58 protein-coding genes (2 of these 58 only partly in view) are annotated in these 57,671 nt (G+C 30.8%); 46 read left to right on the forward strand and 12 right to left on the reverse strand.

Going from position 1 to position 57,671, the window contains the following annotated elements; genetic code table 11:
- The 38 genes from IW18_RS04080 to IW18_RS04265 all read left to right on the forward strand — a co-directional run.
- Positions 1-564, forward strand: the 3' portion of a protein-coding gene (locus IW18_RS04080; RefSeq protein ID WP_041516290.1) for a Rossmann-fold NAD(P)-binding domain-containing protein. Its footprint begins 210 nt before the window's first position; the window shows 564 of its 774 coding nt (coding positions 211-774); the start codon falls outside the window, past its left edge; its stop codon occupies positions 562-564.
- Between the two features lie 17 nt (positions 565-581).
- Positions 582-1,325 (forward strand): glycosyltransferase family 2 protein, encoded by a 744-nt coding sequence (locus IW18_RS04085; RefSeq protein ID WP_041516291.1) that lies wholly within the window; start codon positions 582-584, stop codon positions 1,323-1,325.
- The gene (locus IW18_RS04090; RefSeq protein ID WP_041516292.1) at positions 1,322-2,215 is read left to right on the forward strand and encodes an NAD-dependent epimerase/dehydratase family protein; all 894 of its coding nucleotides are present in this window, start codon (positions 1,322-1,324) and stop codon (positions 2,213-2,215) included. The genes IW18_RS04085 and IW18_RS04090 overlap by 4 nt, the downstream gene beginning before the upstream one ends.
- A gap of 15 nt (positions 2,216-2,230) precedes the next feature.
- A complete protein-coding gene (gene gmd, locus IW18_RS04095; protein WP_041516293.1) occupies positions 2,231-3,349 on the forward strand; it encodes a GDP-mannose 4,6-dehydratase in 1,119 nt (372 codons plus the stop codon).
- Between the two features lie 46 nt (positions 3,350-3,395).
- Positions 3,396-4,328, forward strand: coding sequence for a GDP-L-fucose synthase family protein (locus IW18_RS04100; RefSeq protein WP_041516294.1), 933 nt, complete (start codon positions 3,396-3,398; stop codon positions 4,326-4,328).
- Positions 4,329-4,336: 8 nt separating this feature from the next.
- The gene (locus IW18_RS04105; protein WP_041516295.1) at positions 4,337-5,287 is read left to right on the forward strand and encodes an MraY family glycosyltransferase; all 951 of its coding nucleotides are present in this window, start codon (positions 4,337-4,339) and stop codon (positions 5,285-5,287) included.
- A gap of 4 nt (positions 5,288-5,291) precedes the next feature.
- Positions 5,292-5,720 carry a WxcM-like domain-containing protein gene (locus tag IW18_RS04110; protein WP_041516296.1) on the forward strand — a complete coding sequence of 143 codons (429 nt, stop codon included), beginning with the start codon at positions 5,292-5,294 and terminating at the stop codon, positions 5,718-5,720.
- Positions 5,710-6,852 (forward strand): DegT/DnrJ/EryC1/StrS family aminotransferase, encoded by a 1,143-nt coding sequence (locus IW18_RS04115; RefSeq protein WP_041516356.1) that lies wholly within the window; start codon positions 5,710-5,712, stop codon positions 6,850-6,852. Before IW18_RS04110 ends, IW18_RS04115 begins: the two co-directional genes overlap by 11 nt.
- 17 nt (positions 6,853-6,869) lie before the next feature.
- Complete coding sequence (rfbC, locus tag IW18_RS04120) at positions 6,870-7,418, forward strand: dTDP-4-dehydrorhamnose 3,5-epimerase (RefSeq protein ID WP_041516297.1); 549 nt, start codon at positions 6,870-6,872, stop codon at positions 7,416-7,418.
- Positions 7,418-8,263, forward strand: coding sequence for a dTDP-4-dehydrorhamnose reductase (gene rfbD, locus IW18_RS04125; protein ID WP_041516298.1), 846 nt, complete (start codon positions 7,418-7,420; stop codon positions 8,261-8,263). Before rfbC ends, rfbD begins: the two co-directional genes overlap by 1 nt.
- 85 nt (positions 8,264-8,348) lie before the next feature.
- A complete protein-coding gene (gene rfbA / locus IW18_RS04130) occupies positions 8,349-9,233 on the forward strand; it encodes a glucose-1-phosphate thymidylyltransferase RfbA (protein WP_041516299.1) in 885 nt (294 codons plus the stop codon).
- A gap of 84 nt (positions 9,234-9,317) precedes the next feature.
- On the forward strand, positions 9,318-11,285 hold the full coding sequence (locus IW18_RS04135; protein ID WP_041516300.1) for a polysaccharide biosynthesis protein: 1,968 nt from the start codon (positions 9,318-9,320) through the stop codon (positions 11,283-11,285).
- A gap of 164 nt (positions 11,286-11,449) precedes the next feature.
- Positions 11,450-12,316 (forward strand): ABC transporter permease, encoded by an 867-nt coding sequence (locus IW18_RS04140; RefSeq protein ID WP_041516301.1) that lies wholly within the window; start codon positions 11,450-11,452, stop codon positions 12,314-12,316.
- Positions 12,317-12,373: 57 nt separating this feature from the next.
- On the forward strand, positions 12,374-13,666 hold the full coding sequence (locus tag IW18_RS04145; protein ID WP_041516302.1) for an ABC transporter ATP-binding protein: 1,293 nt from the start codon (positions 12,374-12,376) through the stop codon (positions 13,664-13,666).
- Positions 13,667-14,377 carry an FkbM family methyltransferase gene (locus IW18_RS04150; RefSeq protein WP_052480077.1) on the forward strand — a complete coding sequence of 237 codons (711 nt, stop codon included), beginning with the start codon at positions 13,667-13,669 and terminating at the stop codon, positions 14,375-14,377.
- 4 nt (positions 14,378-14,381) lie between these two features.
- Positions 14,382-15,263, forward strand: coding sequence for an alpha-1,2-fucosyltransferase (locus IW18_RS04155; protein ID WP_041516303.1), 882 nt, complete (start codon positions 14,382-14,384; stop codon positions 15,261-15,263).
- Positions 15,248-16,276, forward strand: coding sequence for a glycosyltransferase family 2 protein (locus tag IW18_RS04160; RefSeq protein WP_052480078.1), 1,029 nt, complete (start codon positions 15,248-15,250; stop codon positions 16,274-16,276). The genes IW18_RS04155 and IW18_RS04160 overlap by 16 nt, the downstream gene beginning before the upstream one ends.
- Before the next feature lies 1 nt (position 16,277).
- A complete protein-coding gene (locus tag IW18_RS22600; RefSeq protein WP_052480079.1) occupies positions 16,278-17,249 on the forward strand; it encodes a glycosyltransferase family 2 protein in 972 nt (323 codons plus the stop codon).
- Between the two features lie 80 nt (positions 17,250-17,329).
- Positions 17,330-18,463 (forward strand): glycosyltransferase, encoded by a 1,134-nt coding sequence (locus IW18_RS04170; protein ID WP_041516304.1) that lies wholly within the window; start codon positions 17,330-17,332, stop codon positions 18,461-18,463.
- Positions 18,464-19,405: a glycosyltransferase family 2 protein gene (locus IW18_RS22605; RefSeq protein ID WP_052480080.1), complete on the forward strand. Its 942-nt coding sequence runs from the start codon at positions 18,464-18,466 to the stop codon at positions 19,403-19,405.
- Between the two features lie 3 nt (positions 19,406-19,408).
- Positions 19,409-20,422, forward strand: coding sequence for a glycosyltransferase family A protein (locus tag IW18_RS04180; protein ID WP_041516305.1), 1,014 nt, complete (start codon positions 19,409-19,411; stop codon positions 20,420-20,422).
- The gene (locus IW18_RS04185; RefSeq protein WP_041516306.1) at positions 20,423-21,307 is read left to right on the forward strand and encodes a glycosyltransferase family 2 protein; all 885 of its coding nucleotides are present in this window, start codon (positions 20,423-20,425) and stop codon (positions 21,305-21,307) included.
- 1 nt (position 21,308) lies between these two features.
- Positions 21,309-21,977 carry an acylneuraminate cytidylyltransferase family protein gene (locus IW18_RS04190; RefSeq protein WP_041516307.1) on the forward strand — a complete coding sequence of 223 codons (669 nt, stop codon included), beginning with the start codon at positions 21,309-21,311 and terminating at the stop codon, positions 21,975-21,977.
- 15 nt (positions 21,978-21,992) lie between these two features.
- Entirely contained in the window at positions 21,993-23,033 is a 1,041-nt protein-coding gene (gene neuB, locus IW18_RS04195) for an N-acetylneuraminate synthase (RefSeq protein WP_041516308.1), read from the forward strand.
- A gap of 4 nt (positions 23,034-23,037) precedes the next feature.
- Positions 23,038-24,162, forward strand: a complete 1,125-nt coding sequence (gene neuC, locus IW18_RS04200) for a UDP-N-acetylglucosamine 2-epimerase (RefSeq protein ID WP_041516309.1) — start codon at positions 23,038-23,040, stop codon at positions 24,160-24,162.
- Between the two features lie 81 nt (positions 24,163-24,243).
- A complete protein-coding gene (locus IW18_RS04205) occupies positions 24,244-25,635 on the forward strand; it encodes a hypothetical protein (protein WP_041516310.1) in 1,392 nt (463 codons plus the stop codon).
- 2 nt (positions 25,636-25,637) lie between these two features.
- Positions 25,638-26,726 carry a glycosyltransferase family 4 protein gene (locus IW18_RS04210; RefSeq protein WP_041516311.1) on the forward strand — a complete coding sequence of 363 codons (1,089 nt, stop codon included), beginning with the start codon at positions 25,638-25,640 and terminating at the stop codon, positions 26,724-26,726.
- 27 nt (positions 26,727-26,753) lie between these two features.
- The gene (locus tag IW18_RS04215) at positions 26,754-28,187 is read left to right on the forward strand and encodes an MBOAT family O-acyltransferase (protein WP_041516312.1); all 1,434 of its coding nucleotides are present in this window, start codon (positions 26,754-26,756) and stop codon (positions 28,185-28,187) included.
- Positions 28,187-29,068, forward strand: coding sequence for a hypothetical protein (locus IW18_RS04220; protein WP_041516313.1), 882 nt, complete (start codon positions 28,187-28,189; stop codon positions 29,066-29,068). The genes IW18_RS04215 and IW18_RS04220 overlap by 1 nt, the downstream gene beginning before the upstream one ends.
- 5 nt (positions 29,069-29,073) lie before the next feature.
- The gene (locus tag IW18_RS04225; RefSeq protein WP_041516315.1) at positions 29,074-30,219 is read left to right on the forward strand and encodes a glycosyltransferase family 4 protein; all 1,146 of its coding nucleotides are present in this window, start codon (positions 29,074-29,076) and stop codon (positions 30,217-30,219) included.
- Positions 30,220-30,222: 3 nt separating this feature from the next.
- Positions 30,223-31,767, forward strand: a complete 1,545-nt coding sequence (locus IW18_RS04230; protein ID WP_041516316.1) for a glycosyltransferase family 2 protein — start codon at positions 30,223-30,225, stop codon at positions 31,765-31,767.
- Entirely contained in the window at positions 31,764-32,762 is a 999-nt protein-coding gene (locus IW18_RS04235) for a glycosyltransferase family 2 protein (protein WP_041516318.1), read from the forward strand. The genes IW18_RS04230 and IW18_RS04235 overlap by 4 nt, the downstream gene beginning before the upstream one ends.
- Positions 32,763-32,773: 11 nt before the next feature.
- On the forward strand, positions 32,774-33,871 hold the full coding sequence (locus IW18_RS04240) for a glycosyltransferase family 4 protein (RefSeq protein ID WP_041516319.1): 1,098 nt from the start codon (positions 32,774-32,776) through the stop codon (positions 33,869-33,871).
- Positions 33,868-34,986, forward strand: a complete 1,119-nt coding sequence (locus tag IW18_RS04245) for a glycosyltransferase (protein ID WP_041516361.1) — start codon at positions 33,868-33,870, stop codon at positions 34,984-34,986. The genes IW18_RS04240 and IW18_RS04245 overlap by 4 nt, the downstream gene beginning before the upstream one ends.
- A 2-nt stretch (positions 34,987-34,988) precedes the next feature.
- Positions 34,989-35,996 carry a glucosamine inositolphosphorylceramide transferase family protein gene (locus IW18_RS04250; RefSeq protein ID WP_041516321.1) on the forward strand — a complete coding sequence of 336 codons (1,008 nt, stop codon included), beginning with the start codon at positions 34,989-34,991 and terminating at the stop codon, positions 35,994-35,996.
- Complete coding sequence (locus tag IW18_RS04255; RefSeq protein ID WP_041516322.1) at positions 35,993-37,066, forward strand: glycosyltransferase family 4 protein; 1,074 nt, start codon at positions 35,993-35,995, stop codon at positions 37,064-37,066. Before IW18_RS04250 ends, IW18_RS04255 begins: the two co-directional genes overlap by 4 nt.
- A 2-nt stretch (positions 37,067-37,068) precedes the next feature.
- Positions 37,069-38,418, forward strand: a complete 1,350-nt coding sequence (locus IW18_RS04260; RefSeq protein ID WP_041516362.1) for an O-antigen ligase family protein — start codon at positions 37,069-37,071, stop codon at positions 38,416-38,418.
- A 58-nt stretch (positions 38,419-38,476) separates the two neighbouring features.
- Positions 38,477-39,871 carry a sugar transferase gene (locus IW18_RS04265; RefSeq protein WP_041516324.1) on the forward strand — a complete coding sequence of 465 codons (1,395 nt, stop codon included), beginning with the start codon at positions 38,477-38,479 and terminating at the stop codon, positions 39,869-39,871.
- 19 nt (positions 39,872-39,890) lie between these two features.
- Here IW18_RS04265 and IW18_RS04270 read toward each other — a convergent pair whose 3' ends face one another.
- Both IW18_RS04270 and IW18_RS04275 read right to left on the reverse strand, forming a co-directional pair.
- A complete protein-coding gene (locus IW18_RS04270; RefSeq protein WP_041516325.1) occupies positions 39,891-41,027 on the reverse strand; it encodes a lipoprotein N-acyltransferase Lnb domain-containing protein in 1,137 nt (378 codons plus the stop codon).
- 37 nt (positions 41,028-41,064) lie between these two features.
- A complete protein-coding gene (locus tag IW18_RS04275) occupies positions 41,065-42,132 on the reverse strand; it encodes a putative type IX sorting system protein PorV2 (protein ID WP_449404065.1) in 1,068 nt (355 codons plus the stop codon).
- Positions 42,133-42,324: 192 nt separating this feature from the next.
- Here IW18_RS04275 and IW18_RS04280 point away from each other — a divergent pair, with 192 nt between their 5' ends.
- Together IW18_RS04280 and IW18_RS04285 are read left to right on the forward strand one after the other, a co-directional pair.
- Positions 42,325-43,041: a CDP-alcohol phosphatidyltransferase family protein gene (locus tag IW18_RS04280; protein ID WP_041516327.1), complete on the forward strand. Its 717-nt coding sequence runs from the start codon at positions 42,325-42,327 to the stop codon at positions 43,039-43,041.
- Positions 43,042-43,051: 10 nt separating this feature from the next.
- Positions 43,052-43,912 (forward strand): glycoside hydrolase family 25 protein, encoded by an 861-nt coding sequence (locus IW18_RS04285; protein ID WP_041516328.1) that lies wholly within the window; start codon positions 43,052-43,054, stop codon positions 43,910-43,912.
- Between the two features lie 7 nt (positions 43,913-43,919).
- On the opposite strand, the gene IW18_RS04290 is transcribed toward IW18_RS04285, so the two are convergent.
- From IW18_RS04290 to IW18_RS04310, 5 genes are all read right to left on the reverse strand, one after another.
- Positions 43,920-44,150 (reverse strand): DUF5808 domain-containing protein, encoded by a 231-nt coding sequence (locus IW18_RS04290; RefSeq protein WP_041516329.1) that lies wholly within the window; start codon positions 44,148-44,150, stop codon positions 43,920-43,922.
- Between the two features lie 70 nt (positions 44,151-44,220).
- On the reverse strand, positions 44,221-44,961 hold the full coding sequence (gene lptB / locus IW18_RS04295; protein ID WP_008464443.1) for an LPS export ABC transporter ATP-binding protein: 741 nt from the start codon (positions 44,959-44,961) through the stop codon (positions 44,221-44,223).
- Positions 44,962-45,193: 232 nt separating this feature from the next.
- Positions 45,194-45,544 (reverse strand): carboxymuconolactone decarboxylase family protein, encoded by a 351-nt coding sequence (locus tag IW18_RS04300; protein WP_041516330.1) that lies wholly within the window; start codon positions 45,542-45,544, stop codon positions 45,194-45,196.
- Entirely contained in the window at positions 45,537-46,352 is an 816-nt protein-coding gene (tatC, locus tag IW18_RS04305; protein ID WP_041516331.1) for a twin-arginine translocase subunit TatC, read from the reverse strand. Before tatC ends, IW18_RS04300 begins: the two co-directional genes overlap by 8 nt.
- Positions 46,352-47,317 (reverse strand): KpsF/GutQ family sugar-phosphate isomerase, encoded by a 966-nt coding sequence (locus IW18_RS04310; protein ID WP_041516332.1) that lies wholly within the window; start codon positions 47,315-47,317, stop codon positions 46,352-46,354. The genes tatC and IW18_RS04310 overlap by 1 nt, the downstream gene beginning before the upstream one ends.
- 87 nt (positions 47,318-47,404) lie before the next feature.
- Between IW18_RS04310 and recQ the strand changes: the two genes are divergently transcribed.
- The gene (recQ, locus tag IW18_RS04315) at positions 47,405-49,600 is read left to right on the forward strand and encodes a DNA helicase RecQ (RefSeq protein ID WP_041516333.1); all 2,196 of its coding nucleotides are present in this window, start codon (positions 47,405-47,407) and stop codon (positions 49,598-49,600) included.
- Positions 49,601-49,713: 113 nt separating this feature from the next.
- Here recQ and IW18_RS04320 read toward each other — a convergent pair whose 3' ends face one another.
- On the reverse strand, positions 49,714-49,953 hold the full coding sequence (locus IW18_RS04320) for a hypothetical protein (protein ID WP_041516334.1): 240 nt from the start codon (positions 49,951-49,953) through the stop codon (positions 49,714-49,716).
- 245 nt (positions 49,954-50,198) lie between these two features.
- Between IW18_RS04320 and IW18_RS04325 the strand changes: the two genes are divergently transcribed.
- Positions 50,199-51,755, forward strand: coding sequence for an NAD(P)/FAD-dependent oxidoreductase (locus IW18_RS04325; RefSeq protein ID WP_041516335.1), 1,557 nt, complete (start codon positions 50,199-50,201; stop codon positions 51,753-51,755).
- Positions 51,756-51,903: 148 nt separating this feature from the next.
- Here IW18_RS04325 and IW18_RS04330 read toward each other — a convergent pair whose 3' ends face one another.
- From IW18_RS04330 to msrB, 4 genes are all read right to left on the reverse strand, one after another.
- A complete protein-coding gene (locus IW18_RS04330) occupies positions 51,904-52,863 on the reverse strand; it encodes a quinone oxidoreductase family protein (RefSeq protein ID WP_041516336.1) in 960 nt (319 codons plus the stop codon).
- Between the two features lie 121 nt (positions 52,864-52,984).
- Positions 52,985-54,400, reverse strand: coding sequence for an aminopeptidase P N-terminal domain-containing protein (locus IW18_RS04335; protein ID WP_041516363.1), 1,416 nt, complete (start codon positions 54,398-54,400; stop codon positions 52,985-52,987).
- A gap of 239 nt (positions 54,401-54,639) precedes the next feature.
- On the reverse strand, positions 54,640-55,248 hold the full coding sequence (gene msrA / locus IW18_RS04340; RefSeq protein WP_041516337.1) for a peptide-methionine (S)-S-oxide reductase MsrA: 609 nt from the start codon (positions 55,246-55,248) through the stop codon (positions 54,640-54,642).
- 7 nt (positions 55,249-55,255) lie between these two features.
- Positions 55,256-55,810 carry a peptide-methionine (R)-S-oxide reductase MsrB gene (gene msrB / locus IW18_RS04345; protein ID WP_041516338.1) on the reverse strand — a complete coding sequence of 185 codons (555 nt, stop codon included), beginning with the start codon at positions 55,808-55,810 and terminating at the stop codon, positions 55,256-55,258.
- Positions 55,811-56,104: 294 nt separating this feature from the next.
- Between msrB and idi the strand changes: the two genes are divergently transcribed.
- The 4 genes in view from idi to IW18_RS04365 are tightly spaced (at most 55 nt apart) and all read left to right on the forward strand, a layout consistent with a single transcriptional unit that may run on beyond the window.
- Positions 56,105-56,632, forward strand: a complete 528-nt coding sequence (idi, locus tag IW18_RS04350; protein ID WP_041516339.1) for an isopentenyl-diphosphate Delta-isomerase — start codon at positions 56,105-56,107, stop codon at positions 56,630-56,632.
- Positions 56,633-56,654: 22 nt separating this feature from the next.
- A complete protein-coding gene (locus tag IW18_RS04355; protein ID WP_041516340.1) occupies positions 56,655-57,068 on the forward strand; it encodes a 6-carboxytetrahydropterin synthase in 414 nt (137 codons plus the stop codon).
- Positions 57,069-57,527 (forward strand): peroxiredoxin, encoded by a 459-nt coding sequence (locus IW18_RS04360; RefSeq protein WP_041516341.1) that lies wholly within the window; start codon positions 57,069-57,071, stop codon positions 57,525-57,527.
- A 55-nt stretch (positions 57,528-57,582) separates the two neighbouring features.
- Positions 57,583-57,671: the 5' end (the start) of a type I phosphomannose isomerase catalytic subunit gene (locus IW18_RS04365; protein WP_041516342.1), read on the forward strand. 880 nt of this gene lie beyond the right edge of the window; 89 of the gene's 969 nt are visible here — the first part of the coding sequence; its start codon is at positions 57,583-57,585; the stop codon falls past the right edge of the window.

The following is a 57,671-nucleotide window of genomic DNA, read 5'->3' on the forward strand; positions in this document are numbered from 1 at the left end:
AGAAAATTTGTTAGCGCAAAAAATGTTTTATTAGATAATTATCCAGATGTTGAACTGATATACAGAACTAATCTTTCCTCTTATATTGATATTTCTAATTTTAGTAAATATATCAATAAATGCTCTTTTGATAATGATTCCTATCATGGTGTACAAGGCAAAGCAAATTTATGGAGTGAGATTTTTTTTAAAAATAAATATCTTCACTTATTATTAAAATATTTGCATCTAGGACCTAAAGTTAGTTTTTTTAGTGGAGCAGGTTTTTTTATAGGGACAAAATTGTGTAACACTCTTTCTTTAGATGATTCTAAGAATTATTTAATTGATGATGTTGAGATTGGCAGACAGATTACAAAATTTAAAGCACATAACGTTAAATATGAGAGGATTTACGTAACAGACTCTTATGTTAAAATAAAAAAGAAAGACTTAGATGTTTTGGTTAACGATTTTATGCTTTTTCATTATAAGTTTAAAACTTCAGATCGGAATGCTGATATTGATAATGTTGCAAAATTTTCTAGTTTAGATTTTAGAAGTAACTTATTGACGACCTCTTAATTATTAAAAAAAAGATATTGAAAATTTCATTAATTACAGTTTGCTATAATAGTGCAGAGACTATCGAAAAAACAATTGTTTCAGTAGCTAGTCAAACTTATGAAAATATTGAATATATAATTATTGATGGTAATTCTAAAGATAATACTTTAGAAATTATTCAAAAATATAACAATCAAATTTCAAAATGGATTTCTGAACCAGATAAAGGACTTTACGATGCCATGAATAAAGGAGTCAATTTGGCAACGGGAGACTTAATTGGTATACTTAATTCTGATGATACTTTTGATTCAGATTCTGTAATTGAAAAAATTGCTAATTTTCACAAAGAAAATAATATTGATGCGTCTGTCGGGAACATCATTCAGCATAGAGCTGATGGTAAAATCGTAAGGGTATATACTTCTAAATACTGGAATTCAGAAAAACTTAGAATTGGATTTATGCCGCCACATCCTTCCATTTTTTTTAAAAGAGAGCTTTTTAATGAATACGGGGGCTATAATTTAGGCTTCAAAATAGGAGCTGATTATGAGTTAATAACACGTTTCTTTTTGAAAAACAAAATTGTTTGGAAATATTCAGGTATAACCACTACAGCAATGTTAGTAGGAGGACTGAGTAGTTCGGGAGCTTCTTCTTATAAATTGATTACAAAGGAAATTCAAAAAGCTCTTTCAATGAATGGAATTGATTTTTCGCCATTAAAAATAAAAATGCGTTTCCTGTGGAAAATAATAGGATTCTTGAGAAAATGAAAGTAACAATAACTGGAGCATCTGGTTTTGTTGGCCAGAATCTAATTAATTATCTTAAATCACATAAGGTAAATACCTTAAGTGTTAGATATATTTTTAATCAAAAATTGGAGATTAAAAGTGATTGTCTTATTCATCTTGCAGGAAAAGCTCATGATTTAAAGAAAGTTTCTAAGCCTAATGATTATTATGAAGGTAATTATGAATTAACAAGACAATTATTTGATTCTTTTCTAGATTCTGAAGCTTCTGTTTTTATTTTTATGAGTACGGTTAAAGCAGCGGCGGATAAAGTAGAAGGTGTTTTAATCGAAGAAACAACTTCACATCCAAAAACACATTATGGAATTTCAAAACGTCAAGCGGAAGAATATATTTTATCTAAAAACCTGCCGAAAGGTAAAAGAGTTTATGTTCTTAGACCTTGCATGATCCACGGACCAGGAAACAAAGGTAATCTTAATTTATTGTATCAATTAGTTGCTAAGGGAATTCCCTGGCCATTAGGAGCTTTTGAAAATCAAAGATCATTCTTGAGCATTGAGAATTTATGTTTTGTTATAAAAGAATTATTGGAAAATGATTCTATACCTTCAGGAATTTATCAAGTATCAGATAATCAAACAATATCAACTAATCAATTGATAAAATATTTAGGAGAAACTTTAGAAAAAAAGAATAGGATAATTTACCTTTCACAAGGTATTATACATTTTATTTCAAGATTAGGAGATAAGCTAAATTTACCCTTAAATACGGAACGTTTGGAAAAATTAACTGAAAGTTACATTGTGAGTAATGAAAAGATTGTAAAAGCAATTGGGAAATCATTACCAGTATCAGTAGAAGCAGGCTTGAAAAGAACATTTGCATCATTTAAAAAAAAATAAAAAAAATTATAGAAAATGAAAATTGCACTTATAACAGGAATTACAGGACAAGATGGTTCATACCTGGCAGAATTATTATTAGAAAAAGGTTATATGGTTCATGGTGTTAAAAGAAGAGCTTCTTCTTTTAATACGCAGCGTATTGATCATATCTATCAGGATCAACATCAAGCCCATGTAAATTTTACTTTACACTATGGAGATTTAACAGATTCGACAAATATTATTCGAATTATTCAAGAGGTACAGCCTGATGAAATCTATAATTTAGGTGCGATGAGTCATGTAAAGGTTTCTTTTGATTCGCCGGAATATGTAGCTAATGTTGATGGTATTGGTACATTAAGAATTTTAGAAGCAGTACGTATTTTAGGATTAGAAAAGAAAACGCGTATATATCAGGCATCAACATCTGAATTGTATGGTGGTTTGGCCGAGAATAAAAACGAAAAAGGATTTTATGATGAGCATTCACCTTTTTATCCACGTTCACCTTATGGAGCTGCAAAAATTTATGGTTTCTGGATTACAAAAAATTATCGTGAAGCTTATAATATGTTTGCATGTAATGGAATTTTGTTTAATCACGAATCTCCACGTCGTGGAGAAACTTTTGTAACTCGTAAAATAACGATGGCTACCGCTGCAATTGCTTTAGGAGAACAAGATTGCCTTTATTTAGGGAATTTAGAAGCTCAACGTGATTGGGGACATGCAAAAGATTATGTAGAAGCAATGTGGCGTATTCTACAACAGGAAGTTCCAGAAGATTATATTATTGCAATGGGAGAAACTACCTATGTACGTGATTTTGTAAAAATGTCGTTTTCAGAAGTAGGTATAGATATTGAATTTAGAGGTGAAGGAGTAGATGAAAAAGGATATGTAGCTTCTTGTAGTAATCCTGATTATCAACTTGAGTTAGGAAAACAAATTATAGCTGTTGATCCACAATATTTCCGTCCTACTGAAGTCGATTTGCTTATTGGGGATCCTACTAAATCGAAAACTCAATTAGGTTGGGTACCTAAATACGATTTGGCTGGATTGGTAAAAGAAATGATGGCATCTGATATACTGTATGTTAAAAAAGAAAAGATGTTAAAAGAGGTAAGATCATCGATTAATTATTAATTGAGAAAAACAAAATAATTTTATTCTTGAATTAGAAATTAGCACTATGAATTTAGAAGATAAAATATACATAGCTGGACACCGCGGAATGGTGGGTTCGGCTATTTTACGCCAATTAAAAGCTGAAGGTTATACAAAATTTATACTAAAAACTTCTTCAGAGCTGGATTTAAGAAATCAACAAGCTGTTGCTGACTTTTTTCAAAAAGAAAAGCCAGATTATGTTTTTTTAGCAGCGGCAAAAGTAGGAGGTATCATTGCTAATAATACCTACAGAGGTGATTTTATATATGAAAATTTGATGATACAAAATAATGTTATTCATCAATCTTATCTGAATAATGTAAAGAAATTAATGTTTCTGGGATCATCTTGTATTTATCCAAAAATGGCTCCACAGCCATTAAAAGAAGAATATATGCTTACTGGAGAATTAGAACCTACAAATGAACCATACGCCATTGCTAAAATCGCAGGTATTAAAATGTGTGATGCTTATAGAGATCAGTTTGGTTGTAATTTTATTTCGGTTATGCCTACAAATTTGTACGGACCAAATGATAATTATGATTTAAAGAATTCTCATGTATTGCCAGCTATGTTGCGAAAATTTATTACGGCTAAACGTAATGGTGATACTTCTGTGACTATTTGGGGAACAGGAAGCCCAAAAAGAGAGTTTTTACATGCCAATGATCTTGCTGAAGCTTGCGTATTTTTAATGGAAAATTATAATGATTCAGGATTAGTTAATATTGGAGTTGGAGAGGATATTTCAATTTTAGATTTAGCAGTTTTAGTTAAAAAAATTGTTGATTTTAAAGGGGAAATTTTAACAGATACAAGTAAGCCAGACGGTACTCCTCGTAAATTAATGGATGTGTCTAAATTAAACGGTCTTGGTTGGAAGGCTAAAACTAGTTTAGAACAGGGTATTCAGAAAGTCTTCAACGAAATAAAAGATTCTAATTGGGAATAATTTCATAAATGGAATATACAATACTCGGATTTATTTTAATGATTATAATGCTGCTTTATTTTAAAGTAGCAGATCGTTTTAATATTATTGACAAGCCTAATCAGAGAAGTTCACATACTGAAATAACATTAAGAGGTGGTGGAATTATCTTTTGGTTTTCAGCTTTATTATATTTTGCACAACATATTCAAAACAACTATTTTTTCTTTACAGGAATAACTTTAGTTAGCTTAGTTAGTTTTTGGGACGATATCCAAAGTCTCTCCAATAAAATTAGAATAGGTATTCACTTTCTTTCTATTACCTTGATTTTTTATGACTTAGGTTTGTTTACTGTAGTTCCTGTTTGGGGAGTTATAATAGCTTACATCTTAGCTATCGGACTTATAAATGCTTATAATTTCATGGATGGAATTAATGGAATTACGGGGTTGTATACGTTAGTTGTAATGGGGAGTTTATTATATGTGAATGCAACAATTCAGCTTTTCGTAGATACTAGTTTTATAAAATATGCAATGATTGCAAGTTTAGTTTTTTTATTTTTTAATTATAGAAAAAAAGCCAAATGCTTTGCCGGTGATGTTGGTAGTATTGCAATTGCATTTTGGATAATTTACTTTATTCTAAAACTTATTCTAATTACAAATTCTCTAGTTTGGCTTCTGTTTTTAGCCATTTATGGAGTCGATACTGTATGTACAATCATTCATCGTTTATATTTAAAACAAAATATTTTCGAAGCACACAGATTGCATTTATATCAGGTTTTAAGTAACGAGTATAAAATTGATCATAGGCTAGTTTCAGTGTTTTATGCAATTGCACAAACATTAATTTCCATTATAGTTATTTCGATATATCAAAAAGTAGCAGATACAACATTGTTCACAATTGTTATTGCGCCTTTACTTATTGTCTATAGTTTAAAATTTTATTTGTTGAAAAAAAAAACTTAAAAGTATGATTCCTAAAGTCATTCAGGGAGGAAATTTCTCTGATCATCGGGGGACTATTTCGTATGTAAATGATTTTAGTTTTAAGGATATTGAAAGATTTTACATCATTAGTAATTCTGACGAAAATCCAATCCGCGCTTGGCAGGGACATAAATTAGATGCGAAAAATTTTTATTGTTTAAGTGGTTCTTTCAAAATTCATTTTGTGAAAATAGATAATTGGAAAAAACCATCGAAAGATTTAAAAATAGAAACCATTTTTGTTTCTGCGTCAGAAAGTAAGATTGTCCATATTCCTATGGGATATGCGAATGCAATTCAATCATTAGAAAAAGACTCTAAATTAATTTCATTTTCGACGTTGCCACTTGCAAATGTTAGTGAAGATGATGTTCGATATGATTCGAATTATTGGGAGATTAATGGATTCTAAAAGAATTTTTTTGTCATTAGCCGAGCAAAGTGGTTTTGAGAGACAATACGTTCAAAAAGCACTAGATTCCAGTTGGATTACTTCTGGAGGTCCAAATGTTGATAATTTCGAAAAGGAATTAGAAAACTATATTAAAGAGGGTTCATTTGTTACAGCTTTGAATTCTGGTACATCTGCCATTCATTTAGCATTAATTTTATTAGAGGTTAAGGTTGGTGATGAGGTGATTTGCCAAAGTATGACATTTTCGGCTTCGGCTAATCCAATTTTATATCAAGGGGCTACTCCGATTTTTATTGATAGTGAATTAGATACTTGGAATATTTGTCCTGAAAATTTAGAGATCGCAATTAAGGAAAGAATTAAAGGAGGAAAAAAACCGAAAGCAATTATAGCGGTTCATCTTTATGGAAGCCCATACAAAGTTGATGAAATTCAGGCTATCGCTGATCGATACGGTATTCCAGTCATAGAGGATAGTGCAGAGGCATTAGGAAGTTCTTACAAAGGGAAAAAGTGTGGGACTTTTGGAGATTTTGGAATTTTATCCTTTAACGGAAATAAGATTATAACCACTTCAAGCGGAGGAGCATTAGTTGCAAATTCACAACATATAAAAGAAAAGGCACTTTTTTTTGCAACACAATCGAAAGATGAGGGGGCACATTATCAACATAGTCAAGTTGGGTATAATTTTCGAATGAGTAATATTTGTGCTGGTGTTGGACTTGGACAAATGAAGATTCTCGAACAGAATATAAAATCAAGAAGAAGTATTAATAATTTTTATAGAGAAATTTTTCATGATCTAAAGGGAGTAACGCTTTTTGAAATTGTCAATCAAGATTATTTCTCGAATTATTGGTTAAGTGCAATTTTGATTGAGCCAAATAAGATAACAAATAAAAATAGAGAAAGTTTAAGACTGGCTTTTGAAAATGCTAATATAGAAAGTCGTCTACTTTGGAAGCCAATGCACTTACAACCTCTATTCGAAAAATATCCTTATTACGGCAAAAATGTTGCAGAGGAGTTATTCGAAAAAGGATTGTGCCTTCCGTCAGGATCGAATATAACAATGGAGAATAAAAATAGAATCAAAGAAGTAATTAATACTTTTTTTAATAATTAAAGGAATACCATTTTAACATGAAGATTGAAGAAACATTTATAAAAGATTTAGTTATTCTAGAACCAATTGTTTTTGGAGATGAAAGAGGTTACTTTTTTGAATCTTACAGTAAAACTAAATTTGAAGACTTAAATATCAATATTGAATTTGTGCAGGATAATCAATCATTCTCTAAAAAAGGAACATTACGTGGTTTACATTATCAAAATCCTCCTTTTGCACAAACAAAATTGGTTCGTGTTTTAGAAGGAGAAATTATTGATGTAGCGGTAGATTTAAGAAAAGATTCTCCGACTTTCGGAAAGGCATTTAGTGTTCTGCTATCGGCAGAAAATAAAAAACAATTACTAGTTCCTCAGGGATTTGCACATGGTTTTTCGGTTATTAGCGAGACTGCTTCTGTAATGTATAAATGTGATCAGTTTTATAATAAAGCTTCAGAGGGCGGAATTAAATATGATGATCCATCATTGAATATTGATTGGGGAATGGATTTGAAGAATGCAATAGTTTCTGAAAAAGATCAAATACTTCCTTTTATTGACAATTGTAATAGTTTGTTTTAATGAAGAAGATACTTGTAACAGGAGCAAATGGACAGTTAGGATCTGAATTATCGACCTTATCGTCAAAATATACACAATACAATTGGGTCTTTGCGGATAGAACTCAAATTACATTAGATAATTTAGATATTCTAAAAATACAGTTAAACGAAATTAAACCTGATATAATTCTAAATTCTGGTGCTTATACAGCAGTTGATAAAGCGGAAACTGAAAAGGAATTAGCTTTTACGATAAATCATCTGGCAATCGAGTTAATTGCAAAATATGCATCAGAAAATAATGTTAAGTTAATTCACATTTCTACTGATTATGTTTTTGATGGAACTTCTTCGCTTGCTTTAACTGAAGAGGCAGAAACAAATCCGATTAATATTTACGGAGCTAGTAAGAGAGCTGGGGAGATTGCGTGTTTACAACAAAATCCGGATTCAGTTATCATTAGAACGTCTTGGGTTTATAGTAAATTTGGAAATAATTTTGTAAAAACAATGCAGCGATTGATGCAGGAAAAAGAATCAATTAATGTTGTGAATGATCAAATAGGGTCACCAACTTATGCAGCTGATCTTGCTCAGGCAATGATGGATATTATAGTATCTTCAAAATGGATTTCAGGTATTTATAATTATTCAAATGAAGGAGAAATAAGTTGGTATGAATTTGCGTTGACTATAAAAGACTTTGGGGGCTATAATTGTAATGTTGGGGGGATATCTTCAACTTCATATCCGACACCTGCTAGACGTCCCGAATTTTCATTGTTAGACAAGAAAAAAATAAAAGAAGTTTATAATTTAGATGTTCCGAATTATAAAGAGAGTTTAAAGAAAATGTTTATTTAAAGAAAGGAGATTTTAAGATTTTATTTTAGTATTTCAATGATAAGAAATCTAAAATGTAATATCTAAAAATGTAATAACAAAGTATATGAAAGGAATTATTTTAGCCGGAGGTTCTGGCACACGTTTACACCCTTTGACTCTTGCAATGAGTAAACAAATGATGCCTGTTTACGATAAACCGATGATTTATTATCCGTTATCAACTTTAATGATGTCTGGAATAAGTGAAATATTAATTATCTCCACTCCACATGATTTACCAAATTTTAAAAAATTATTAGGAGATGGTTCGTCTTTAGGTTGCAAATTTAGCTATGCAGAACAAGCCATTCCTAATGGATTAGCGCAAGCTTTTGTGATAGGCGAAGAATTTATTGGGGATGACGATGTTGCATTGATTTTAGGAGACAATATCTTTTTTGGATCTAATATGCAGGAATTGCTGAAATCTAATACAGAGCCACAAGGAGGAGTAGTCTTTGCTTATCATGTTTCAGATCCAGAACGATATGGAGTTGTTGAATTTGATGAGAGTTTTAAAGCGATTTCTATTGAAGAAAAACCTGAAGAACCAAAATCAAATTATGCTGTACCAGGATTATATTTTTATGATAATTCTGTCGTAGAAATTGCAAAAAATATTAAGCCTAGCGCTCGTGGAGAGTATGAGATTACCGATGTCAATAAAGTTTATCTAGAAAGAGAAGCTTTAAAAGTTGGAATTTTAAGTAGAGGTACAGCATGGCTCGATACAGGAACTTTTAATAGTTTGATGCAGGCAGGGCAATTTGTTCAGGTACTTGAAGAAAGACAAGGATTAAAAGTAGGTTGTATCGAAGAAATTGCTTGGAGACAAGGATTCATAGACGATGCTCAACTTGAAGAACTGGCACTACCTTTAGTTAAATCGGGATACGGATCTTATTTAATAGAATTTTTAAAACAAAAGAAAAAAGGTGTTAAAGTGTAATTTTGATGCATAAATAATTTTTTAAAACCTTTAATTTGTATTTTTGTAAGTCATACAAAGTTTACAAAATTAAACTGAACCAAATTGGATAGAGATAAACAAACCAAAATAGCCTCTTTATTGCATAATTCTTTCTCACCAAGAAATTTAAGAGCTAGTATTAATAACCTAAGTTATTTACCTAGGTGGATTATCATTGCCATAGATATTATGGTATTGATTTTCTCATTTACTTTCACTTATATGTTGTTTGAAGGAACAGCATTGGGATATATTATTACTTCTCATGAATTCTATTTTGTAGGGAGTTTAATTGTCATCAATGTATTTTTCTTTTGGCTTTTTAGGACGTATTCAGGAATTATTAGACATTCCTCTTATATTGATGCAATAAAATTGTTGTTTTCTCAAATGTCAGTTTTAGTGTTTTTCTTGTTTTTTAATTTAGTTTTTGAATTATATACCGGACACAAAGCTTTTTTAAATACAGCCCTTTTTATCAATTTAGTATTGTCTTTCTGTGGATTGTTTTTGTATCGCGTAATTGTTAAACAAACTTTTGAACTATATTTTTCAGAGAAAACAAATTCTAAGTTAATTAGAACAGTTATTTATGGAACAGATGCAAATGCTATTTCTGTTGCAAATGCATTAAAGTTTGAAACTCCTTCACGTTTTAAAATTGTTGGGTTTGTAGATAAAAACAATCAGAATGCGTCTAAACGAATGTTAGATTTGCCGATTTTGATTTTAAGAAAAAAATTACCTGCGTTAATGCGTTCTGTAGCTGCTGAAGGTGTTATTATTGCTGATAAAAGTTTGTCTAAAGAAGAACAATTAATCATTGTTGACCAATGCTTAGAATTCAATTATAGAGTTTATACAGTTCCTTTGATTTCGGATTGGGAAAACCAAAAAGAAATATCTCAGAAAGTAAAAAACATTCAAATTGAAGATTTATTAGAAAGAAAACCGATAGTTCTGGATAGTAAGTCAATTTCAAAACAATTAAAAGACAAGACTGTTCTTATTACTGGAGCTGCTGGATCTATAGGAAGTGAAATAGTAAGACAGGTCTTAGGTTTTAATCCAAAGATGGTTATTATTTTAGATCATGCAGAAACGCCTCTTCATAACTTGTGTTTAGAAACACTAGCCTTAGGTTCAGAGGCAAAAATTATTGCAGTTATTGCAGATGTTAGAAGCAAAAAAGCTTTAGAAAAAGTTTTTAAAAATTACAACCCACATGTCGTTTTTCATGCGGCAGCTTACAAACATGTACCTCTGATGGAGGAAAATCCATCACAAGCTATTCAGACCAACATTAAAGGAACTAAGAATTTAGCTGATTTATCTTGTAAGTATCATGTCAAAAAGTTTGTTATGGTGTCCACAGATAAAGCAGTTAATCCTAGTAACGTAATGGGAGCTAGTAAACGAATAGCTGAAAAATATGTGCAATCATTATTTTTAAAAAACCAAAAAGAAAATAATGAGGGATCGACTAAATTTATTACCACGCGTTTTGGAAATGTTTTAGGCTCAAATGGATCCGTTGTCCCTTTGTTTACTAAGCAAATTGCAGAAGGAGGTCCGGTTACTATAACTCATCAGGATATTATTCGTTATTTTATGACTATTCCGGAGGCTTGTCAATTAGTTCTCGAAGCTGGAGCAATGGGTAATGGAGGAGAGATTTATATCTTTGACATGGGTAAACCAGTGAAAATTATTGATCTGGCTAAAAAAATGATTAAACTGGCAGGTTTTATTCCTGATAAAGAAATAAAAATAAAAATTGTTGGTTTGAGACCTGGTGAAAAACTATATGAGGAATTATTGAATGATACTTCGAAAACATTACCAACTTATCATAATAAAATTATGATTGCTCAAGAGATACAAGATGAATATGAAAATTTACATATTGAGATTGATGAACTTATAGGTATTGCTGATTTTTATGAAAACGATGATATTGTCACTAAGATGAAAAAAATTGTTCCTGAATTTAAAAGTATGAACTCTACTTTTGAGGTCCTAGATAAGTAATTCTTTCATTAAATGGTCATGCTTAATAGCTAAAATATTAAAAGGTGTTTTTTTATAAAACGCCTTTTTGTTTTTTGGATGATTTATTAATGAATAAAAATCTTGTTAATTAAATAAATCTTGCTTTTTTAGAAATTATTTCGGCTAATTAGTTTAAAATAATAATGAACGACAACAATACCCCAAATGATTGGTTGTTTGAAATAACGCCCAAAAATAAATTCTTCTCACTAAATCTAAACGAAGTTTGGCAATATAGAGATTTGTTGCTGCTTTTCGTAAAACGTGATGTTATTACGGTTTATAAACAAACTGTTCTAGGACCACTTTGGTATTTAATTCAGCCTTTGTTTACTTCTATAACTTTTACTATAATATTTAATAATGTTGCCGGTATTGATACAGGTACCATTCCACCATTTTTATTTAATTTGGCTGGAATAACCGTTTGGAATTACTTCACAGCTTGTTTAACAGGAACATCAGATACTTTTAAGGCGAATGCTGCGATTTTTGGCAAAGTCTATTTTCCTCGAATTATTACTCCTTTATCAGTTGTGATTTCTAATCTAGTGAAGTTCGGAATTCAATTTTTTATTTTTGTTGCATTTTATGTTTTCTATTATTTTAAGGGAAGTAATTTAACAATTAATAGTTCTTTATTATTTTTTCCCTTTTTAATTGTTTTGATGGGACTTTTAGGACTAGGATTAGGAATGCTTATATCTTCAATGGTTACCAAATATCGTGATTTTAGCTATCTAATAACCTTTGGAATACAGTTATTGATGTATTTATCAGCAGTAATGTATCCTATGGAATTAATTAAAGATAAATTACCAAGTTACGGTTGGCTTGTTGAATATAATCCTTTGGCTTATATAATAGAAACAGCACGTTATATGCTTTTAAACGTGGGAAAAGTTTCAGTTCTAGGATTGTCATACACCTTGATAGTAACTATTGCGGTATTTTTTATTGGATTGTTGGTTTTTAATAAAACAGAAAAGAGTTTTATAGATACTGTTTAAAACTCAAAACTTACAATCTAAATATTTGATCTATTATTTTAAGATTTACAACTACCATTGAAAAAAGAAATAATTTTAAAGGCCAATAATATTTCTAAACAATACCGTTTAGGGCAGATAGGTACAGGAACTTTGAGACATGACATTAACCGTTGGTGGCATAGAATAAGGGGTAAAGAGAATCCGTATTTAAAAATTGGGGACATAAACGACCGCTCTACTAAAGGGAGTTCAGATTATGTCTGGGCTTTAAAAGATATTAATTTTGAAGTTGAACGAGGAGAGGTTCTAGGGATTATTGGAAAAAATGGTGCAGGTAAATCTACCTTATTAAAAATACTCTCAAAAGTAACAGCTCCAACGACTGGAAGTATAAAATCACGAGGCCGCATTGCCTCACTTCTTGAAGTTGGTACAGGATTTAATGGAGAAATGACCGGAAGAGAAAATATTTTTCTGAATGGAGCAATTCTCGGAATGACTAAAAAAGAGATAAATTCTAAGCTTGATGAAATTGTTGAGTTTTCAGGATGCGAACGTTACATTGATACTCCTGTAAAAAGATATAGTTCTGGAATGACAGTTCGTTTAGCATTTGCAGTGGCTGCTTTTTTAGAACCAGAAATTTTGGTTATCGATGAAGTTTTAGCTGTAGGAGACGCAGAGTTTCAGAAAAAAGCTATTGGAAAAATGCAGGATATTTCTAAGGGAGAAGGAAGGACTGTTTTGTTTGTAAGCCATAATATGGCTGCAGTGAAGAGTTTGTGTACAATGGGAGTAGTTATGGAACATGGAACTATACAGTTTAATGGTAATATTGATGAAGCCATTAATTTTTATTTAAGTTCTGAAAAAAGTGATTTCAATAGTAATTCACTTGATGAATTTATTAAAAATCAGAACGATGATTTCTTTATTTTAAAAAAAGCTTTTCTATATCAAGATGATGCTCAGGATAATTATTTTTATACCAATAAAGAACTTCTTATAAGCATAGAATACAAAGTCATTAAAGAGGTTTTAGGATTAAGGATTGGATTTGATCTAGTCGATTTAAATAGTGGGATTGTTATTTTTAGATCTTTTCATGACGATTTAGAGAAAATGTCAATCAAAATAAATGAGGGATGTTACTTAATATCAGTTTCGATACCTGCGAATTTATTAAAAAATGGTGTTTTCGGAATTAAATTAGCAATAGGTATTCATAATGTTAGGTGGATAGTTTATGATGATGATCTAATGTTGAAATTTAATGCAATTAATATTGATGGATTAAATAGTGCTTATGCTGATTCGAGACCAGGACTAATTATGCCAAAATTATCATGGGAAAACAGAAATAATTAAATGAAAAATATCTTAAAAAGGATAAAGAAAAAAGTATTTTCAAATACTTTAGAATCAGAATTTCAAAAAATTTCGTATTCTCAATCTGGAGAAGATTTGATTGTAAAATACATCTTTGAAAATTTGAATATTAAAAATCCAACTTATATTGATATTGGTGCACATCACCCTTATTACATTAGCAATACTGCTTTATTTTATCAAAATGGTAGTATAGGAATTAATATAGAACCAGATCCAACTCTTTTTAAAGCTTTTATAAAAGAGAGAAAAAAAGATGTCAATGTTAATATAGGTATTGGCAATAAAAATGAGGAACTAGATTTTTATATTATTTCTTCTACAACACTAAACACTTTTTCTAAAGAAGAAGCGTATAATTATCAAAAAGAAGGAAATTATACAATTAAAAGTATTGAAAAAATTAAAGTTAGGACTTTATCAAATGTAATTAATGAATTTTCAAATGGTATTTTCCCGCAATTCCTAAGTATTGATGCAGAAGGAATTGATGAGCTTATTATTAAAAGTATAGATTTTGATAAAAATTTTCCTATTGTTATATGTATTGAGACAATTTCTTTTTCAAACAGTGGGAACGGCTTAAAAAATAAAGAATTGATTAAATACATTGAGCAAAAAGGATATTTGTTATATGCAGATACTAATATTAATTCCATATTTGTAAGAGAAAGTCTTTGGAGGAGATAATTAAATGATATTAATTAAATTGCAAGGAGGTTTAGGCAACCAAATGTTTCAATATGCCTTTGCAAGTGTCCTTGCGAGAAAAAATAATACCAAGATTGTTATTGAAGATAGCGTTTATAAACTAACAGAAAAAAAAGAAGGTTATACACCAAGAAATTTTGAACTTTCAATTTTTGATAATGAATATGTATTTGCAAAAAGAAGTGACACTTCATTATTTTCTACTTTGTCTATTATACAGAAAGTTAAGAAGAAAATTAATTTAAATTATCCAAAAATATTTAATGAACCTACATTCGAATACTCATTAAAAGCAAATTCACTTAAATCACCTGTTTTTGCAATTGGATACTTTCAAAGTTTTAAATATTTTATTGGTTTTGAGAGTTATATAAGAGATTTATTTGTTTTTCCAATGAATAGACTTTCCTCAAAAAATACAGATTTAATTTCCATTTTAAAAAACAAAAATACTATTGCAATTCATATTCGAAGAGGTGATTATGTAAATGATATAATAACAAATCAAGTACACGGTTCTTGTAGTTTTAAATATTACGAAGAAGCCATCTCGATCATAAATTCAAAAATAGAAAACCCAACTCTTGTTTTTTTTTCAGATGATTCAGTATGGGTAAAAGATAACTTTGGAGCTCTTATTTTTGATAAAATTTTTGTTGATCATAATAAAGAACTAGATAGTTGGATGGATATGTTCTTGATGAGTATTTGTAGTCATAATATAATAGCAAACAGTTCTTTTAGCTGGTGGGGCGCTTGGTTGAATGAAAATCCTGAAAAAATAGTCATCGCTCCCAAAAAATGGTTTCAGTCAAAAGAGATTGACATAAAATCTATAATTCCAGAAGAATGGATAGTATTATAAAAAAACCTAAAATAACAGTGTTAATGCCTGTATATAATTGCGAACTTTATATAAAAGAAGCAATTGACAGTATCTTAAACCAGACTTTTTTGGATTTTGAATTTATAATAATTGATGACGCTTCCACAGATGAAACATTGTCAATAATAAAAAGCTATCATGATAATAGAATAAAATTAATTGAAAAACCATTAAACACGGGGTATACTAATAGTCTAAATTACGGATTAAGCATTGCTAAAGGAGAATATATTGCCAGAATGGATGGAGATGATATAAGTTTTCCGGAAAGGTTTGAAAAGCAAATTGATTTTTTAGACAAAAATTTAGATGTAGTTGTTTGTGGAAGTTTTTTTAAAATAATCGGGACTGCTAAAATATTTGCCGTTTGTGAAAATCACGAAGAGATTAAACTCGCCATGCTGCAAGATTGTCCTATGGGACACCCAACGGTAATGATGAGAAAGAAAATTTTTCAAGAATATGATTTAATTTATGACAGAAGCAAAGAGCCTGCAGAAGATTATGATCTTTGGACAAGGTTATTAATGGTAGGGAAATTACACAATTTACAAGAAGTTTTACTGTATTATCGGATGCACAATTCTCAAGTTTCTAATAAAAGGAATAATGAGCAAAAACAGGCAGCAATAGAGATTAAATTGAACTTGTTAAATTATTTGAATTTTGAAAAAAATAATGAGAGTAGAAATGTTTTAAAGAAAATTATTCGAAGAGATGTGCTTGACTTTGAGGAAATGCAGCAATTTCCTGCGTTAAAAAATAAATTAATTCTTGCGAATGAAATTTCCTTTTTTGAGAAAACAGGTTTTGAAAAGTATCTCTTAAATCTTAAAAAAAATATATTTAAGGATTACTTTTTAAACAGAGAAAAGTATTCACCAAGAGTTTATTTTCAATATTTGAAAATCAAAAAAGAGTGGAAAAGCAAATTAATATTATTCCATGAAATAAAGTTGGTTATAAAGTCAATGATTTATTATAAAAAATAAATTGAAAAATCCATTAATATCCATAATAATCCCAACTTATAATAGAGCTCACTTAATAAGTGAAACTCTCGATAGCGTTTTGGCACAAACCTATACTAATTGGGAATGTATCATTGTTGATGATGGCTCAACTGATAATGCCTTTGAAGTATTAAATAGATATGTTATGCTGGACAATAGATTTAAGTATTTCGATCGTCCAACAGAAAAATTAAAGGGCCCTTCATCTTGTAGAAATTTTGGTATCGAAAAAGCCGCAGGAGAGTATATTGTTTTTTTAGATTCAGATGATTTACTTTCTGAAAAGTGTTTAGAAGATAGAATCGATTTTGTTCAATTAAACTTAGATTTTGATTTATGGATATTTAGAACCAAAACATTTCAAAAAGAAATTAATGATGGTGGTAGAGTCTTTAATAAGACAATGAAAACATATTCAGATACTTCATATTTAAAAATGTTTCTGAGTGGATTAAATCCGTTTTGCGTCACGAGTCCATTATGGAAATGTGATTTTCTAAAGTCTATAGATGGTTTTGATGAAAGATTATCAGTTTTTGAAGATCCAGAACTTCATATTAGAGCTTTTTTAAATGAAGGTAGATCAATAACTAGTCGTTCAGATAGTTGTGATAGCTTTTACAGAGTAAGTCACCCCGATTTCAATTTCCCAAGAAATAGGGAAAAAATGATAAAAACACACGAATCAGCATTTTTATTGTTTAAAACATATTTAGAAAAACACAATAAGATAATGCGCTCTAATTGTATTGATTTTTTTAAAAATTATGTTTTTTATGATGGAACTTTTTATGATTCTGTAAGGTTTTATTTTCTTTATTTAAGGTTTAATATTTTTAATTTTAAACAAATAATTCTAGTGCCTGTCATAATTCTTTATAAGTTGATGAAAATTGAAAACTTTAAAGGATTAGGTGTTTATAAATTAAGAAACTTAATATTTAGCAAGTAGATAAAAAAGTATTTACTGTTTAAAAAAACTATTATAATTGTTGGTCTTACAAGAACAGTAATAAAAACTATTCTATAAAAATGAAAATTCTTTTTGTTTCGATGCCATCTGTCCATGTCACTCGCTGGATAGAAAATTTAAAAGATGCAGATCACGAATTGCATTGGTTTGATGTTTTAGATAGAGGGAAGTTAGAAACATTGAGTTCTGTACATCAATTTACAGACTGGAAAAAAAGAAAGTTGCCCTATATAAAGGGGGAATATTTTTTGAAAAAAAAAATACCTCTATTATATGAAAAAATTGTTCCCAATCTTGAAGTGTCAGTAGAAGAGGCTTTTGAGAAAATAATTTTAGAAATTCAACCTGATGTTGTTCATAGTTTTGAATTACATTATTGTTCTTTCCCTATTTTGAAAGTAATGAAAAAATATATCCATATCAAATGGGTTTATTTTTGTTGGGGAAATGATATTTTCAGACATCAAGTTTTGAAAAGTGATTTAGAAAAAATTTCTTCCGTTTTAAAAAGAACAAATTTTTTAATAACAGATTGTAAAAGAGATTTCTTTTTAGCAGAAAAATATGGTTTTAAGGGGCAATTTTTAGGAGTTTTACCAGGAGGTGCAGGATATGATTTAGCACATATAAAATCAAGTTACAAAGAACTACATCCTCGAAAAATTATTTTGATAAAAGGATATCAAAATGAGATAGGAAGAGCCCTTTTTGTTTTAAAAGCGATAAAAACAATTATAAAAGATTTAGAAAAATTTGAAATTTATGTTTTTTCTGCCAGAGGAGAAGTTTCTAATTTTATTCTTTCAGATTTTGAATTGAGTAAAAAAGTTAAAATTTTGGGACAACTGAATCAATTAGAGTTGTTTCATTATTTTGGAAAATCCTTTTTGTATATAGGTAATAATATTTCTGATGGAATGCCTAATACATTGATAGAGGCATTATTATTAGGTGCATATCCCTTACAGTCAAATCCAGGTAATGCCACTTTGGAGCTCATTGGTAACAAATATTTTGGGATGACAATTGATAATCCTGAAAATCCTGAGGAAATTGCAAATAAGATAATGCAGATAATAGGACAAAAAGAAAGCCTCGTTTCTTTAGCCAGTTTGAATCATGAAAATGCACTTGAAGATTATAATTATGATAAAATAAAAGAAAAGATTTGTAATTTGTATAATTCGTTATAAATGAACCAGCCATTAGTTTCTATAATAATACCTAGTTTTAATAGAGCTCATTTAGTTGGTGAAACTCTTATTAGTGTAATTAACCAAACGTATAAAAATTGGGAATGTATCATTGTAGACGATAATTCGACAGATGAAACGATAAAAGTGATCAATTCTTTTCAGGAAAAAGACAATAGATTTAAATTAATAATCAAGCCAAAAGCATATAAACAAGGACCTAGTATTTCTAAGAATTTAGGTCTAAAAATAGCTGCCGGTGATTATATTCAATTTTTAGATTCTGATGATATTCTAAAGGAAAATAAAATTGAACAACAGATGAATTTACTTTTTCAGGAAAGTAAACGTACAATTGCAATCTGTAAATGGGGACAGTTTAACACACTTGATGAAGGAATCTCTATCTATGAAGGTAAAGATGATTATAGAAGTTTTGATAATTCAAAAGAGTATTTTGATTTAATTGGTTTACATGGGGGATTTTTTCCATGTCATAACTTTTTAATAAGTAAAGAACTAATCAATTTTGCAGGTTATTGGAATGAAAGTTTGACTGTTAATGATGATGGAGAATTCTTTTTTAGAATACTATTAAATACTGAAAAGATATTATTCTCTGATAAAACCTATGTGTTATATCGAAATAATTCACATGATAATTTAAGTGTTTTGAATTCAGAAAGTAAAGCTACCAGCTTATTGAATAGTTGGAAAATTATAGAAGTATTATTTATTACTAAATACGGTGAACGAGATTCTCTGTATATTAATAAAAAGAAAAGTAGTGTTTACAATGAATTTAAAAGAGCATATCCAAGGATAATATCTCAAAATAAAGATTTTTTTAAGCAGCAAATTAAAGAAGATACCTTAGTTAAGAAAATGATTAAATTAAAAAAAAGAATTAGAAATAGGATCAAAAAAACTTTTGGATTTTAGGTTATGCGCGTAGGTTATAATCCACACAAAGACCAAGTAAATGATGAATCTAAATATATTCATCAAATTATTATACCCGTTTATATACCCAATCAGGAAGGTTATTTTAAAGATAGTCTTGAGATTTTTAAACTGTGTATAGAATCTTTATTGGCTACAACTCACCAAAAAACTTTTATTACTATTGCTAATAACGGTAGTGATAAAATGGTATCAGATTATTTAGATACTCTCTTAAAGCAAAATAAAATCCAAGAACTTATTCATACCGAAAATATTGGTAAACTAAATGCAATAATCAAAGGTCTCGCAGGGAATAATATAGAATTAGTAACCATTTCAGATTCTGACGTGTTGTTTTTGCCCAATTGGCAACAAGAAACAGCTAAAATTTTTGCCAATGTCTCTAATGTTGGAACAGTTGGTATCGTGCCGCAATTTAAGATGTATGAACATTATTGTGGAAATATACTTTTTCATAATTTTTTCAATAAAAAGATGAGGTTTAGACCTGTCAAAAATTCAGATGCTTTAATTCGCTTCTACGATAGCATAGGTTGGGACAGAAGTTATAATCAGGATTATTTAAAATTTAACCTTGGAATAGAAATTAATTCTGAAATGAATGTTCTAGTTGGATCGGGGCATTTTGTAGCTACTTATCGAAAAAATATGTTCGAAGAAATGCCGTCATATTTCAGTCATAAAATGGGAGGAAATAGTGAGCTTTATTTGGATGAATTGCCTCTAAAAAAAGATTACTGGCGATTGACTACAGAAGATAATTATGCTTATCATATGGGGAATGTCCTGGAAGATTGGATGTTCGATAAGTCCAATCAAATTTTAAATAATAATGTAGTTTTTCAACATGATTTTACTGAAAAGAGAAAAATAAGCAAAATATTATATTTCATAAAAAATCGATTATTTGTAAAATTTATTTCAGTAAAATGGACAGTAAATTTATTTTTAAAATGGAAAAAATTGCCAGATAATATGATTAAGAAATATTAAATGCGAGTTTCAATTCTAATCGTTTCAAAAAATCGTAAAGTAGATTTACTTAAAACACTAATAATTCTCGATTCGTTAATCGATAAATCTCAAGTTGAAATTTTAGTTTTCTTGGATGGCTGTTCAGATGATTCAGAAAATCTTAAAGATGAATTGACTTGGGTAAAATGGTATGTTTCTCCAAAATCGATTGGAGCTTCAGCAGCCAGACATCAAATTTATCCTCTAGCCAATTCTGAGATTTTAATTGGTTTAGATGATGATGCCCATCCTTTGAATGAGGATTTTATATTTAAAGTTGAAACGTTATTTAATAAGTTCCCAAATGTTGGAATTCTTTCGTTTGAGGAAATAAAAGGGATTTATCCGTCCGATATTGAGGCATTAAAACACGCTGAAAAAGATAAGAAAGAATTTCTCACTTCCCAGTTTATTGGTTGTGGCTTTGCGATTCGAAAGTCTGTTTATAATCAAACAAATGGTTTTCCGTCATGGATTGATATTTACGGAGAAGAATCTTGTCTTTCTATTGAAGTATTAGCCAAAGGTTATGATGTTTTATATACGAATAAAATTAAAGTAAATCATAGAGTTAATAGAGAACAAAGGAAACAGAATAAACAAAACTACTTTAGATTTGGAAAGCAATTAAAAAATTCAACGTATTACTATTTAGTCTATTATCCTTTTCCCTTAATAAATATTTTAAAATTGTATTGGCATAATTTTAAAAAATATGCATTACTTGATTTTGAGTATTTTAAGATTTATTTTAAGACGGTCATTATTGTACTAATACATATTCCTGAAATTTTAAAATACAGAAAGCCTGTTGATAAAAGTTTGATTGTAAAAATGAGGAATTTATCTAATTTAAAATTTTGAGATGAAAAATATTGCTATAATTCCTGCACGTGGTGGCTCAAAAAGACTACCACAAAAAAATATAAAGTTGTTGGATGGGTTTCCACTGCTTTCCTTTAGTATCTTATTTGCACAAGAAAACAGTGAAATTATTGATGAAATTTATGTTTCGACTGATGATGAGGATATAAAAAATATTGCCTTAAAATACGGCGCAAAAGTTATTGATAGACCTCTGGAACTATCAGGAGATTTAGAGCCTACAGTTTCGGCATTAAAGCATGTTTTGCAAAGTATTGATTGTGATGTAGAAAATGTCATTTTACTACAAGCAACAAATCCAATTCGTCCGGAAAACTTGTTAAAGCAAGCATTTGAAATTTATCAAAAGCAAAACTGCAATAGTTTATTTACCGTTTCGAGGAATTATAAAAAATTCGGAAAAATAACAGATCAAAAATTCATCCCTTATAATTATAAAATTGGACAAAGAAGTCAGGATATTGACCCTCTTTATTTCGAAAATGGATTGCTTTATATTACAAAAGCATCCTTAATTCTTGAAGATATAATTATTTCTGAAGATGCATTTCCTTTAGAAATAGATCATATTTTTGCCAACGTCGATATCGATACACAAGAAGATTTTGATTACGCCAAATATTTATATCATAAACATATTAAAACCTAATTCATAACCTGCCTTATGAACCCATACATAGAAATAGCCGGAAGAAAAATAGGACAGAATTTTCCGCCATTAGTTATTGCCGAAATCGGAATTAATCATGAAGGTTCCCTGCAAGTAGCCAAAGAAATGGTAGATGCTGCACATAGAGCAGGTGCCGAAGTTGTAAAACATCAAACTCATATTGTTGAAGACGAAATGTGCGGTGCTGCTAAAAAAGTGATTCCAGGAAATGCAGATGTTTCTATTTATGAAATAATGGAGCGTTGCTCGTTGAATGAAGAGGAAGAATTGGAACTTAAAAATTATGTCGAAAGCAAAGAAATGATTTTTATATCGACACCATTTTCCCGAGCGGCAGCAGAACGTCTAAAAAAGTTCGATATTCCAGCATATAAAATAGGTTCTGGCGAATGTAATAATTATCCTTTGTTAGAACATATTGCTTCGTTTGGAAAACCTGTAATATTAAGCACAGGAATGAATACCATAGAAAGTGTACAAAAAGCAGTAGCAATTTTTGATCAATACAATGTTCCAGTAGCACTTTTGCATACAACAAATTTATATCCAACACCCATTCATTTGGTACGTTTTGATGCAATGATCGAATTACACCAAGCATTTCCTGATAAAGTTTTTGGCTTAAGTGATCATACTCTAAATAATAATGCCTGTTTGGGAGCTGTTGCTCTAGGCGCAAGTGTTTTAGAAAGACATTTTACAGATCATATGCAAAGAACAGGTCCGGATATTGTTTGTAGTATGGACGAAAAAGCGTGTAAAGAATTAATTACTTCATCAGCAGAAATAGCATTAATGCGTGGTGGAATTAAAAAACCAGCTTTAGAAGAACAAGTAACAATCGATTTTGCATTTGCAACCGTTTGTACAATAGTTCCAATTAAAAAAGGAGAAAAATTATCTAAAGAAAATATTTGGGTAAAACGACCAGGAACGGGTAAAATTTTAGCAGAACATTTTAATGATATAATTGGAAAAATAGCAAAAAGAGATATTCAAAATGATGAACAGTTAGATTTCTCTGATTTTGAATAATTCAATGAAAAAAATCCTATTTCTTACCGGTACGCGCGCCGATTTTAGTAAAATAAAATCACTAATTCAGACTCTTGAAAAGCAACAAGATTTTGAAGTCTATATTTTTGTTACCGGAATGCATTTGCAAGAAGTTTACGGGTACACTTTAATCGAGATTGAGAGATGTAATTTTAAAAACATCCATACATTCAAAAATCATACACATGAAACTACGATGGATTTAACGCTTGCTAAAACCATCGAAGGACTATCGGCATATTGCAAAGCGGTAAATCCAGATATGATAGTAGTGCATGGTGATAGAGTAGAAACGTTAGCAGGAGCAATTGTAGGATCACTCAATAATATTTTAGTTGCACATATAGAAGGTGGAGAGATTTCTGGTACTGTAGACGAACTAATTCGGCATAGTGTAAGTAAATTGAGCCATATTCATTTTGTATCCAACAAACAGGCACAAAAAAGATTGATACAAATGGGAGAAATAAAAGAATCAATATTTACAATTGGTTCCCCAGATGTCGATATTATGTTTTCAGACCATTTACCGGATTTAATTACAGCCCAAGCATATTATAAAATTGATTTTGAAAAATATGCAATAGTAATGTTTCATCCCGTTACTACCGAAATTAAAGAAATGCAGCAATATGTACAAAACTTTGTAACTTCATTACTGCAAGACAATCATAATTACATCGTTATTTTTCCAAATAACGATTTAGGAAGCCAATTTATCCTTGAAGAATATGAAAGACTGAAAGGAAATGAACGATTCAGAATTTTTCCGTCACTTAGATTTGAGTATTTTTTGACTCTATTAAAAAACAGTCAGTTTATTATTGGTAATAGTAGTGCAGGAATTAGAGAAGCTCCATATTATGGAATTCCTATAATTAATATAGGCACCCGCCAGCAAAATAGAGCTGTTCACGCTGATATTATCAATACAGATTATTCTGAAAAAGGTATAAAAAAGGCACTTTCAATTATAAACTCACATAAAGTAAAAAGTGTAGAAAATGATTTTGGTCATGGTAATAGTAACGAGCTATTTCTTCAATGTCTTAATAAAACAGATATTTGGCAACTCAATCATCAAAAACAATTTAGAGATTCAAATTAATGGTTACGTTTTTAAATCTTGGTAAAAAAGAAAAATTACTAAAACAATTAAAAATAGAATTAAGAAGATTATAAATTATAAATGAAAAAATTAGGAATAGTAATTACAGATGGTGTTGGTTTTAGAAACTTTATTTTAAGTGATTTCTTAATTGAAGCCGAAAAAACATTCGATGAAGTTGTAATTCTTTCTTGTTTGCCAGCTTCAGTTTATTCGGAATTTGTAATAAACTCAAAAATTATTGAATTGGATGTTTTTGAGGAAAAGTTTAGTACATGGTTTTTTAGAAAAGCCAAAGAAGTTGCACATCTCAAACTACATCAAAAAAACAACTTTGGAATTCAGGATAGTTTAAAAACCAATACATCAACCTCAAAAAGTAATAGAGGTTATGCAACTCGTTTTATATTTAAACTAACTTCGGTTTTACATTCAGAAAAATGGATTCAAAGATTTAATTTTAGACAACAGCTTTCTTTTAAAAACGATTCGAAAACAATTGGTTATAAAACAATTTTAGAAAAAGAGAATTTTGATCTATTGTTTTTTACCCATCAAAGACCTCCATATATAGCGCCATTGGTTTACCAAGCAGAAAAACTAAAAATTAAAACAGCCTCATTTATTTTTAGTTGGGATAATCTGGCTTCAAAAGGAAGGATGGCAGCCAATTTTGATTATTATTTGGTTTGGAGTAATTTAATGAAATCAGAATTGCAACAGTTTTATTCGTCAGTAAAAAAAGATCATATTGAAGTGGTTGGAACGCCACAATTTGAGCCCTATGTTTTGGATAGATACAAAGTTTCTAAAGAACAATTTATTTTAAAATTTAAGTTAAATCCCAATTTAAAAACTATTTGTTTTAGTTGTGGAGATATTTCTACAAGTAAAAATGATGAATTGTATATCGAAACCATAGCTAATGCCATACAAGAAGGAAAAATAAAAGATGTAAATTTTATTATAAGAACTTCGCCGGCAGAAGATCCTATCCGTTTTTCAAATTACGCGAAGAGATTTCCTTTCATAAAATGGAATTATCCAAAATGGAATTTATCAAGAGAAAATCATCAAGAATCCTGGTCACAAAGAATTCCTTCGATCGAAGATATTAAAGATTTAAGAAGCTTATTAGAGTATTCAGATCTTAATATTAATATGTTATCTACAATGAGTCTTGATTTTATTCAGTTTGATAAACCTGTAATAAATACCGTTTTTGGGAATTCTAAAAATGGATTATATGACGATCAGCGGTTCTTAAAGTATGCTCATATAGAAAATGTTGTAAAAAGCAATGCAACCAAAATTGTAAAAGATCAGGAAGAATTAATAAATGCAATAAACTTGTATTTAGATAATTCAGAATTAGATTCAGAAAACAGAAAAGAATTATTGCAATTGCAAGTAAGTAAGCCATTAGAAAACACAGGTAAAAGAATCGCACAAACTCTTTTAAAATGGACGTAAGCATGCAAAAAATTGCTATTCTATGTAATTACGAGTTGCTGCCCGAAAGAATTGGAGGCATGGATTATTTTTTCTGGGAATTTGATAAAAAATGCAAAGACAATAATATTCAAGTAGATTGGTTTTTTCCAAACAAATCAAATCATGGCAATTATTCAGACTTGACTATTTACAGTAACACAGAACTTAGTTTAGAAAATTATTTTCTTTCTTATTTTAAAAATAATAAACCTGAGTATACACATATTATTACCCATTTTTTAGAACTTTCTACACCATTTTTCTATAAAATTAAAAAACTGTCTAAAGCAAAAATTATAGCAGTTGATCATAATCCCAGACCTTTGAACGGATATTCTTTCAAAAATAAAGTAAAGAAAAAACTAAAAGGAATTTTGTTTTCAAGACATACAGATGTTTTTGTTGGAGTATCGGAATACAGTAAAAATCACCTTATAAATGATTTTGGTAATCATATAAAAAGCAAAATAAAAGTTATTCCAAATGGAGTAGATTTTTCAAAATTTAAAAAGAAAACTTCTTTTATTCCAGATAACAAATTCATTGTCGCGTGTCATTTAAGAAAAGAAAAAGGAATTCAAGACTTAATTGTAGCGGTAAATAAAATTAAGAAAGAGCATAATTTTGATTTTTCGATTGATGTTTATGGTAAAGGATATTACAAAGAGCAATTAAATAAAATGATTGTCGATTTTTCTCTTCAAAATATTTTTAGTTTTAAAGGAAGTGTGTCCAATTTAAATGAAATTTATTGTAATTATGACTATCTGTTACATCCCTCACACGGCGAAACATTTTGCTATACAGTGCTGGAAAGTCTAATTTGCAACTTACCTGTAATAACAACAAGAAAAGAAGGAAATGTTCTTGATCTGGTAAAGGAAAATCAAAACGGTTTTTTGTTTGAAGTTTCTAAAATAGACCAACTAAAAGAGATTTTATTAAAAGTTTTAAATCAAAACTATAATTTAGAGAATAACTCAGTTATTAATGATAATTTGCACACTTTTTCGCTAATCAATATGGTTGAAAATTATTTTGAACTAGTTAATAAGAATCAAAATCTATAAATCCACTAAAGTCCTTATTATCAATATATGTTTTTTAATTCCTTAGCATTTGCTATTTTTTTACCAATCGTTTTTTTCTTGTACTGGTTCGTTTTCAATAAAACGAAAAGCACACAAAATGCATTGTTAATTGTTGCTAGTTATTATTTTTATTCCTGTTGGGATTGGAGATTTCTTTTTTTACTAGTTTTCTCTACATTCCTGGATTATTACACCGGAATTCAAATCGAGAAAGGAAAATCAGAACAAAGTCGAAAATTCTGGTTCTGGCTAAGCGTTTTAGTCAATTTAGGATTTTTAGGCATTTTTAAATACTACAACTTTTTTGCAACATCCTTCTCAGAATTATTAAATTCGGTTGGAATTCAGGCAAGCCCAATTTTATTAAAAGTAATTCTTCCAGTCGGAATTTCATTTTATACTTTTCACGGATTATCCTATGTTATCGATATCTATTATAAAAGAATAAAAGCCGAATATAACTTTGTAGATTATTCACTATTTGTAAGTTACTTTCCGCTTTTAGTTGCCGGACCAATAGAAAGAGCAACACATTTATTGCCTCAGGTAAAAGTAAAACGAGAATTTGATTTAGAAAAAGCCAAAGAAGGAGTTTGTCAAATTATTTGGGGATTAGTCAAAAAAGTTATCATTGCAGATACTTGTGCTACATATGCCAATGCAATTTTTGACAACTATACTTCAATGAATTCGTTCTCGCTTATTTTAGGAGCAGTATATTTTGCATTTCAAATCTATGGTGACTTTTCAGGATATTCGGATATTGCATTAGGAGTATCAAAACTATTCGGACTCGATTTATTACGAAACTTTAATTATCCCTATTTTTCAAGAGACATTGCAGAGTTTTGGCGTCGCTGGCATATTTCGCTTTCGTCTTGGTTTCGGGATTATTTATACATTCCGTTAGGTGGTAGCAAAGGCGGAATCTGGATGAAAATTAGAAATACATTTATCATTTTTGTTGTTAGTGGGTTTTGGCACGGAGCCAATTGGACTTATATTACATGGGGATTCATAAACGCGATTTACTTTTTACCGTTATTGTTACGAAATAGTAACCGAAATAATATCGACGAAATAAAAGTTACTTGGAATCTTGATTCTGTAAAAGTAATCGTAAGCATTCTTACCACGTTTTTAATTACGTGTGTTGCGTGGGTGTTTTTTAGAGCAAGAACGATTTCTGATGCTGTTTTATATTTAAAACGTATAGTAACAAACAGAGATTTTGCTTTTCAGTTTCTAGAAAATGACCGCTATAATTATGAACTACTATTAATGATTGGCATATTTGTTTTGGTTGAATGGAATAACCGAACAAAAGTTGAGCCCTTATCAGGAAAAAATAGTATGCTTAAAATAGCATTGGCAATACTAGCGATTATGGCATTTGGCACTTTTTCAGATTACAAAGAATTTATATATTTTCAATTTTAATGAAGCGGTTTTTAATTTATTTAGTCAAAATTTTATTCGTTACAATTTTTATAGCAGTTGTGCTGGACGGATTGTATACGGCAATTTTTATGCAATCTAAAAATCGTGGAAAAATAGAAGCGGTTATAAATTCTAAAGCTAAAAATTATGATGTAGTGATTTTGGGTTCATCAAGAGCAAACAATCATTTTGTATCTCAAATGTTTGAAGACAAAGGATTAAAAACCTTTAATTACGGTATGAGTGGAGGGCATTTATTTGAAGCCTCATTAATGCTTAAATTAATGATCGAACGAAAATATGAAATTAAAAATGTAATTCTTGAGGCCGATTTAAATCTTTCAAACGATAAGGAATCTGATGGAGTTTCTGCAAAATTCCTGCCCTATATTCATAATTCAGAAGTAATAAAAGATCATTTTTTGAGCCAGGAAAATTTTAATCAATTATATTATATTCCTTTTTACAGATACGTAAAGTATGATTCTAAAATAGGTTTTAGAGAAATTTATAATATTACAAAAGGCGAGTCAACAAATGCTCTAGATAATCAAGGTTATTACCCGTTAGCGAAACATAAAAACGGGAATATGAAAAACAACATATTGAATTTAAAACCGTTGCCACATAATAAATATTACGAAGAGATTAAAAGTATATGCAAAGCAAACAACATCAACTTTATTGCTGTAATGACTCCAATGTGCGAAAATGTTGTTGGAATGAATTATTTTGATAAAGTAAAAAAAGCATATCCTGAAATTCATAACTATGAGAATGTTGTAATAGAAAATAAATATTTCTCATCATGTGGACATATGACTGACGCTGGAGCAAAAATCTTTACAGCTAGAATATTAAAAGACTTTTTTAATAAATAAGATTCATGAAAATTGCTTTTTTAACACCAGAATATCCGCATCCAAAAACAGGAAATTCTGGTGGTATAGGAACCAGTATTAAAAATTTGGCAATTGGTCTTTTATCAAAAGGTATTACAGTTCGGGTTTTGGTGTATGGACAAAAAGTAGATAATGTTTTTGATGACAATGGAATTCTAGTTCAGCAAATAAAGAATGTGAAGCTAAAAGGATTGTCGTGGTTCTTAACGAGAAAAAAGTTAGAAAGAATTATAAATCAATTATTTTTAGACAAAAAAATTGATTTGGTTGAAGCCCCAGATTGGACAGGAATTACATCATTTATAAAACCCAAATCATGTCCGTTAATTATAAGATTAAATGGCTCAGACACTTATTTTTGCCATTTAGACAATCGGCCAGTAAAATGGATTAATAGATTTCATGAAAAAAGAGCTTTAAAAAATGCGGATAGATTATTGTCCGTAAGTCAATTTACAGCAGATAAAACAAATGAGATTTTTGGTTTAAATAAAGCATTTACAATTATTCCAAATCCTATCGATACAAATTTGTTTCAGACCAATATTGAAAATCCTCAGAAAGAGAAAACCATACTCTATTTTGGAAGTTTAATTCGTAAAAAAGGACTTCTCGAATTGCCATTGATTTTTAATAAAGTAATAGAAAATAGTCCTAATACTAAATTGATTTTAGTTGGTAAAGATGTTCCCGATATTATTTCAGGAAAATCTTCGACTTGGCAAATGATGCAAGAGCTATTTTCAGAAAAAGCTAAAATTAATGTCGACTATTTAGGAAGTGTTCCTTATTCTGAAATAAAAATAAAAATCGAAGAAGCAACTGTTTGCATATTTCCCTCTTTTGCAGAAGCGCTTCCAGTATCTTGGTTAGAAGCAATGGCTATGAAAAAAGCAATTGTCGCATCAAATGTTGGTTGGGCAAATGAAATGATTATGGATGGAGAAAGCGGTTTTTTAGTCAGCCCAAATAATCACAATTTGTTTGCATCTAGAATAATACAACTTTTAGATCATTCAAATCTTGGAACTAAAATGGGTGAAAATGCTAGAAATAGAGTTAAAAAGCTCTTTGATACAGATAAAGTTGCCAAAGATAATATTGATTTTTATAAATCATTAATTGATTAACCTTTGATAGTATTATATCATAACGGAGCTAGAGCCGTAAAAGTTGTTTCAAACGAAAACAAGATTTTACCTTGTAACAAGAATGTAAAACTATCTATTGTATTGTCTCAACTTGCTTTTCAATATCCAGATTCAAAAATTATTTGGTGTAACGAAAAGTTAGAATCAAATCTAAACTTAGAAACTATAGATACAATTTTTCATCATGATAAGATGATGTTGTCCTATAATCCTGAGGGAATTGAGTTTTTAGGTCGAAAAATTGGTTATATAGATGACTCCCCTTTCATAAAAATCAAAAAAGATGTAAGTTATCCAACTTGGCAAATGAGTAGTTTAGTAGGAGCTATTCATGCATCAGTACTTGTAGAGATTGAGAAAAAAATAAAATTAGATTCTGATTTTGATTACTATCTTACTTCAATAGCTAAGCTATGTATGCCTTTAGGTTTATTATGCTATTCACAACCAAAATTATTGTTTGAAACCAAAATCCGCTTGATTTCAAAACCTTCTAATTTGATTCTTTTCAGATTTGTGAAACAGCATTATAAAACCCGATGGATATTTTTGCTATTCCTGAATTTAATAATCTCTGAATTCAAATTTCCTCTTTTAGCTTTACTATCTAGTTTTACTTTTAAGAACAGAAATAATAATAATATTTGTCTCGATTCAATTAAAGTTAGTTCTTCATTACAGGAAATTAATTCAACAACTATTGATGTTATTATTCCAACTATTGGAAGAAAACAATATTTATATGATGTTTTAAAAGACTTATCTCAGCAAACACATTTGCCTAAAAATGTAATAATTGTTGAACAGAATCCTTTAATAGAGAGTTTTTCAGAGTTAGAATATTTAACTTCAGAAGATTGGCCATTTGTTATAAAACACACTTTTACACATCAGGCAGGGGCATGCAATGCCAGAAATGTAGCTCTTAATCAAGTAGAAAGTGAGTGGCTTTTTTTTGCAGATGATGATATCAGAATTGAAAATTTGTTTATTGAATCAGCATTCGATTTAATTTCAAAATATAAGAATAAGGCCGCGACGTTTAATTGTTTACAGGTAAATGAAAAAAGTTCTTATAAAGAGATATTTCAGTGGAGTGCTTTCGGATCAGGATGTAGTATTGTTAAAAGTGAGGTAGTTGAAAAATTAAGATTCGATACGAAATACGAATTTGGATTTGGAGAAGATTCCGATTTTGGAATGCAAATACGAAATCAAGGATATGATATATTATATTTTCCTGTTCCTTTAATATTACATTTAAAAGCTCCTATTGGTGGTTTTAGAACAAAGCCTGATTTGGTTTGGAACAACCATAAAATTAAGCCGAAACCATCTCCTACAGTTTCACTATATAAAATATTGAATCAAACAAAAGAGCAGCAAAAAGGATATCAAATAGTTTTATTTTTTAAATACTATAAAAAACAATCTATAAAGAATCCAGTGCGATATTTTTTTAACTTTCAGAAGCAATGGAAACAAAGTTTGTATTGGGCAAATGAATTAATACGTAAGTCGGAATGATGTTTTCTCTAATTATTTGTACTTATATGCGCCCTGAACCATTGTTTAAATTATTACAATCAGTTCAGAAACAAAATTTGTATCCGGATGAAATTTTAATTATCGATGGATCTTTAGATCATAAAACGAAAATTTTATTAAATGAAAATCAATTCGAAAATTTAAAATATTTTTTGGTTGATGATCAAAATCGCGGACTTACTAAACAAAGAAATTTTGGAATTGATAAACTAAGGGATGATCTCGAAATAGTTTGTTTTCTAGATGATGATACTATTTTAGAAGAAAATTATTTTCAGGAGTTAATCAATACTTATAAAAAATATCCAGATGCATTAGGTGTTGGTGGATATATCATAAACGAAACAAAATGGGAGAAAGTAAGTGATGATTATAAAGTTTCTATAAATGAGTTTTATTTTGATGGATGGAAACGCAAAGATGGAAGTCGTTTTGTTCTTCGAAAAAAATTGAATCTAGATAGTAATTGTCCTCCGGGATTTTTGCCTTTATTTTCGCACGGAAGAAGTATTGGATTTTTGCCACCAAGTGATAAAATATATCAGGTCGAACAATTAATGGGTGGAGTATCATCATTTAGAAAATCTGTATTTGAAAATTTTTCATTTTCAACCTATTTTGAAGGTTACGGACTATATGAAGATGCTGATTTTACGTTAAGGGTATCTAAAGTTGGAAAATTGTATGTGAATACAAAAGCTCGTTTAGGGCATTTTCATGCCGCCTCAGGTCGCCCTAATCAGTATAAATATGGTAAAATGGTAGTTAGAAATGGATGGTACGTCTGGAGGGTCAAAAATCCAAATCCAGTTTTAAAAGATCGTTTCAAATGGAATGCTATTATAATTATTCTTACTTTAATAAGATTTACTAATTCAGTTACGAGTAGTAATCGAAAGGAAGCTTTTACTGAAGCAGTTGGAAGATCAGTTGCTTGGTGGGAACTGATTTTTAATAAACCGAAAGTAAAATAATACAAGGCTGCATGAAAACGATTTTAATAGCGCATAATTATACTGAAGATTCATTTTCATTAATGAGTTATCATTTAGCCCATTATTTAGCCGATTTAGGAAATCGAGTTGTTTTTATTTCGCACAATCCTTTCTTTGAAGAAAGTAAAATTATTAATAAAGATAAAGGTGAAATTGTTATTTGTTCATGGCCAACCAAAAAAAGACCTACATCATTAAAGGACGTTTTTTGGTTTTGCAGCATATTTTTCAAATACAGACCTAATGTAGTGATTGGTCATTTCGTGGGTGCAAATATTACAATTGGTATTTCAAAAATACTCTCTTTTGGTAAGACCAGAACATTTGCTTATTACCATACTTTAAGTGATCAAATCTGTAAAGATAGAAAACCGGCTATTGTAAAAGACAAGTTGTTTTTCTTGCGAAAAAAAATGTTTTATAAGTTGTTTTGTAATGTTATTGTCTGCCCTTCCAATTTGGCCAAGTTAGATTTAGAGAAATATTATGCAGTAAAAAAAGGAATAGTCGTTTTAAATCCGATGAAAGATAGATTGAAGGACAAAACTATTCTGAAAAAAAACATTGTTATATCTTTTCTTGGAAGATTAGATCCGTCAAAAGGAGTTATTGATTTAGTTACTGCTTTCAAAATTTACAGTGAAAAAAATAAAACATCCAATATAATTCTCAATATCGCTGGCACAGGAATTCAGGAAAATGAAGTTAAACAGTTGATCGAAAATGAAAGTAAAATTTTTTATTTAGGAGGATTGAGTTATGATAAAATTGACGATTATTTAGGAAAAAGTCATTTTACAGTTATACCTTCAAAAGTAGATAATTTACCCACAGTTGGTTTAGAATCATTAATGAATCAAACACCATTATTAATTTCAAATGGCGTTGGCTTGACCAATTATTTAGAAGACGGTGTTGATTGTTTTAAGTTTAATTCAGATGTAAAATCGATGATTTCACTTTTTGAACGAGTTGAAAATAATTTTGATATGCAAATTCAAATGAGTTTTCATGCAAGAAAAACTTTTTTGGAAAAATTCACTATTGAAAATTATTGTACTACACTTTCAAAAAAAATAATGCAATGAAATTTGCCATAATTACTCATGTCGCTCATATTCAAAAAGAGAACGAATATTTTGCATATGCACCTTATGTTCGCGAAATGAATATTTGGTTAAAGTATGTTGATGATGTAATTATTGTTGCTCCTCTAGAAAGTAATGAACCTAAAATAATAGATATTCCTTATCAGCATAATAGAATAAATTTTAAAAAAGTAAGTGATTTTAGTTTCGTTACCTTCAAAAAAAGTTTACTTTCAATTTTAAAATTACCAAGGATTTTTTGGGAAGTATTCTGGGCGATGAAAGATGCAGATCATATTCATTTGCGCTGTCCGGGAAATATGGGTTTAATAGGTTGTTTAGTTCAGATTTTATTTCCGAAAAAAGAAAAAACAGCAAAATACGCTGGTAATTGGGATCCTAAAAGTAAACAGCCATACACATACAAATTGCAAAAATGGATGCTAAGTAATACTTTCCTGACCAGAAATATGAAGGTTTTGGTTTACGGGGACTGGGAAAATCAATCGAAAAATAGTAAACCATTTTTTACAGCCACCTATTCAGAATCGGAAAAAGAATCGGTTCAAAAAACAAGTTTCGATCAGGAAACAAAATTCATTTTTGCGGGAAGTCTGGTTCTAGGAAAAAATCCTATGTATGCAATTCAATTTGTTGAAAAGTTGCACGAACAAGGATATGCAGTGACTTTAAATTTATATGGCGAGGGTCCGGAAAGAATTAGTTTAGAGAATTATATTCAAATAAATAATTTAGGAGCCTTCATAACTTTAAATGGAAATGTAAATCAAAATACACTGAAGAAAGCATATCAAGAAAGCCATTTTGTTATTTTACCTTCTAAAAGCGAAGGCTGGCCAAAGGCAATTGCAGAAGGAATGTTCTGGGGTTGTGTACCTATTGCCACTTCAGTATCTTGTGTGCCATTTATGCTGGATTATGGAGAAAGAGGGGGACTACTTAAAATGATTTTGGAAAAAGATACCGAGCAAATAGAGACTATTTTAAAAAGTGAATTAGTTTTTAAAAACAAGAGTAAAAAAGCGTTAGAATGGTCACAAAAATATACTATAGATGTTTTTGAGAAGGAAATTAAAAAAATGTTAGATAAATAATCATGAAAATAAAGAATAAGAAATTTTTAATTATTATTCTCTTTTTAGGGATCTTAATATTGATCTTGATAAATAGCAGAACTCCTTTTTTTCAGCCAAATGAAGTTGGCGGTTGGTCTGTAGGATATGGAGAATCTAACGAATTTCCCAAAAGCATTAATGCAAAGAATAATGCTATTTATAATATTGAAAAATTGAAGATTAGTAATGACTCTACAGTTTTTTTAGCTGATCCTTTTTTCGTCAAAGAGAAAGACACTTTTTATTTATTTTTCGAACACAAAAAAAATAAATTTAATGGAGATGTTGGTTTGTTAACCTCAATTGATGGAAAGAATTACCAGTATCGTGGTACAGTACTTACTCAAAAGTTTCATTTATCGTATCCTCAGGTATTCAAATATCGAAACGACTTTTACATGGTTCCCGAGTCCAAAGGAGCAAATAATGTATTGCTATATAAAGCACATCATTTTCCTTTTGACTGGAGGGTTTGCGATACTTTGGTAAGTAATATTAAATTGAAAGATCCGTCAATATATCTATCAGATTCTTTAAATGTTATGGTAGCTTCAGATGATAATTTGAATATGTACATGTACCAGGCCGATTCGCTTTTTGGAAAATGGAAATTACATAAAAAACCAATAGTCATGATGGGGACAGAAGCCAGAGCGGGCGGACGTTTTTTTGCTGATAAAAAAGGACTGATTTTGCCGGTACAAAATGGTACAAATGGTTACGGATTTGGACTGTCGTTATATCGTTTTTCTTTTAAGGATGGAAATTATACCGCTAAAAGAGAATCTCCATTTTTTTTAAAGGCTAATAAAGAAATAAAAGAATTTAATGCAGGAATGCATCAATTGGATATTCAAAAGATAGATGATAACCGTTACTACTATGTATATGATGGAAATGCATTAAATGGCGACTCTAAAAAATTAAATGTTTATGGTCCTCTCAAATGGACTTACATTGATGTTAAAAATTGGATTTTAAATCAATGAGAATCATTCAAATGATAGATTCCCTTGAAGCGGGTGGAGCAGAGCGTATGGCAGTAAATTATGCTAATGCTTTGGTTAATGAAATTGAATTTTCTGGATTGGTTACTACTAGAAAAGAAGGTTCTTTGCGAGACAAAATTGATGCGAATGTTTCTTATTTATTTTTAAATAAAAAGAGGCAACTTGACTTTGGTGCACTTTTTAGATTAAGATCTTTTGTGCTAAAAAATAAAGTAACTCATATTCATGCGCATAGTACCTCTTTTTTTCTAGCTTTCTTATTAAAATTAATTCATCCTTCGTTAAGAATTATTCGACACGATCATTATGGAAATAATGAGTTTTTATTGGCTCGCCCTTATTTTGTATTAAAGCAAACAGCTCCTTTTTTTAATGGAATTATTGTTGTAAATCAAAAGCTTAAAAATTGGTCCGAATTAAAATTAAAAGCAAAAAATATTATCTATTTACCTAATTTTTCAGTTAAAGAGAAAAGTAAAAGAGCAGATAAAATTCTTAAAGGTTGTGAAGGAAAAAGAATTGTTTGTTTAGCTAATTTGAGACCCCAGAAGAACCATTTTTTATTATTAGAAGTAGCTAAAAAACTAAAAAAAACGTATTCAGATTGGACTTTTCATTTAGTTGGAAAAGATTTTGAAGATGATTATGCAATGCAGATTAAGAAATTAATTCTAGAATATGAATTAGAAGAAAATGTATTTCTTTATGGCTCGAGACCAGATGTAGAAAATATACTAAATTTAACATCAATTGCTATATTGACTTCACAATCTGAAGGATTACCAGTTTCGCTCTTAGAATATGGAATGTATAAAAAACCAATTGTTGTTACTCGAGTTGGGGAAATACCAACAATCGTTCAACATGAAGAAAATGGTTTTGTTGTTGACTCTAACGAACCAGATTTGTTTTATAAATATCTAGTCAAATTGATTACTACTGAGAAAATCCGTTTTGATTTTGGACAAGCACTTTATAATACAGTTCAAAGTGATTATACAGATAAAAGTGTAATAAGTAAATATTTAAATTGGTTGCAAAAAAGTTAAAAATGAAGAAAGAAGATCAGTCTTATATTTTTTTAATAATGCTTCATTTTTTATTAGGAGCATTAATATTCGCATTTCCTTTTGCTTCAAAAATATATACTTTGGCAATATTTGTAGTTGGGGTTTATTACATTGTAAAAACGGAGAATAAAAATAATGAAGTTCTTATTGCATCTGCTTATGTTGTAGGTGTTGAGGTGCTTTTACGAATGACCGATGGGATGATATTGAATGAGTTTGGTAAATATTCAATATTGTTTTTTATGTTTCTAGGAATGATTTATTCCAGATTTTCCACGAATGGTCTATTATATGGTATTTTCTTGCTTTTACTTGTTCCGGGTATTATTTTATCTACTACCTCCTTAAATTTAGATACTGATATTAAAAAGGCAATTGTATTTAATATTTCCGGGCCGGTTTGTTTAGGAATTTCTTCCATCTATTGTTATCAGCGTAAAATAAGTTTCGACAGATTAAAGCAATTAATTACCGCTTTTTCTATGCCTTTAATTAGTACTTTGACTTATCTTTATTTTTATACACCTAGTATAAAAAATGTGATTAATGGAACGCAATCTAATTTTGAAACGTCCGGTGGATTTGGTCCCAATCAGGTGTCCACGCTATTGGGTTTAGGTATTTTTGTCTTTTTTGTTCAATTGTTGTTAAATTCCAAAAGTCGATTATTGCAAGTAATAAACGCAGGATTTGTTCTTACTTGTGCTTTTAGGAGTATTGTTACTTTTTCTCGAGGTGGAGTAATAACCGCAGTGGTGATGATTCTTTTATTTTTAATAGTTTTGTTTTTTCAAGCTAATAATAATGCAAGACCTAAAATTACATTTATTATTATATTTTCTTTTTTAACAGGATTAGGAGTTTGGGGTTATAGCTCTCTTGAGACTAAAGGATTGATTAATAAGCGTTATGCAAACGAAGATGCTTTAGGAAGAAAGAAAAAAAGCCAGCTAGGTGGAAGGGAAGTTCTAATGGAAACAGAGTGGAAAATGTTTTTGGATAACCCAATTTTGGGAGTGGGTGTTGGTAAAAATAAGGAGTTAAGAAAACAACAAACAGGAATTGATTTGGCGAGTCACAATGAAATTACGAGAATGTTGGCAGAGCATGGTTTATTTGGAATAATCGATTTACTGATTTTATTTTTTACTCCTTTGCTTTTGTTTTTTAATAACAGACGAAATATTTTTGCACTTTCTTTTTTGACGTTTTGGTTGCTCACTATAAATCATGCCGCTATGCGACTTGCGGCTCCAGCTTTTGTATATGCACTTGCACTTCTTTCAGTACAAGTTAAAAATCCTGAAATAGCAGAAAAATCCGTCGAGTAAATTCTATTTTTTATAATACATTTGCCTCATGTTTAAGCCCCTAAACAAAATCGAATAAATGTTTTCAAAAAATAAAATGCATTTCGAAATTTCAGAAAGAAGAATATTGCTTCTTGTTTTCGATGCTGTTTTTGTTTTATCAGCTTTATATCTATTAAGCATAATAACTGATTACGGTTATTTTGTTTTTGAGCAAAGGCATACTCTAAGGATCGTTTTATTGGTAAGTTATATATACATTTTTGGATTAATTTTCGAAATGTATAATCTACAAGTCGCAAGTAATCAATTGCAGATTCTTCAAAGTGTAATTTTTACCGCAACAGCGACAGGCTTAGCCTATTTGTTTACACCTATTTTATCGCCAGAATTACCCAAACAGAGATTAGTTATATTGACTTTCTATGCTGCGATAACTTGTACCTTACTATTATGGCGTTTGTTTTATGTCTATTTTCTGGCATCACATCGGTTTTCTCAAAATGTAGTTTTAATTTGTGATCAAAATCAGGTTGAAGAATTGGTTTCAGGACTTGAAAAAGTCGATCCGCATTATAAAATTATTGGTTTTGTAAATTCAGATTCTGTTTCTGAAGAACGCTCAGATTCTTATTATATAAAAAAGATTGAAAAGAAAAATTTAGAAGCTTTTGTTGTTCATAATCATGTTTCTGAAATTGTTATTGCCTCCCAGAAAACTGACGGTATTACTGCTGACTTGTACCAGCAATTACTTCACTTGTTAGAGTCGGGAAATGTTATTCGCGAATATACCCAGGTTTACGAAAGTAAAACTCAACGTATTCCGGTGCATTATATAGCAAGAGATTTTTACAGATTTTTCCCGTTCAGCAGGAGTAATAGTAATAAACTATATTTATTTTTAGTTCGCTTTTTAGAATATCTATTCTCTATTATTGGTTTGGCAATTTGTGTTGTTTTTATCCCTTTTATTTTCATCATTAATTTAGGAGCAAACAAAGGTTCATTGTTTTATACACAGGAACGAGTAGGTAAAAACGGTGTTGTTTTTAAAATCTATAAGTTTAGAACAATGGTTGGAAACTCAGAGACAAACGGTGTTGTTTTTGCAACTTCAAACGATACACGAGTTACTCCCTTTGGAAAAATGATGCGCAAATCAAGAATTGATGAATTACCACAGTTTTTTAATGTTTTAATGGGCGATATGGCTGTTATTGGTCCAAGACCTGAGCGACCTTTTTTTGTTGAAGAAATAGCTCAAATAATGCCATTTTACGAAACCAGACATGTTATAAAACCTGGGCTTACAGGTTGGGCACAAGTAAATTATTCTTATGGCGAATCTATCGATGAGAGTTTAATAAAACTACAATATGATTTATACTACATCAAACACCGCAGTATATTTCTAGATTTAAGTATTACCTTTAAAACCATTACTACAGTTTTATTTTATAGAGGGCAGTAGTTAAATCAAGACAATAGTTTTAGATAATAATAGGAATACGTTTTTTATTTCGAATAGCTACTCTTACCAAAACAAATCCGCTAGTTATAATCATTGGTAAAACAATAAAGAAATGTGCTTTGTTGATTAGAAAAATGGTGTAAACGATCAAAAAGATCAAGTGTATAACAGCAAATCGATACGTCCATCTTTTGTTTTTTGCAATTGAAAAGAAAATCAAAATCAACAAAAGAGGACTAAATAAAAGTACATTGTAATTCATTGCCAGTTCTTGGTGAAGAGAATAAAACCCCACAATAACAAAAAAGACTCCAAGTAAAGATAAAATTAAAAGATAAATTTTATCAACTATTTTATTATGTGCTAAGACTACAAAAGCTAATATAATTAGATATGTGTAAACATTATTCCACCAAGATGAAGGTGTTTCTTTCTTAAAATCTAGTAAAGTTTTGCTTTTGCCAGCTAAAGGATGATTTTGAAAAGTAGTTTTTTCTAGACTGTTTTTTAACTCAAAAGGCAAAAAGATCTTAGTTCCTAATTGATCTACTTTAGTTCCGAAAATAATACTAGTACCTAATTGTTCGTAAAAATGACCATTAAAATATGGGAATAAAATAGAACGATAAGTAATATCAGTTTCACCTTTTTTGGTAATTACATTTCCATTCAAAGACAAATTAATGACGTCAACAACCATTGAAGTACAGTTCTTATCAATAAATTTATATGTATAAAAACGATCTTCAGAAAATATAGTTTTATTTAGTTTGTCGAAAAGTTTTTGTTTCAATTCTTGTGGCATAAACAATTCCTGCTCAAAAATGCTTCTTTTTTCAGCAGTGTATTCATTCACGAAATCTCCAAATGCGGCTGCAGTTGCACAATATTGTAAGTCACCTTTGGCAAATCTGGCAACAAAGTTTGGTGTTCTAAAATCAAACGTACCATAGTTGTAAACGACATCAATATTATTTGTAGGATCAGCAACTCTAATGGCTGTATGGCCAAAAAAAGAATAAGATTCGTTACCAAGTCCACAGGTCAGAACACTTACTTTAGCATCTTTTGATAGCGGTAAATTTTGGCTAAAACCTACAAAACTTAGTAATAATAGTAAACTAAAAAGTGTTTTTGTGAAAATGACATTTTTCATAATTTAAAATTTTAAGAAGTGTAAGGTTTTATAAATTTTATCTAAAGATACCCAAATCTACTTTTAAAGAAAAAATATTTGAGTATAAAGCTGTACTTTGGTTTCCTAAGTCAGTCAAAGCATAGTCAACCTGAATGCCTTTGTATTTAAAACCTAATCCAATATTAGGCTGAAAATTTACTTTTTCAGTATTATCGAGTTGCGTTACATTTTGAAAATTTCCTGCACCAGCTCTTAAAAATACAAGATCAGTATAACCAAATTCAAAACCAATTGCAGGATCAATACTTACCGCTTTTGAAGAAATAATATCGTTAGTTTGCTCAAATCTCATATTCAAATTTGTAGCAATCAAAAGACTATAATCGTTATGAAATTCAAATTTTCTAGAAACTCCTAATTGAGCTTTTGGTAAAGTAATCTCAGTGCTTTCTGGTAATTCATTGTTTTCGCCCGGAATAGCATTTGCAATTTTTTGATATTCTTTCTCGTCAATATTCCAAATATTGTAAGTAGTTGTAATATCTCGAAGCATTAATCCAAACTTCCAATCATTACGTTCAAACTGAAGACCAACATCAAATCCAAAACCCCATGAATTAGCAAATTTTCCAATAATTCTTCGAATTACTTTCGCATTAACCCCATATTGAAATCCGTCAACAGGTAATTTTCTGGCATAAGAAAAGGTGAAACCATAGTCAGCAGTCGAAAATAAACTAATTCTGTTGTAATCAATATTACCCTGATTGTCGATTAATTGTGTAGTATCCATAATATCATCAACACCAAAACGAATCATCGAAATTCCCCAAGCACTTCTGTCATCAATTGGACTTGCGTAACCTATATAATCATATTGAGCAATATTTGCAAAATAATTGGCATGCATTAAAGAAATTTGGTGATCTTCAAGATTCGTTAAACCGGCAGGATTCCAATAAACAGCATTGACATCATTTGTAGAAGCAACCACTGCGCTCGACATACCTAATGCAGCTGCGTCGACACCAATGTTCATGAACTCATTCGAATATTTCCGAACAGTTTGAGCATATTGTACTGAACAACTCCAAAAAAATAAAAAGACTAGAATTTTCTTCAACGGATACTTTTTTACAAACCGAAGTCTGTTTTAATTTTTACCAAAAATATAATATTTTACTCAGCAAATTTATTCCTTTTGATAAATATTACTAAAGTCAAAATTTCAATTGAAAAACTCTTGCAAAAACCCCTTTTTAGTTGCAGTTATTATGCTAAATTTGTTGCATTCCATTATCAAATAATTTAAAAGATGAATATTAAAAAACACATTCCTAATTTAATTACATTAATCAATTTATTTTGCGGTTGTATCGCAGTTGTTTTTGTATCAAAAGGCAACTTCGAAATGGCTTTTTATATGGTTTGTTTAGGAATCTTTTTTGATTTTTTTGATGGTTTTTTTGCCAGATTATTTAAAGTTTCAAGTCCGTTAGGGTTGCAGTTAGATTCTTTGGCAGATATGGTAACCAGTGGTGTTGCACCAGGTTATGTAATGTATAGCTTGTTTTTAAAAAGTGCAAATCCTAATGATGAAATAGCGTCGGCTATTGTTCCTTTTCTTGGGTTTATAGTTACTTTAGGTTCTTGCTACAGATTGGCCAATTTTAATATCGATACACGTCAGACAGATTCGTTTATTGGTTTACCAACACCTGCAAATGCATTGTTTATTTTGAGTTTGCCTTTGGTTATTGAGTATTCAGATTCTTTAGTAATATTCGGGATTTTAACTAATCATTGGGTTTTGTTGGCGATAACTTTATGTAGCGCTTATATTTTGAATGCCGAAATTCCTTTGTTTTCATTAAAAATAAAGAAATTTAATTTAAAAGATAATGTATTACAAATGGTTTTTTTGTTGGTGGCGGTAGTTTTAGTATTACTTCTTCAATATCTTGCTATTCCGTTAATTATCATTTTTTATGTGTTGTTATCGGTTGTGAATAATCTTTTCTTGAAAAAGTAGATTTATTTGAATGGCAAGAAAAACAACTACACGAAGAACCTCATATTCTCGAAAATCGAAACCTCAAAGATCGTTTTTGGCAAGTGGGCTTCGCTTCATAATTTATTCATTTTTAGTAATACTATTCTTTAGTACAATTTATCATTATCGTGATGGATTGGCTTATTATCTTGGTTTTAAATCAAGTAAAGTTTTAGATGAAAATGAAGTTGATAAGCATCTTTCAGATGTTAGAAACATTCAGGTTTTAGAGAATCACAAAGGAAAAGTTATAGGTATTGATGTTTCAGAATTTCAAGGAAGCGTTCAGTGGGACGAAGTTGAGGTTCTAGAAGAAAAATATCCTGTACAATTTGTTTTTATTCGCGCTACCGCGGGTAATGATAGAGTTGATAAACAATTTGAACGTAATTGGAAGGGAGCAAAAAAACATAAAATTATTCGTGGAGCTTATCATTATTATCGTCCAAACGAAAATTCGATAGAGCAGGCAAATCTTTTTATTAAAACAGTAAAGCTGCAGAAAGGCGATTTACCGCCAGTATTAGATATTGAACGATTGCCAAAAAATCAACCTTTAGATAGTTTGAAAAAAGGCTTAAAGCGCTGGTTGAATAAAGTTGAAACACATTATCAGGTACGTCCAATAATTTATACTGGAGAGCGTTATTACGGAGATTTTTTGAAAGAAGAATTTGGAGAGTATTTATTTTGGATTGCCAACTACAATTTTTACAGAGAAAAAATCGAAGACGATTGGCTTTTTTGGCAGTTTACAGAAAAAGCGTATTTACCTGGAATAAAACACAAAGTAGATGTAAATATCTACAATGGAGATTTACAGCAATTACAGTTTATTACAGTGGAGTGATTTGCTTTTAGATCTGATTTATTTTGATAAAAATCAGAACAATAATTATTACGAGTGGTAAGAGAAGCAAAACCGAATAAGGATTTGCAAAGTTTATGGTATATCCCATCCATTCGATTTTTTTTGGTGGGAGTAATCGTTTGTCTTTGGGATTGTAATAAAAGAACCTCAAATACCAGTTTTTTGGGTCTTTGTGCCAATTGTCGTAATCTTCCTGAGTTGGTTTTTCTGACTTCATTTTTTAAATTAGTTTTCAGCCCCAGTTTTCAGTATTCACAGAGACTGAAAACTTAAGACCGTATACTTTTTTAAAATTCAAGTTTCTTTTTTCGTAATTCGAAGTTTTGTCCAAGATAAACACGACGAACCATTTCATCCTCAACTAATTCTTCCGGAACACCCGCTTTCAAAATTCCACCTTCAAACATTAAGTATGTTTTGTCAGTAATTGCTAATGTTTCCTGAACGTTGTGATCGGTAATAAGAATTCCGATGTTTTTGTTTTTTAATTGAGCAACAATTCTCTGGATATCTTCAACCGCAACAGGGTCAACTCCTGCAAAAGGCTCATCTAATAGAATAAATTTTGGATCTGTTGCCAAAGCGCGAGCAATTTCAGTACGACGACGTTCTCCTCCCGAAAGTAAATCACCTCTGTTAGTACGAATGTGTTCTAAACTAAATTCCTCAATTAAGCTTTCCATTTTTGCAATTTGTGCTTCTTTAGAAAGTTTAGTCAATTGCAAAACACTTAAGATGTTGTCTTCGATACTTAATTTTCTGAAAACAGAAGCTTCTTGTGCTAAATAACCAATTCCTTGTTGCGCACGTTTGTACATAGGATAATCGGTAATATTCAAATCATCAAGAAAAATATTTCCCTGATTTGGTTTAACCAATCCTACAATCATATAAAACGAAGTAGTTTTTCCGGCACCATTTGGTCCCAAAAGTCCTACGATTTCTCCCTGATTTACTTCGACAGAAATCCCTTTTACAACACTGCGACCTTTATAGGTTTTGATTAAATTATCGGCTCTTAGCTTCATTTAGTTCAATTAGATAATTAGATAATTAGATAATTAGAAAATGAGATAATTAAAACTAACTCAAATTCAATTTTATAATTTGATTTGAAAGGCAAAATAAATGTAAAATTATCAATCAGATAAATCAATTAACAAATTATTGCATTTTCAAAATTTAGAATTTGTACTTCAAAATTAAATAATTAGAGCATTTTAAGAAATTATCTAATTATCAAATTGACACATTTTCTAATTATTTTACAGCTTCTTCCAGAGCTTCCCAAAATTCATATGCTCTTCTTAAATGAGGTACTACAATTGTTCCTCCAACCAAAGTCGCGATTCCCATAGCTTCCATCATTTCTTCTTTTGTAACGCCTTCTTTGTGACTGGTTTCTAAGTGATACTTTACACAATCATCACAACGTAAAACAGCAGATGCTACCAATCCTAAAAGTTCTTTTGTTTTTACATCAAGAGCTCCGGCAGCGTAAGCATTTGTGTCAAGGTTAAAAATTCTCTTCACAATTTTATTATTGTCGGCCAATAATTTTTCGTTCATTTTAGAACGGTAGTCGTTGAATTCTTGTATGATATCAGACATTTTCTTTCAATTTATTTTTATAAACAACCTTGGAAATAAGAATACTTACTTCGTATATAATCAACATTGGGATAGCTACAATAGTTTGACTCACAACATCTGGAGGAGTTACAATTGCTGCTACAATTAAAATGATCACTACGGCATATTTCCAATATTTTCTTAAAAACATAGGAGTTACTAATCCTAGTTTGGTCAAGAAATAAATTACGATTGGTAATTCAAAAAACATAGCACTACCAAGTATACTAGTTTTAACCATTCCCATATATGAGTCAAGCGTGAATTGGTTCTTTACAACATCACTTACAGAGAAAGTTGCAACGAAATTTACGGACATCGGTATTACTACAAAATAGCCAAATAGTACTCCTAAAAAGAAAAGTAAAGAAGAAACGAAGATGAATAATTTTGCATTTTTGCGTTCTTTCTCATATAAAGCAGGGCTGATGAATTTCCATACTTCCCATAAAATAAAAGGGAAACTTAGTATGAAACCTGCCAAAAGACACATCCATACAAAAATGTTTACTTGTCCTTCCATTTCAGTATTCTGAATAATGAAATTCAGCTCAGTAATACAAATGCTATCTGCAAATCCCAATTGATGAGATAAGTCGCAAAACCAAACATAAGTAAAAAAAGTAGGTCTTATTGGACCCAAAATAATTTGATCAAATAAATAATCACTAATAAAATAAGTAAAAAAAGCCATTATGCATATTGCAATTGTACTTCTTACTAATAACCATCTAAGTTCTTCAAGATGGTCTAAAAATGACATCTCGCCAAGGTTCTTTTTTGCCATTATACGATTCCTTCTTTTAAAATGTCATGTAAATGTAGTACACCTTTGTACTCTCCGTTGTCTGCCACAATAAGTTGTGTTATAGAAAAATCTTCTAAAATATTCAGTGCATCAACCGCCATCGTTTCTGAAGAAACTAATTTAGGGTTTTTTGACATAATGTCCCTTGCAGTTAAATCAGCAATAGTATCTACGTCATTTAGCATTCTTCGGATGTCTCCGTCAGTAATAATTCCGATAATTTTATCATTTTCGATAACCGCTGTTACGCCTAATCTTTTTTCTGAAATTTCAAAAATTACCTTTTTAACCGAAGTTTCCGGAGTAACTTGAGGTTTTAATGAATGCTCGATCATGTCTTTCACGCGAAGCAATAGTTTTTTTCCTAAAGCACCACCTGGATGATAAACTGCAAAATCTTCGGGTTTAAAATCGCGCATTTCCATTAAGCAAACCGCAAGAGCATCACCCATAACAAGTTGTGCGGTTGTACTATTTGTTGGAGCTAAATTTATTGGGCAAGCTTCCATCTCGACTGTAGTGTTCAAAACATAGTCAGAACCTTTGGCTAAAAAAGAAGTTACGTTTCCAGTGATCCCAATTAAAATGTTTCCAAAACGTTTTAATAAAGGAACCAAAGCTTTTATTTCAGGACTATTCCCACTTTTTGAAATACAGATAATAATATCTTCGTTCTGTATCATTCCCAAGTCGCCATGAATAGCTTCTGAGGCGTGCAAGAACATAGATGGAGTCCCGGTAGAGTTAAAAGTAGCGACCATTTTTTGAGCGATAATGGCGCTTTTTCCAATGCCTGTAACGATCAAACGACCTTTAGTTTCATAAATGCGTTGGGTTGCTTCGTAGAAATTTTCGTCTAGAAAATCAATTAGTTTTGTAATTGCTTCACTTTCAGAGAGTATGGTTTTTTTGGCGATTGCCAATATATTTTCTTTTGTGATCAAAACAGAATATTTAAAATTTGTATGTATAAAAGAAAGTTGTATCTTTATGTGTTGCAAATTTATACAAAATATCCATTAATATAAAGAATGAATTCAAACGAAATTGAAATACACAAGGAATTAAAGAAGTATTTCGGCTTTAGCCAATTTAAGGGCTTGCAGGAGCAAGTCATTACGAGTATTTTAAACAAGAAGAATACTTTTGTAATTATGCCTACCGGTGGCGGAAAGTCTCTTTGTTATCAATTACCCGCTTTAATTCAGGAAGGAACGGCAATAGTTGTTTCTCCTTTAATTGCTTTGATGAAAAATCAAGTTGATGCAATTCGTAGTCTTTCTTCAGAAAACGGAATAGCACATGTGCTAAACTCTTCCCTTACCAAAACAGAAATTGCGCAAGTTAAAAAAGACATTACCTCGGGTTTGACTAAGCTTTTGTATGTGGCACCGGAATCTTTAACTAAAGAAGAATATGTCGCTTTTTTGCAAAGCGTGCCAATTTCATTTGTAGCTATTGATGAAGCTCATTGTATTTCAGAATGGGGACATGATTTTAGACCGGAATACCGAAATCTGAAAAACATAATAAAACAATTGGGGCAAGTGCCAATTATTGGACTTACTGCAACTGCAACTCCAAAAGTTCAGGAAGATATTCTTAAAAACTTGGATATGTCTGATGCAAATACTTTTAAAGCATCATTCAACAGACCAAACTTATACTACGAAGTTCGAACAAAAACAAAAAACATAGAATCGGATATTATTCGATTTATTAAACAACATAAAGGCAAATCTGGAATTATTTACTGCTTAAGCCGTAAAAAAGTAGAGTCGATTGCAGAAGTTTTACAAGTTAACGGAATTAGCGCGGTTCCATACCACGCTGGTTTAGATGCAAAAACCAGAGCCAAACATCAGGATATGTTCTTGATGGAGGATGTAGATGTTGTGGTAGCAACAATTGCTTTTGGGATGGGAATTGATAAACCAGACGTTCGTTTTGTAATACATCATGATATTCCAAAATCACTAGAAAGTTATTATCAGGAAACGGGTCGTGCCGGTCGTGATGGAGGCGAAGGACATTGTTTAGCGTATTACTCTTATAAAGATGTAGAGAAACTGGAGAAATTTATGTCTGGAAAACCAGTTGCAGAACAAGAAATTGGTTTTGCTCTTTTGCAAGAAGTTGTGGCTTACGCCGAAACTTCAATGTCGCGCCGAAAGTTTTTACTGCATTATTTTGGTGAAGAATTTGACAGCGAAACAGGCGAAGGTGCAGATATGGACGATAATGTTCGTAATCCTAAAAATAAAATTGAGGCCAAAGACCAAGTCGTTAAATTGTTGGAAATTGTTCGTGATACCAAACACATTTATAAATCAAAAGAAATTGTGTTTACTTTAATAGGTCGCGTAAATGCAGTTATTAAAGCGCATAAAACAGATACACAATCTTTTTTTGGTTCAGGATCTGATCATGACGAGAAATATTGGATGGCTTTACTTCGCCAAGTTCTAGTGGCAGGTTATTTATCAAAAGATATTGAAACTTACGGTGTCGTAAAAATCACCAAAGAAGGTTTGAATTTTATTAAAAAACCAGTTTCATTTATGATGTCTGAAGATCATGAATACAATGAATCTGAAGACGAAGCAATCGTAACAGCATCCAAAACATCAGGGACTGCTGATGAAGTGTTGATGGGAATGTTACGTGAATTACGTAAAAAAGTAGCCAAAAAACTTGGAGTCCCTCCGTTCGTTGTTTTTCAAGACCCTTCTCTTGAAGATATGGCTTTAAAATATCCAATTTCATTAACTGAATTGTACAATATTCATGGTGTTGGAGAAGGAAAAGCTAAAAAATACGGTGGAGAATTTGTAGCATTAATTAGTCGCTATGTAGAAGATAACGATATTATTCGTCCAGACGATTTAGTAGTAAAGTCTACAGGAGTAAATTCGGCAAACAAATTATACATCATTCAAAACATAGATCGAAAGTTATCATTGAAAGATATTGCTTCGGCAAAAGGACTTTCGATGGATGCTTTAATTAAAGAAATGGAAATGATCGTATATTCTGGAACGAAACTTAATATTAAATATTGGGTTGACGATATGCTTGACGACGATCAGCAAGAAGAAATTCACGACTATTTCATGGAATCCGAATCAGATAAAATCGAAGACGCTCTTAAAGAATTCGACGGAGATTATGATATTGATGAATTGCGTTTAATGCGTATTAAATTTATTAGTGAAGTAGCTAATTAAAAAATGTTTTCAGTCTCAGTTTATAGTTTTCAGTTTTTACTGAGACTGAAAACTGAGACTTAAATTTATGCTCGATAAATGACTGTAAACTGCCACTGAGAACTGTGACTTTTTTACCCCTCATATATTTCCCCACGATGTGGTTTTAAAGCATCTCGAACTTGAATCATATTTTCATCGGTTACAACCATAAAAGCAGTTGCATGCATTTCGTTTAAGATAGAAAAGCCAGTTATGTTTAATGGTAGTTTTTCTATTGTGATGTATTCTTTTAAATGAATTTCATGATGTTCAGCCGTTTTTGCCGAAGCCGGACCACGAAAATCCCAAATCAATTTTATTTTTCTAGACATTTTTTTAAGGTGAAAGGGTTCTAAGGTGCAAAGGTACAAAGGTTCATTTGAAGTTTTACTTTGAAATTATCTTATTGTCAGTTCGAGCGAAGTCGAGAACTGCGTGTGCATTTCGACTTCGCTCAATGTGACAGGACTGAATTTTGCAATGCATAAAAATTAGAATTGGTAAAATCTCATTTCAAAATACTACTTTTGCATGTTCTTTTCATAAATAGAAAAGCTAATTGAATAAATAAAACACAATGCCAAGAGAACTTTTACTTCAGGTAACTCCAGAAATAGCTGCAAACGAATTGTTGCTAAAAGACTATTTGTCTAAACAAATAAAGGTTTTTCCACAGGAAATTCAACATGTTTCTATTTTAAAACGATCTATTGATGCGCGACAAAAAGCGATTAAAATCAATTTAAAAGTTATCATATATCTAAAAGGTGAACCTTTTCAGGAAACCAAGATAGAGCTACCTATATATAAGGATGTTTCTTCAGCTCAGGAAGTAATTGTAGTTGGGGCAGGTCCGGCAGGACTTTTTGCAGCTTTGCAATTAATCGAATTAGGCTTAAAGCCAATTGTAATCGAACGCGGAAAAGATGTTCGTGGCCGCCGTCGCGATTTAAAAGCGATAAATGTAGATCATTTAGTTAATGAAGATTCTAACTATTGTTTTGGAGAAGGTGGAGCAGGAACTTATTCCGACGGAAAATTGTATACACGATCTAAAAAACGTGGCGATGTAACCAGAATTTTAGAGCTTTTAGTTGCTTTTGGAGCTTCAGAAGATATTTTGGTCGAAGCGCACCCACATATTGGGACGAACAAATTACCTAAAATCATTGAGGATATCCGAAACAAAATCATCGAATTTGGTGGTCAGGTTTTATTTGATACCAGAGTAACTGATATTTTAGTTAAAAACAATGAGATTGAAGGAATTGTAACTCAAAATGGAGATAAGATTCTTGCTAATAAATTGATTTTGGCAACAGGGCATTCAGCACGAGATATTTTTGAATTACTAGATAAGAAGAAAATTTTTATCGAAGCGAAACCTTTTGCATTAGGAGTTCGTGCAGAGCATTCGCAACAATTAATTGATAGTATTCAATACAGTTGTGATTATCGCGGAGAACATTTGCCTCCGGCACCATATTCAATTGTAAAACAGGTAAACGGTCGCGGAATGTATTCGTTCTGTATGTGTCCGGGTGGAGTAATTGCACCTTGCGCAACAAGTCCGGGTGAAGTGGTTACAAATGGTTGGTCGCCATCAAAAAGAGATCAGGTAACGGCAAATTCTGGAATTGTGATCGAATTGAAATTGGAAGATTTTAAGCCTTTTGCAAAATTTGGCGCCTTGGCGGGAATGGAATTTCAGAAAAGTATTGAACAAAAAGCATGGCATTTGGCTGGGGAAACTCAAAAAGTTCCGGCTCAAAGAATGGTCGATTTTACTCAAAATAAAGTTTCGGCAGATATTCCGAAAACATCCTATGTTCCGGGAACAACTTCGGTAGAAATGGGGCAGGTTTTTCCGGGGTTTTTATCGCAGATTTTACGCGAAGGTTTTAAAGAATTTGGAAAATCAATGCGTGGTTATTTAACTAACGAAGCTATTTTGCATGCGCCGGAAAGTAGAACTTCATCGCCAGTTAGAATTCCTAGAGATCCTATTACGTATGAGCATTTGCAAATAAAAGGTTTGTATCCTTGCGGAGAAGGAGCAGGTTATGCCGGTGGAATTATTTCGGCAGCAATTGATGGTGAAAAATGCGCTTTGATGATTGCTGAGACTTTATAAATAAAAAATACAGTCTAAAAATAATCACCGCGAATTCACGAATTACTTAAGATAAAATTCGTGAATTCGTGGCGAAATAATAATGAGTTATGTGTATCGTTCCTCAAAATGACAAATTACTGTAAAAACTGAAAACTGAAAACTACATTTAAGGAATCAAAATAATTTTACCTGTACTTTTTCGGCTTTCTAAATAATCGTGCGCCAACTTTCCTTCTGATAATTTAAAAGAAGTTGGTTCTGAAAGTGTAATTTTTCCTTGAATAATCCAATTGAATAATTGAGTTGTACGTTTAATTCTTTCTTCTTTAGAGTTTAAATAACTCCATAAATCTCCACCAGTTAAAGTTTTTGACGTGTCCATTAACATTCTCGGGTCTACAGGTTCTGGATCTCCACCTGCCATTCCAAAGAAAACAACTTGTCCACATTCTTTTGTAACTTCAAAGCTATCCATTAATGTGCTTCCAATGCTATCGTAAACAACATCGACTCCATTTGGGATAGTTTTAAAAACTTGCGATTTCCAATCTTCATTATATAGGAAAACATGATCTGCTCCCTGTTCAATAGCAACTTTTGCTTTATCAGATGATGAGGTTAAACCAATAACATTCGCGCCCAAAAGTTTGCTGATTTGCGTTAAAAACTGGCCAACTCCTCCGGCAACAGCGTGAATTAATACTGTTTCGCCTTTTGTGGTTTTATGACTGTCTGTTGCTAAATAATGTGCGGTTAAACCCTGCAATAATATAGAAGCGGCAGTTTCGAAGGAAATAGCTTCCGGAAGTGGTAAAACGTGATTTATATTTACGGCAACTAATTCGGCATTTGCAAAAGGAACATCGGCGAAAGCCACACGATCTCCAGCTTTATATCCTGGATGATTATTAGCGTCAACTACAATTCCAGCGCCTTCGTAACCTGCGATAAATGGCGGATTTCCTTTTAAATGATAGTTTCCTTTTCGTTTGCAAACATCGGCAAAATTTAATCCGATGGCTTTCATCTCGACTAAAATTTCATCGTTTTTTAATTGCGGATTTGGAATTTCGATATATTCCAGAACATCTGAATTTCCAAAAGAAGAAAAGGTAAGTGCTTTCATTTTAATTAAAATTTAGGAATACAAAGTTCGGTAAAATTTAACGACAGATTAAAAAGATTTTCAGAGTGTTGCTTCGAATTATAATCAATGCTAATCTTTTTAATCTGTGGAGAAAAGTGAATTATATTTTAGGAAATTTCATGTCGTTGAAAGTACTTTTTTCTGCTGCGAGTTTTTCAATATCCTGCCATTTTCTTGGAGAATCAGCAGATAAATTTTCGTACGTATCTTTTTTAATGGCAATATCATCTTCGATACGAACACCAATATTCCACCATTTTTTATCGCACTTACTACCTGCCGGAATATAAATTCCAGGTTCAACGGTTATGATCATGTTTTCTTTTAGAGCGCTTTGCGGACCTTTAAAAGTAAATTTGTCGTGAACGTCCAGACCTAAAAAATGTGAACATGAATGTGGATAGTAAAGTTTTACATCTTTTGGATCGGTTATAATTCCTAATTTTATTAAGCCTTTTGCTAAAACTTCTTTGGCGGTAGCGTTTAAGTCGATAAGAGGGGTTCCTTCTTTACAGATTTTAAAAACAGCTTCTTGCGCGTCATAAACCAATTGATAAATTGCTTTTTGTTCTTCTGTAAATTTCCCATTGGCAGGAATTGTTCTGGTGACATCTGCAGAATAACCGTGATATTCAGAGCCAACATCCATTAATAATAGTTGATTATCTATTTTCGTGCTATTGTTTTCTTCGTAATGTAAAATACATCCGTTGGCGCCAGCACCTACAATTGGGTTGTAACCTTCGCCTTCAGCACCATATCTTTTGTGAATATAAGTATGGATTCCTTCTGCTTCATTTTCGCTCATTTGTGGACCAACAGCTTTCATGACTTCGTTGTGCGCGATACACGAAAGTTTAACGGTTTTACGCATTAACTCCATTTCTTCGGGAGTTTTTATTTCTCTCAACGAGTTTGTAATGTCGGCGAAAAGGTCTAGTGAAGTATTGTCATTTGTTGTAATTCCAGCCTTAGTTTTAAAAGATTGAAGTAAGCCAAAAAGATCAAAACCAGTTTGATTTGCGTTAAGATCTGTTGGGATTTTATCGTAAATAATTTTGTCAAATTTTTTGAAATTTATAGGAAAGTCTTTAAAGTCTCTTCCATTGTAAACTGCTGTAAAACCAAGTTGAGATTTAGTTCCCTCAATGCCTAGTCGTCTGCCTGTCCAAGTTTCCTTTTTTGGATCTCTTTCTCTAATAAAGAATACTTCATTATAAGTTTCACCAGTTCCTTGATTTTCTTTAAAAATTAATAAAACTGCATCTGGTTCTTTGTAGCCGCTTAAATAATATAAATCTGGATTTTGATGAAACTTGTAATTCATATCATTAGAAAAAACTCTTTCGGGATATGAAAAAATTACTGCTACAGAATTTGCTGGCATCAAGTTTCTAAAAGCTTCTCTTCGTCCTTTATGAAATTCTTTAGACAGATAATCAGTAGGGAGGTTTTCTTGCGAATGAGATTGATTTACAGTAAATAAGAAAGCAAAGAACAAGATTATTTGTTTCATTTCTTGGTTTTTTGATGAGTAGTTTTGGTTTTTTGGTCGTTGCAAATTACAAAAAATATGAATTGATTTTAAAGGAAAAGGTTTGCTGTGAATTACGCGAATTATTATATTTTTTTGCCACAGATTAAAGGATTCTTTGGATTGTAAATCTGTGAAAATCTTCTAATCTGTGGCTAAAAAAAAACAAAAAAACCGTCCACAAAAATGGACGGCAAGCTTGAATTAACAATTATATTAACCTATTTCTTTTTGAGTTTGTCTTTGAAGACTTTCTCGAATTTTTCTATTTTCGGCTGAATCACCATTTTGCAATACGGTTGATTTTTATTATTTGCATAATAATTTTGATGATCGTCTTCTGCTTTATAAAAAGCTTTAAAAGGTTCTACTTTTGTTACAATTGGACTATTGTATACTTTTGCTTTATTAAGTTCTGCAATAATACTTTGCGCAGCTTTTTTTTGCTCATCGTTTTTATAAAAAATTACAGAACGGTATTGTGTGCCAACATCAGCTCCTTGTCGATTTAAGGTAGTTGGATCGTGAACAGTAAAGAAAACTTTAAAAATTTCATTTATATCCGTAATGTTTTTGTCGTATGTAATCTGGACTACTTCGGCGTGCCCAGTCTTTCCGGTACAAACTTCTTCATAACTTGGGTTGGCAACATTTCCGCCAGAGAAACCAGAAACCACAGATTTTACACCATCAAGATTTTCATAAACAGCTTCAACACACCAGTAGCATCCGCCACCAAGTGTAATGGTTTCAAGATTTGAAGCTTTTTTGTTTTGCGAAAATCCATTTAAGGATAAAGCTAAAATGCAGATTAGAAATATATTTTTCATGTTTTTATTATTTATTATCAGGAACAAAGTCAAGAGCAATTGAATTCATGCAATAGCGTTTTCCCGTTGGAGGAGGTCCATCATCAAATAAATGTCCTAAATGTCCACCGCAACGACCGCAAAGCGCTTCGGTTCTTTCCATTCCAAGTGAATTATCTTCTTTGTAAATAACACTTTTTTTATTGTCTTGTTCAAAGAAACTTGGCCATCCGCAACTACTTGCGAATTTTGCACCAGATCTAAATAGTTTATTACCGCATGATGCACAATAGTAAGTGCCTTTTTCGTCGGTATTCCAATATTTGCCAGTAAAAGGTCTTTCTGTATCAGCATTTCGCATTACATCATAAACATCTGCTGGTAATACCTTTTTCCATTCGGCATTTGTCACATTTAATTTTGTTGTATCTGTATTAGAATAGTACGGATTTTCGGGTTTACTTATTTTGTTTTCCATAACAACTGTTTTTGTTTGTGGTTGTTTTGTGTTTTGTCCGCAGGCTTGCAGGATGAAAAGTGGTATTAAAAAGCAAAGGCTGAAAAATAGATTTTTTGTTTTCATTGTTTTAGTGCTTTAATTCTGGTATTTCAAAGGTACGATGAGTTTTGGCATTGAAATATCGTATAATTTACAATTGAGTTTTTTTTAAGTATGTTTTAACTTTTTCTTATTTACGTAAAATAAGAGGTTGCAGTTTTTAACGCTTATTTTTAAAGGTTTTTTGAAGTTAATTAAAATGTATTGTATTGTGTTTCAGTTTTATATAAAATGCAATGCTCGTTAAACTTTTCACAATCTTTCCTAGGATTTTCAAGCCATTTCTTTTTTCGTATTTTTGTTTGTACAAAACGCCGTATGATAGAAGAAAACGTAATATTAGTTAATCAAAACGATGAGCAAATTGGCTTAATGCCAAAATTAGAAGCTCATGAAAAAGCGGTCTTACATCGCGCTTTCTCGGTTTTTATTTTAAATAGTAAAAACGAAATGATGCTTCAGCAGAGAGCACATCAAAAATACCATTCACCTTTACTTTGGACAAATACATGCTGTAGTCATCAGCGTGAAGGTGAGACGAATGTTCAGGCCGGAAGCCGAAGATTATTTGAAGAAATGGGATTTAGAACTGAATTGAAAGAATTATTTCATTTTATTTATAAAGCTCCTTTTGATAATGGTTTGACTGAGCATGAACTTGACCATGTTATGATTGGGTATTATAACGAAAAGCCCGAAATAAACACTGATGAGGTGGAAGATTGGAAATGGATGAAAATTGAAGATGTAAAAACAGATATTCAGAAACAGCCCGAAATATATACCGTGTGGTTCAAAATAATTTTTGATGAGTTTTATCATTATTTAGAAGATCACAAAATTTAAACCAGACTAACCAACAACCTAAATGAAAGTAACCATATCAAGAAAAGCACATTTTAATGCTGCACATCGATTGCACAGGAAAGATTGGTCATTTGAAAAAAACGATGCCGTTTTTGGAAAATGCAATAATCCCAATTTTCATGGTCATAATTATGGTTTAACAGTAAGTGTTACAGGAAAAATTGACCCAGAAACTGGTTTTGTTTTAGATGTGAAAGTATTAGCGGATATTATACGAGAAGAAGTAGAAATACCGTTTGATCACAAAAATCTGAATCTGGATGTTCCGGAATTTCAAGATTTGAATCCAACTGCCGAAAATATTGCGGTTGTGATATGGAATAAAATTAGAAAAAGAATTCAAGCCGATTTTGACTTAGAAATTGTTTTGAATGAAACGGACCGCAATTTTGTAACTTATAAAGGAGAAGAATAAATGTCATTAAAAATAGGAGATATAGTTCCGAATTTTACTGCGAAAGATAGTCATGGAGAAGTTTTTGAAAGCCAAAGTATTTTGGGTCGAAAACCAATCGTGATTTATTTTTACCCAAAAGATAATACGCCCGGATGTACCACAGAAGCCTGTAGTTTTAGAGATCAGTACGAAGATTTTAAGGATCTTGGAGCTGAAGTTATTGGAATAAGTAGTGACAGTGTAAAATCGCATCATAAATTTGCTAACAAGCATAAATTGCCTTTCATTTTACTATCAGATCAAGATAAAAAATTACGTCATCTTTTTGGTGTGCGCGACACATTATTTGGTCTGTTGCCAGGAAGAGTAACTTATGTTATTGATAAAAATGGTGTTGTTATTTTAATTTTTGATAGTATGAATGCCGCAAAGCATATTCCGAAAGCAATGGAGACTATTAAAGAATTAGTATTGTAGAAAAAAGAGTCATATCGGTAATCGATAAGTGATAATATTATAACCAAAAACAAATATGAAACCAAAATTATACCCTTTACAATTTGAGCCCATTTTAAAAGATAGAATCTGGGGCGGAGAGAAGCTTAAAACAATCCTTAATAA

Origin of the sequence: Flavobacterium hibernum (genome assembly GCF_000832125.1) — a bacterium.
In the GTDB taxonomy this organism is placed as follows: domain Bacteria; phylum Bacteroidota; class Bacteroidia; order Flavobacteriales; family Flavobacteriaceae; genus Flavobacterium; species Flavobacterium hibernum.

Coding starts and splice junctions, on each gene's coding strand:
- IW18_RS04090 (WP_041516292.1), top strand. CDS start 1,322: ATGAAAGTAACAATAACTGGAGCATCTGGTTTTGTTGGCCAGAATCTA.
- gmd (WP_041516293.1), top strand. CDS start 2,231: ATGAAAATTGCACTTATAACAGGAATTACAGGACAAGATGGTTCATAC.
- IW18_RS04100 (WP_041516294.1), top strand. CDS start 3,396: ATGAATTTAGAAGATAAAATATACATAGCTGGACACCGCGGAATGGTG.
- IW18_RS04105 (WP_041516295.1), top strand. CDS start 4,337: ATGGAATATACAATACTCGGATTTATTTTAATGATTATAATGCTGCTT.
- IW18_RS04110 (WP_041516296.1), top strand. CDS start 5,292: ATGATTCCTAAAGTCATTCAGGGAGGAAATTTCTCTGATCATCGGGGG.
- IW18_RS04115 (WP_041516356.1), top strand. CDS start 5,710: ATGGATTCTAAAAGAATTTTTTTGTCATTAGCCGAGCAAAGTGGTTTT.
- rfbC (WP_041516297.1), top strand. CDS start 6,870: ATGAAGATTGAAGAAACATTTATAAAAGATTTAGTTATTCTAGAACCA.
- rfbD (WP_041516298.1), top strand. CDS start 7,418: ATGAAGAAGATACTTGTAACAGGAGCAAATGGACAGTTAGGATCTGAA.
- rfbA (WP_041516299.1), top strand. CDS start 8,349: ATGAAAGGAATTATTTTAGCCGGAGGTTCTGGCACACGTTTACACCCT.
- IW18_RS04140 (WP_041516301.1), top strand. CDS start 11,450: ATGAACGACAACAATACCCCAAATGATTGGTTGTTTGAAATAACGCCC.
- IW18_RS04150 (WP_052480077.1), top strand. CDS start 13,667: ATGAAAAATATCTTAAAAAGGATAAAGAAAAAAGTATTTTCAAATACT.
- IW18_RS04155 (WP_041516303.1), top strand. CDS start 14,382: ATGATATTAATTAAATTGCAAGGAGGTTTAGGCAACCAAATGTTTCAA.
- IW18_RS04160 (WP_052480078.1), top strand. CDS start 15,248: ATGGATAGTATTATAAAAAAACCTAAAATAACAGTGTTAATGCCTGTA.
- IW18_RS04170 (WP_041516304.1), top strand. CDS start 17,330: ATGAAAATTCTTTTTGTTTCGATGCCATCTGTCCATGTCACTCGCTGG.
- IW18_RS22605 (WP_052480080.1), top strand. CDS start 18,464: ATGAACCAGCCATTAGTTTCTATAATAATACCTAGTTTTAATAGAGCT.
- IW18_RS04180 (WP_041516305.1), top strand. CDS start 19,409: ATGCGCGTAGGTTATAATCCACACAAAGACCAAGTAAATGATGAATCT.
- IW18_RS04185 (WP_041516306.1), top strand. CDS start 20,423: ATGCGAGTTTCAATTCTAATCGTTTCAAAAAATCGTAAAGTAGATTTA.
- IW18_RS04190 (WP_041516307.1), top strand. CDS start 21,309: ATGAAAAATATTGCTATAATTCCTGCACGTGGTGGCTCAAAAAGACTA.
- neuB (WP_041516308.1), top strand. CDS start 21,993: ATGAACCCATACATAGAAATAGCCGGAAGAAAAATAGGACAGAATTTT.
- neuC (WP_041516309.1), top strand. CDS start 23,038: ATGAAAAAAATCCTATTTCTTACCGGTACGCGCGCCGATTTTAGTAAA.
- IW18_RS04205 (WP_041516310.1), top strand. CDS start 24,244: ATGAAAAAATTAGGAATAGTAATTACAGATGGTGTTGGTTTTAGAAAC.
- IW18_RS04210 (WP_041516311.1), top strand. CDS start 25,638: ATGCAAAAAATTGCTATTCTATGTAATTACGAGTTGCTGCCCGAAAGA.
- IW18_RS04215 (WP_041516312.1), top strand. CDS start 26,754: ATGTTTTTTAATTCCTTAGCATTTGCTATTTTTTTACCAATCGTTTTT.
- IW18_RS04220 (WP_041516313.1), top strand. CDS start 28,187: ATGAAGCGGTTTTTAATTTATTTAGTCAAAATTTTATTCGTTACAATT.
- IW18_RS04225 (WP_041516315.1), top strand. CDS start 29,074: ATGAAAATTGCTTTTTTAACACCAGAATATCCGCATCCAAAAACAGGA.
- IW18_RS04235 (WP_041516318.1), top strand. CDS start 31,764: ATGATGTTTTCTCTAATTATTTGTACTTATATGCGCCCTGAACCATTG.
- IW18_RS04240 (WP_041516319.1), top strand. CDS start 32,774: ATGAAAACGATTTTAATAGCGCATAATTATACTGAAGATTCATTTTCA.
- IW18_RS04245 (WP_041516361.1), top strand. CDS start 33,868: ATGAAATTTGCCATAATTACTCATGTCGCTCATATTCAAAAAGAGAAC.
- IW18_RS04250 (WP_041516321.1), top strand. CDS start 34,989: ATGAAAATAAAGAATAAGAAATTTTTAATTATTATTCTCTTTTTAGGG.
- IW18_RS04255 (WP_041516322.1), top strand. CDS start 35,993: ATGAGAATCATTCAAATGATAGATTCCCTTGAAGCGGGTGGAGCAGAG.
- IW18_RS04260 (WP_041516362.1), top strand. CDS start 37,069: ATGAAGAAAGAAGATCAGTCTTATATTTTTTTAATAATGCTTCATTTT.
- IW18_RS04265 (WP_041516324.1), top strand. CDS start 38,477: ATGTTTTCAAAAAATAAAATGCATTTCGAAATTTCAGAAAGAAGAATA.
- IW18_RS04270 (WP_041516325.1), bottom strand. CDS start 41,027: ATGAAAAATGTCATTTTCACAAAAACACTTTTTAGTTTACTATTATTA.
- IW18_RS04280 (WP_041516327.1), top strand. CDS start 42,325: ATGAATATTAAAAAACACATTCCTAATTTAATTACATTAATCAATTTA.
- IW18_RS04285 (WP_041516328.1), top strand. CDS start 43,052: ATGGCAAGAAAAACAACTACACGAAGAACCTCATATTCTCGAAAATCG.
- IW18_RS04290 (WP_041516329.1), bottom strand. CDS start 44,150: ATGAAGTCAGAAAAACCAACTCAGGAAGATTACGACAATTGGCACAAA.
- lptB (WP_008464443.1), bottom strand. CDS start 44,961: ATGAAGCTAAGAGCCGATAATTTAATCAAAACCTATAAAGGTCGCAGT.
- IW18_RS04300 (WP_041516330.1), bottom strand. CDS start 45,544: ATGTCTGATATCATACAAGAATTCAACGACTACCGTTCTAAAATGAAC.
- tatC (WP_041516331.1), bottom strand. CDS start 46,352: ATGGCAAAAAAGAACCTTGGCGAGATGTCATTTTTAGACCATCTTGAA.
- recQ (WP_041516333.1), top strand. CDS start 47,405: ATGAATTCAAACGAAATTGAAATACACAAGGAATTAAAGAAGTATTTC.
- IW18_RS04320 (WP_041516334.1), bottom strand. CDS start 49,953: ATGTCTAGAAAAATAAAATTGATTTGGGATTTTCGTGGTCCGGCTTCG.
- IW18_RS04325 (WP_041516335.1), top strand. CDS start 50,199: ATGCCAAGAGAACTTTTACTTCAGGTAACTCCAGAAATAGCTGCAAAC.
- IW18_RS04330 (WP_041516336.1), bottom strand. CDS start 52,863: ATGAAAGCACTTACCTTTTCTTCTTTTGGAAATTCAGATGTTCTGGAA.
- IW18_RS04335 (WP_041516363.1), bottom strand. CDS start 54,400: ATGAAACAAATAATCTTGTTCTTTGCTTTCTTATTTACTGTAAATCAA.
- msrA (WP_041516337.1), bottom strand. CDS start 55,248: ATGAAAAATATATTTCTAATCTGCATTTTAGCTTTATCCTTAAATGGA.
- msrB (WP_041516338.1), bottom strand. CDS start 55,810: ATGAAAACAAAAAATCTATTTTTCAGCCTTTGCTTTTTAATACCACTT.
- idi (WP_041516339.1), top strand. CDS start 56,105: ATGATAGAAGAAAACGTAATATTAGTTAATCAAAACGATGAGCAAATT.
- IW18_RS04355 (WP_041516340.1), top strand. CDS start 56,655: ATGAAAGTAACCATATCAAGAAAAGCACATTTTAATGCTGCACATCGA.
- IW18_RS04360 (WP_041516341.1), top strand. CDS start 57,069: ATGTCATTAAAAATAGGAGATATAGTTCCGAATTTTACTGCGAAAGAT.